A 56,926-nucleotide genomic window follows, 5' to 3' on the forward strand; every position below is an offset into this window, starting at 1 on the left:
GTTCATCACGTAAGGTACAATTGCTGGATCAAGATCACCACTGCGAGTACCCATCATCAAACCTTCCAGAGGAGTCATACCCATGGAAGTATCCACAGACACTCCATCTTGAACTGCAGTTACACTACCTCCGTTACCGATATGACAAGTAATGATCTTCAGATCTTCCAACGGACGCTCCAAGTACTCCGCAGCAGCTTTGCTTACGAAGTCGTGTGATGTACCGTGTGCGCCATAACGACGAACTTTATATTTATTGTACAGTACTCTAGGAATCGCGTACATATAAGCTTTTTCAGGCATTGTTTGATGGAATGCAGTATCGAATACAACAACCTGCGGTACACCCGGCATATTTACTTCAGAAGCCGTAATCCCCATCATTGCTGCTGGGTTATGCAGGGGTGCAAGGTCAAACAATTGACGAATTTTAGTCTTGGCATCAGCGTCCACAAGTGCGGAAGCTTTGAAGAATTCACCACCATGTACTACACGGTGACCCACAGCATTGATTTCTTTAATGGATTCAATAACGCCATGCTCTTTATCCGTTAGGCAAGCTAGAACTTTACGAATCGCTGTGTTATGCTCCAAAATTTCACTTACTTCTGTTACTTCAGCTTTACCAGTAGGTTTATGGTTCAGAATGGAGGAATCCATCCCGATACGTTCCACCAAACCTTTAGCCAAAACGGATTCATCAGCCATATTGTACAATTGATATTTTAAAGAAGAACTACCGGAGTTAATTACTAGAATATTCATATACGGTCACCATCCTTGTCGTACTGGAAGAAGCCTTCGCCTGATTTCATACCTAATTGTCCTGCACGCACCATCTTCTTAAGGATCGTGGAAGGACGATATTTCAGCTCACCATATTCACGGAACATATTTTCGAGTGCAGCAAGAACCGAATCCAGACCAAATCTGTCAGCCATTTCAAGCGGTCCATATTGGAATTGATAACCAATACGCATAGCATCGTCAATATCCTGTGCGGAGGCAACGCCCTCTTGCAGTACATGCATAGCTTCGTTGATAAACAAGCAAATGAGGCGTGATGTTACAAATCCTGGGGATTCATAAATCATTACACCTTTTTTCTCAACAATTTCATCAACAAAGGATTTTGTATCTTCAAAAGTAGCATCTGAAGTTTTCAGACCGCGTACAATTTCAACAAGATCCACTTTAGCTACAGGGTATATGAAATGCATTCCGATCACGCGTTCCGGATACATTGTAGAACTTGCAAGTTCAGTCAAGCTAAGTGTTGACGTATTGCTGGCAAGAATAATGTGGTTTGGACATACTTGATCCAGTTGATTCAATATTTTTTTCTTTTCTTCTAAATCCTCAACGATTGTTTCGATAACCATGTCACAAGAGCTCAGCTCTGCGAAATGTGTCACTTTTTGAATGCGGCTAAGAATCAGCTTCTTCTCAGCTTGAGTGATCGCCCATTTCTCCAGTTGCTTATCTAGACTTGTCTCGATCATTTCGTAGGAGTAGTCCAGTTTCTCAGGGGTTTTCTCCACCAGCAATACATCCAGGCCCTTGGCTGCCAGCATTTCGGCAATCCCTTGTCCCATTGTGCCACCGCCGATGACACCAATTTTCTTGAAATTCATAAAAAAGTCTCCATCCTTTCAGGTATCTATACTTTTGTATTGTACCTTGTCTGTCGCAAAAATTTATAAAGCCCGACATATAATGATATCTTAGCATGCCTGAAAAGTAAAAAAAAATAACCAGCATAAATATTTATGCTGGTAAACGCACGCTGTCACGAAATTGACATCGAAATTGCTCTCCAGAGAGCACTTCTTCCTTCATTAAAATGTCAAGGGAGTAATCAAATACATTTCGTTGCTTTTCAAGGTGGTCGTGAGTACGTACCATCAATTCATCCAATATTTTACTGTTTTCCTTCATAAGCTCTTCAGTGGTAACCATTTCCAGCTTGGCGATACCCAACGAAGTCAATCCGGATTTCATCATGGTTTCGACAATATTCAGGGCCTGATCAAAATCGCCACGCGAACCTGTGCTTCGTCCGCCATAATACATTTCTTCTGCAGCCGCTCCACCAAGTGCGATCATAATCTGATCTTCTAGATAATCTTTGGTGTACAGATACTGCTCTTGTTGAGGATTGTGACGTACATAACCAAGGGCTTGCCCCCGCGGAGTCAGCGTAACCTGACTGACACTTCCCGGACGGAGCAGCTCAGCCATAATGGCATGTCCCAATTCATGGATTGCCACCCGCTTTTTCTCTTCGTGGTTTGTTTCTCTGTCCGTTTTTTCCCCCATCATAACCTTGTCAATCGCCATCGACAGATGCCGCTGCTCAACCTCTGTCAATTCCTCACGCATCATATAAATTGCTGCCTCATTCATAACACTTTCGAGCTGAGCACCGGAGAAACCATAGGCTTCTTCGGAAATTTTATCGAGGTTCACATTGGCATGAAGCGGCTTATTTTTGGCATGTAATTCGAGAATCGATCTGCGGCCTTTTTTATCAGGCATGTCCACTTGAATATGACGGTCAAACCGGCCAGGACGCAGCAATGCTGAATCAAGCATTTCTTTACGGTTAGTGGCTGCTACCAGTAGAATGCGTGGTGTTTCGTTGTTATAGATCCCGTCCATCTCAGTCAACAGCTGATTCAAGGTCTGATCATATTCTCGCTGCTGTCCGCCTTCACGCTTTCCGCCAATTACGTCAATTTCATCTATGAAAATAATAGCGCTTTGCTTGTTTTCCTTAAGGGCGCGGGTACGGGCATCCTTAAACAAATCGCGGATACGGCCGGCACCGACACCTACGTACATTTCTACAAACTCACTGCCTGATGCTGCCACAAATACAGAGTTCGTATAATGTGCTGCTGCTCTAGCCATAAGGGTCTTACCTGTTCCTGGAGGGCCTGTAAGCAGAATCCCTTTCAAAGGCCGAATCCCGAATTTGCTGATTTCCTCATGCCGGATCAAAAAATCCAACGCTTCACGAAGCTCCTGTTTTGCATTGTCTTGCCCGCCAATTTCTTCAAAAGTAAGCTTTGAAGGTCCATCCTTCTTGCGTTTCTTCCCGGCACCTGCATTTACCGCAAGTCCGCCTCTTAAATGAGCAATGATAAGTAAAGCCGTGAGCATCCCAGCAGCAATTACAATCGGGAATATATTAATGCCTAGAAAAGCCATAAAAATAAACAAGACAGGAACAAATCCGATTAGAATTTCTTTAAGGTATTTAGGCATTATTCCATACCCCCAATGTCGCAGGTTTACGCGGCAAAATAATAAATTTGCTTTCTTTTCCATTACTCAAGCTTACATAGACATTATTGTCATCAATTTCTGTTGAGGCTATCACATTTTTATATTGTGGATATTGCGCTTTGAGTCCATCAAGTTCTGTGGGTATAAGTGTATATTTACGGCTCTCCATAGCTTCGGCTACAGAGAACATCGCTTTATCCCAGTATTCATCCAGCAGTTCACTGGAGTTCTGTTCTACATCAAGTTTTAGTGTACGTCCATCAATCATCGATTTTCCTTCTTGGGAGACGTACTGAACCAGTTCACGTAATTTCGTGCCTGGCTGGAGATCAAGTTTCAAAGTGACCTCATTGCGGTTAATACTGATATGAGAATTATTGACGCCCTCATATTGAGATACAATCTTCTGAAGTGGTTCCTGCATTGCAAACTGACGATACAAAAAGAAGCCACCAAACAATAGAGTAGCCGACAGTAGAGACGTTATCAGCACAGGTACAAGACGTAATTTCAAGAAACGTCCTCCTCTCAAAGATGACAAAATATAAAGCTCATTATAATAATTTATAGCTACTTGAGAGCTCATCAGAGAGACTGAAGTCTCTTATTGCTGTTCTAATTACAAGTAGTAGTATATCACAGGTGTATATACTAATTTCAAAATAAATGTGAATATATTTAAAATTTAATTTTTTAAATATTTCCATCAATACCAAATAAATTCCTCACTTTCGACAAAACTGGCCTTGATTTTTAATCAATCGGCCTATTTTCGTATGTGAATTTAAGAGAATATTCGGTGATAACTACCCATTCAGTATATCACTTAGTATATCACTTTTGTACATCAAATAAATGTAAACAAGCGAACTTATAATAAGTTCGCTTGTTTACTATGCCACCCTTAATTTCCTTATGTTCAGCTTAACTTTTAGGTAAACTGTAACCTTCGCCCATTCGGGACCCATCCGAAAAGCGATAAAATTGATAATAATACCGACCGCTCTGATTATAAAAAAGCTGCCAAGCATACTCTCCGTTATATACTCCCGGCAGCAAGCGTTCAATCGTTATGTCCGGAAGATCAGCTTTGATAATGCCGCGTATTTGGGCTTCCGAGGTTCCTTTACTTAGTTCCTCAGCAAACACTGCGTCGTCGCCTTCAGCAAATTTTCCATCTACCGTAAAGCGGACCCAGACCATAAGAGCAGTCCCGGCTTCATTTTTCCCAGTTAATACCCAGTACACTGCATTTTCATCCCAAACCGATTTTTGTGCTTTGGTTACCTCTGTTAGACCCGCTCTGGTTTTGGCAACATCCTTAGCGATATCACGCTCGTTCCATTGATCTTTCATAATATAGGCATAGAACTGGATAAGTCCAAACCCCAGGAGCAGAATCAGAACTGACCCCAGGAGGATCCATTTTTTCCTTTTCTTCAAGGTACAGCTCCCTTTCTAGTAATATATCTTTTTTGATTATATAACACACCCGCGTGTTTATCCAAAATTTCATAATTTTCTAGCTTTCCCAGTCTTAAAAATGCACAAAAGGCCGCAACTTTTGCTAAAAGCAAAAAGTCGCAGCCTATTAATTATTCGTTATTCTCCAGACTTAACGCTTCAATAAACCTTCGAAGGCTTCTTGCGCTTTACGCCGGATAGCTTCCTCATCCAGGGTTAAGCATTGTCCATGCTTGATGACCTGTTTACCATTCACCCACACATGCTCAACATCCTTAGCGCTAGCAGAGTAAACTGCATGAGACAACAGATCTGTGTGTGGCAGCAAATGCGGCTGATCGATATCAATAGCAATGAAATCTGCTTTCATCCCTACAGCAAGTCTGCCTACATTATTTAAAAAGATGGACTGCGCGCCATATTCTGTAGCCATACGCAGAGCCTCTGGAGCTGGAACAGCCGTTGGATCACCGCTGACACCCTTATGAATGAGAGCTGCAAGCCGCATCTCTTCAAACATATCCAAGTTATTGTTGCTTGCCGCGCCATCCGTGCCAAGAGACACCTTCACACCAGCTTTTAGAAGATCAGTAACCCGAGCCACTCCGCTAGCCAGCTTCAAATTACTGCCCGGATTATGAGATACACCCACATTATGGCGAGCCAAGATCTCAATCTCTTCATCATTTAAATGAACACCATGTGCAACTATCGAGGGACGTGTGAACATTCCAAGCTTCTCTAAGTGAGCTACAGGACGCAACCCGTAATCCGCCACATTTTGTTCCACTTCACGTTTCGTTTCGGACATATGCGTATGCATCGGTAAATCCAGATCATGCGCTGCCTGCACGAACTTAACCAGGAAGTCAGGAGGGCAAGTATAAGGGGCGTGTGGCGAGATCATAGTAGTAATTCTACCGTCAGCCTTTCCATGCCAGTTACGGGCAAAAGAAATCGCTTCCGCAAGCTTGTGATTCTGTATATCCTCTGGACATAACCCGATCACACCACGCATCAATACGGAACGGATACCTGATAACTCAGCTACCTCGGCTACTCGGTCCATATGATCATACATATCGAGGAAGGTCGTAGTTCCACCCTTCAGCATTTCCAATACAGATAAGGAGGTTCCCCAGTATACATCATCACCGGTGAACTTTTCCTCCATTGGCCACATCTTCTCCTGAAGCCACACTTGTAGCGCTAAATCATCTCCATATCCACGCAGCAAAGACATCGCCGCATGACCATGTGTGTTTACAAGTCCAGGCATGAACAGCAGACGGCTGCCATCAACCACTTGCACTCCAGCTTCCATCTGAGGCTCTTCTTTTCCTATGTAAGTGATTAAATCATCTTCAATAGTCATATATCCACTCAGAACCGGCTCATCCGTTCCCGGAGTCAGAAAATACCCGCCCTTAATTATCGTTTTATTGTTGTTCATGTTCACTTTCTTCCTTTCCATCCCGCAAGTAATAAGCAAGACTTTGCAGATCAGTTGTAAAATCAGCTGCATGCACCCGGATATTCGGTGGTGTCTTCAGAATCACAGGGGCAAAGTTCAAAATCGCTTCAATCCCAGAAGAAATGAGGATATCTGCTACATTTTGAGCTTCTGAATCAGGTACGGTAATAATGGCAATGCGAATACCTTGCTCACGAATTGTGCTGCCTAGTTCATCCATCGGTTGCACAGTAAGGGAGTTGATCTTACGTCCAACCTTAGGAGCGTACGAATCAAATATAGCCGTGATTTTCATAGTATCTTTGAGATATGCATTGTAATTAGACAAGGCATGTCCGAGATTACCTGCTCCAACTAAAGCTACATTAAGCTGTTGATCCAGCTTCAGGATATGACGGATTTTCTCAATAAGATACGTTACATCATAGCCGATACCTTTTCTGCCGAAGTCACCAAAATATGCTAAATCCTTACGAATCTGTGCGGGATTAAGATCAAGCTTTTGCCCAAGTTCCTGAGAGGAAACTGTTAATATTTCGCGATTCTGGAGATCATTCAAAAAACGCAAGTACACAGGTAGTCTGCGAACAACGGCTTCTGATATTTTATCCGATTTCATATTTTTCCTCCTAAAAATAGTAATGTTCTTGTGAAAATCCATATTCAAACGTCTACCTCTCCTTATTAAGGACGGTACTGTAACACACCGCCCTTAAGGATAAGGAGGAGCTAAACTGAAGACGAGCGTTTTAAGAAGCGCCGCCATCCTCTAGCCATTCCGCTATGCGAGGGACCATTTGATCAGTAAGCATATGCTCCATTTTGGGACCAGGCAATGAATAAAGGAAATACTTCCCGTAATGAGATTCAATAACCCTTGTATCATAAACAATAACTATTCCACGATCCTGCGCCGTGCGAACCAATCTTCCGAATCCCTGCTTAAAACGAATAACCGCTTGAGGAACAGATAATTTCATGAACGGATTCTTCTTCTGGGCCTGCAATAACTCCGACTTCGCTTCCGCCAACGGGTGATTCGGTGGTTGAAACGGAAGTCTCACGATGGCCAGGCAAGTCAGTGCTTCACCTGGAATATCTACACCTTCCCAGAAGCTGCTCGTCCCCAGCAATACGGATGCTGCACTGTCCTGAAAGCGGCGGATCAACTTGCTCCGGCTGCCACCTTCCACGCCTTGACCAAGCACCGTAATCTCTTGTGAGGCCAAAGCCTCTTTAAGCGGATCATATACCTGACGCAGCATTTTATAAGAAGTAAACAGAACCAGCATCCGCCCACGTGTTGTTTTAGCAGCTTCCGATAATGACTGTACGAGTGTATCGACAAATCGAGCATCGCCCACACTCCCCTTCACACTAGGAAAATCACGCGGTATAACTAGCAGTGCCTGCTCGCGATATTTAAAGGGAGATGGAAGGAGTGAGGTCATTAGACGTCCCTCTTCTGCAGCTTCGTTAAGTCCGAGATTATCAATCATAAATTGAAAAGATTTATCTACAGATAGCGTCGCCGAGGTAAGCACGATGCTTTTTTTCTTATCGAAGAACAACTCTTTAAGCTGGCTGCTAACATCCACAGGGACGGCATACAGCTGTAGGGATTTGCTACGGTAATTTCCATTTGCCTCCAGCCAATATACTACATTATCGTCATTCAGCCCCATAAAGAATCTTACTTGCTCACGTATGGAAGCCAAATCTTTAAATAAACCGCTAATATCAGTAACAAGGCTGTCTGCTGAGGATTGGCTTTCCTGGTCACGCATCTCGTTAAGCATTTTATCACCCTTACGGATGATGTCGCTTAACGTCAGATTCATAGTGTTCTCTAGCGCAACCAATTCATCCCAATCCTTCGGCTTACGGGCGGGAAGCAACCGCATAACCAGTTGTCCCGCTTCTCCTGCCCCTGCATCACTGCGTTCCGGCAATAGGCTGAACAGCTTGTCGCTGAGTGCATCCCAGGTTTCTTTGACAGTAAGCAGATCCGGGTAGATCCGATCGATGACTCCGCTCCATTCTGAAGCCTCTTCACTGCCTGACGACTGTAATATTTGACGCAGAGCAGGGAGCTGTCCGTTTCGGCTATCTTTATACAGTCGCGATAACGTGTGTGCCACCGTGAAATGCTTCATATGCATGCCAAGATGTTTACCAGCCACATCTTCTAAATGATGTGCTTCATCAATGACAAGATGCTCGTAAGCCGGAAGCAGCTGGTGCCCAGCCTTAACATCTGCGAATAGCTTGGAGTGGTTCGTAATAACCACATCAGCAATCCCAGCTTCATGCTTGGCCCTATGATAATAACATTTGCGGAACCAAGGACAAGAACGGCCCAGACAGGAATCGGTATCGCTTGCCACCGTCTCCCAGAAATCACCGCCCCGGCCGCTTAAATTCAGCTCTTCATCATCCCCTGATTCACTTTGAGTGAGCCATACAATCATCTGAGCGGCAGTAAGCGCATCTTCCCTTGGGCTTATAAAGTCCTTTTTATTAATTTTATGCTCAAACTTACGCAGACACAAATAATGCCCTCTTCCCTTAAAAATAGCAGCTTTAAACGGAAAAGGAACTACCTGCGTTAACAAAGGGATATCCCGCTCGCGCAATTGGTCCTGCAGATTAATGGTATGAGTGCTGACCATGACTTTTTCATTGGTGCGAACGCTTTGATAAATGGCAGGCAACAAATAACCGAGCGATTTACCGGTTCCTGTGCCCGCTTCGATCAGTAGGTGTTTGTCTTCGGCAAGTGCCGTCATCACCTCATTGATCATAATATCCTGAGCTTCCCGGCTTTCATACTGCGGTAATGTGTCTTTAAGTCGTTTGGTTACTTCGTCCATATAATCAGTAAAAGATAAATTCGCTAGCGGATTCTCAGCATGCTCATCTCTAGGTGGCGCTAACTCCGTCCAATCTCCTACTGCAAGCGCTAATTGACGATAGAAAGTCAGATCACCTTCGGGCTGTAGCGTCTCCGCTTCCCGCTCTCGCAGCAGACCATCAAAGTACCAGCCCAGATCACTATCCTCTTCGGTAAACAGCTCACAGAGTCTCTGGATCGTAAGCAGCGGCAGCTCGTAGAGCTCCTCCAGACATTTCAACAGCACTAAAGCAGTCGCAAGTGCATCACTATCTGCCTGATGCGGACGATCATGTGTCACTCCAAAATGAGCACTGACAGAGCCTAGCTGATAAGATGTGAGCGAAGGAAAGCAAATTTTCAGAAAATCAATCGTATCCAAAATCCGCCCTTGAAATGGCAAATAACCACAACGATCTAAAGCATTTTGTAAAAAATGGAAGTCAAAAGCGACATTATGCCCTACGAGCACAACATCATCCAAGAGCGGAACAAGCTCCATCATCATCTCATCCAGCTCAGGCGCATCCTTCACATCATCATCGGTAATCCCCGTCAGACCTGTTATAAAAGGAGGAATCGGCGTTCCGGGCTTGACATAGGAACCATATACCCGGGAGATGGACCGGTCTTCTTCTATAATTGCAAGGCCAACCTGGATAATTTCACCCACGGATTGGGTTCCTGTTGTTTCAAAATCAAGCACGGCAAATTTCATTATAATTCTATTCCCTTTCAATTGAGACTCTTAATCAGCATAACAGAAGTTGCGAAAAAAGGCGATGCACACCACTGGTTCAGGGGATGCATCGCTTGAATGGAAATTTCCAAAACCGTTATTCTTTTACAAAAGGGAAACCAGCTGATTTCCAAAATGCAGCTTCCCTCCACGACGGCGGCATACCTCTAAGTTAACGTTTGGTTCCGGAAGCGCAGGGTCATGCTGCAAAGCAAGATCAAACAATTCCTGCGCTTCATTGAAACGTTCCTGTGAGGCTCGTATGCACCCTAAAGCATTATAAACCATGGCTTTCAGCTTGGTTTCCCGTATCAAGCCCAGCATATGGTTCAGATGACTCCAAGCGGCCTCACCGTCACCTTCCTGCAGATAAGAGATGGCTAAATATAATCGAGCAGCCAAGCTATCCGGGTATTGCGCAATAACTTCTTTAAACTGATCAATACACTTTCCATACATCAGCAGCTTATAATACCCCTGACCTCTTACAAAGCAATCCATACACAGCTCTGGTGCTTCCTGTTCCGGCACTTCCTCTTCGACCTCTGCTGTAAAATCAGCACTTTCGCGAAAGGAACTAAGCTTCTCAGCAAAAGCGAGCCATTCATCCATCACTTTATCGCTCAGTCTATGCAGCATATTATAATTGCATAAAAGCTCGTTCCGGCGGGCACCCTCCGCTGTAGGGTAATCTGTTACGATCTCCTGAAGCACCTTGTTCATTTCAGCAAACAAATGTTGAAACATGGGCGATCCCCCCTTACTGAAGATGAAATCAGTTCAGCTTGCCTGACTTCATTTTCTGCGAGATCGGGGTCTTTCATCCCTGCCATTCATTACATGGCGTAAGTCCATACATTAAGCGATTGTAGCATGCAATTCATGATCAGCCAGCTTCACTGGTTTGTTATTCTCATCCACGAATACCACCGTTGGCTTATGTGACTCCAGTTCTTCCGAGGACAACATCGCATAGGAAATGATAATTACTGTATCGCCCGGCTGAACAAGACGAGCTGCGGCACCATTAAGACAGATCACTCCGCTTCCACGCGGTCCAGGGATTACATAGGTTTCCAGTCGCGAACCATTATTGTTATCCACAATTTGAACTTTTTCATTCTCAAGAATGTCTGCGGCTTCCATCAAGCTCTCATCAATGGTAATACTGCCCACATAGTTTAAATTCGCTTCCGTTACTGTTGCGCGGTGAATTTTGGATTTCATCATATGTCTAAACAAGTGCAGCAACCTCCTTTGGAATAAATACATTATTATCAATTAAGCGTGTTCTGCCAAACTTCACGGCGAGCGCTATTATAATTTCCCCATCCACTTCTGATAAAAGAGCTTCATCCTCTAATCCTTCAAGATCAGGGAATGTTAGGATCTCCGCATAATCAATCACCGCTAGAGGAGAGCTGGAAATAACCGATGTCAACAATTCCCGCACTTCAGCAACGGTTGTTACTTTTCCTTCTTCAATGGACTGACGTGCTTCACGTAAGGAACGAGATAACACCAATGCCTGACTACGCTCCTCTGGAGACAAGAATACGTTACGTGAGCTGAGTGCAAGTCCATCCCCTTCACGAACGATCGGACAAGGAATAATTTCGACATTCATATTAAGATCGGACAGCATTCGGCGAAGCACAGCAACTTGTTGAGCATCCTTCAGCCCAAAGAAAGCATAATCCGGCTGTACGATATTGAAGAATTTATTAACCACTGTGGTTACACCATCAAAATGCCCAGGGCGGGAAGCCCCACAAAGACGGGTAGTAAGCTCCGATACCGAGACCGTAGTCCGAGTAGGCTGCGGATACATTTCTTCCACACTGGGGATAAATACAATATCTACTCCCTCACGTTCAGCGAGTTCCAAATCACGACGCTCGTCACGCGGATAGGAATCATAATCCTCGTTTGGCCCGAATTGCAAAGGATTCACAAAAATGCTCATTACCACTGTGTTGCTCATTTCTCCAGCCCGGCGAAGCAGACTGGCATGTCCGTCATGCAAGTATCCCATCGTAGGAACGAACCCAATCGGGGCGTGCCCGCCTTGTCTCATATACTCCAAAGCTTCGCGCAGCTGCTCAATGCTTCTGACGACTCTCATTTATTTCCCTTCCTTTCTTGCAGCGCCATATAAAGATTCCAAAACCGTTTCATCTGCATTAAAAACGTGACTTTCATCTGGGAAGGAACGTTCCTTCACTTCCTTCACATATTGGCTGATGCCCTCACGGATTACATTACCCACATCCGCATAGGTTTTGACAAAACGTTTCTCACGGTAAGGTGAGGCATACCGCAGCAAATCATGGAAAACCAATACCTGTCCATCACAGTAACGGCCTGCACCGATCCCAATGGTTGGGATGCTAAGCGCTTCAGAGATCGCTTGGGCTACTTCTTCCGTTACCAGCTCCAGAACGATTGCAAAAGCACCTGCGGCCTCAAGCGCCTTAGCTTCATCCATCAGGCGTTGCGCATCTTTGGCATCTTTGCCTTGAATCCGGTAGCCACCAATCATATTCACGGATTGCGGAGTAAGCCCGATATGTCCCAGTACAGGGACTCCCGCAGCTACCACCGTAGCTACAGTCTCACAAATCTCGAGTCCACCTTCCATTTTGACGGCATGAGCCCGCCCTTCCTGCATTAATCTGCGCACTCCCCGCAGAGTTTCATCTACACTTCCGTGATAAGTCATAAATGGCATATCCGCCACGATAAAGGTGCTTTGTGCTCCTCGAGTTACCGAGCGGGTATGGTACACCATATCTTCAATCGTTACCGGTAAAGTTGTATCGTATCCAAGGACTACATTCCCAAGAGAGTCACCAACCAAAATAAGGTCGATACCTGCTTCTTCTGCAAGAACTGCAGACGGATAATCATAAGCGGTCAGCATGCTCAGTGGCACACCTTCTGCTTTCATTTTTTTCATTTTTACAATATTTAGCGCTTGTTTGTTTGCCATTTCTCTTTTCGTCCTCCTTTTTTAAGTAACCTGCCCGTAAAAATCGCAACAAAAAAACCTTTTAGCAATCATTTGCTAAAAAGGTCCGAAGGGCAAAAAAGAGTCACTTGCGATCGTCCCTTCTGTCTCGGTCCTTACGGCTCAGAGCAGAATCCAACGTAACCGTCAAACGCAGTTATGAAGGTATTTCCAATAATAAAAATATAAAAAAGTTCTTCAGTTCAAGAGTACAGTTCGTTAAACGATACCGCCTCCGACCCATAGTATAACAAAAAAAGCTCGGAATTACACGAAAAAAATATGACAAGGGATGATACCCTTGTCATATAAAAAATATTATAAAAGTTCAATTTCACCTGAGCATACGTTAGAGATCTCTCCTAAGCTGTTTTTAAGCAGCAGACCACCTATTTCATCCAAACCTACTACCACACCTTCGGAACGCCCCTGAGGGCTATTCAGTGCGATCTGGCGGCCCAAAGTCACTGACATGGACTCCCATAGTTCTTTGATGGGTTTAAAACCTTGCTTCATGTACAAATTGTAATGCATCTCCAGCTCGTCCAAAACTGCTTTTACCAGCTCAGAACGGTCAACTGGAGCACCCCCCCGCTCAATCCGAAGTGAAGTCGCGACCTCCTGCAGATGATCAGGATAATCTTCCTCTGTCATGTTCGCGGAAATGCCAATTCCAGCAATGCAATAATGAAGCTCCCCTTCTCTTAGAGAAGATTCCAGTAAAATCCCACAAATCTTACGACCGCCTGCGAGCAGATCATTCGGCCATTTGATGCCGGCATCTACACCTGTTACCCGTCGAATTGCCTTACAGACGGCAACCCCAGCCAGCAATGTCAGCTGCGGAGTCTCCGACAAGGGTAATTGGGGCCGTAACACAATACTCATCCAAATGCCCTTGCCACGGGGAGAAAACCACTTTCTTCCCATTCGGCCTCGGGCGCCGGTCTGTTCTTCCGCGATGACAGTTGTCCCTTCCGGCGCGCCGTTCTCCGCTAAAAACTTAGCTTCTTCTTGAGTGGACACCACAGATTCCAGCAACTGAATGACGCCTACCCAATTCGAAGCGGAGGTCTCTCGCTTCAGCTCAGTTAGCGACAGCGCTTTATCATCGCTCATGTCTATCCATCCTTTTTGCTTCAAGCAGTAATAATTGTTTATCGTTAGGTAAATCACCTGAAGCGACCGCTTGCAGGAGTCCATTTAACATTTTGCCTAGCCATGGTCCCGGACGTTTGTCCAAAGCCCCCACCAGCTCATTGCCTGTAATCTCAAGCTCTGAAAGGCTGGTTAGCGGCATTTGAGCGATCCATTCTCTTGCCGCTTGTACATTTACAGCGGCAGGTGTTGTTGAGGCCTCTGTCGATTCCACGACGGAAAAGGCAGAAGAGGCCGCCGGTGAAACCACAGCGGGAAGCGAAGGTGCGGCGGCTGGCAGGATCGCCAGCAGCGAGAGCCACCCTTCGGCGGCTTCCACGCCGAAGGCCAGCACGGCGGCGATCCATTGCCGCCGCAGACCTTCCATGCCGCCCTTACCCGGCGGCATGGCCTCTATCGCAGCGGTCCAAGCTTCGCGGACCCGCAGCACCTGGACGACGCCGCTCCGCGTCGTCCCCGAGAACGTCCATGCCCGCAGCAGCACATCGGCCTCTTGGGCCGATTGCTTCAGGGCATGGAGGAGAAGCGCCCACCGCAGGCGGGCGCTCTCCAGTTCCCCGATCCCGGCCGTTAAGGCGGCAGCAGCCGCCATATCGGTTCCGGTCCAGGGGAACGGGGCTTTGCCGCGCGCCAGCAGCTCGCAGCGCGCTAGCATGCCGAGGCCGCGCAGAGGATGCGGCCCCTCGACGATGCGGTCCAGCTCCGCGCGGACACGCTCCACAGCAATATGCGCCAGCTTATCCCGCTGGCGCATCAGGCCCCTCCACGTGTTCTTCGCGATGGAGAAATCCAGCACCGATGCAAAACGAATGCAGCGAAGCATACGAAGTGCATCTTCGTCAAACCGCTCCTCCGCATCGCCTACACAGCGAATCACCTGCAGCTGTAGATCCTTCTCACCCTCAAAAGGATCAATAAGTTCCCCATTTAATCCACAGCAAATCGCGTTGATCGTGAAATCACGACGACGAAGATCCTCCTTCACATCGTTGACGAAAAAAACATGCTCAGGACGACGGTGGTCTACATAACCACTCTCTGTCCGGTATGTCGTCACTTCAAACCCACAACCATCCTGTATCACGGTGACCGTACCATGAGCTAATCCTGTTGGCACACTGCGCGCAAAGATAGCTATCACTTCCTCTGGCAGTGCTGAGGTTGTAATATCCATATCATGCACTGGCCTACCCAATAGCTCATCGCGAATACATCCTCCAACCCAATAAGCCTCGTGACCATTTTGGGTTAACTCGGAAATTACAATCTCCGCTGCAATTGCCATCGCAGAAGGTGCCATTGTCCATTCCATATATGACTCCTTACCCCCGAACCGGGTCCAGTCCAAGTACCTTGCGCCCCAGCACCCGGTAATAAATATCTTCATATTGTTTCGTTATCGAATCCTTACAGAAATCTTTGCAGGCTGTTTGTAAACAAGCTTCTCTGAACTGTTGCACCATACGTTCATCCGACAGGAGCTTAACTGCATATTTAGCCATAGCCGTTGTATCGCCAATCGGTGCAAGGAATCCAGTCTTTCCATGCTCTATAAGCTCAGGGATGCCTCCGGTTTGCGAGCCAATCGTCGGTACGCCGCAAGCCATTGCTTCCAGAGCAACCAGACCAAAGCTTTCCTTCTCGGAAGGTAGCAGAAGCAGATCAGCTAAAGAGATCACCTGAGCGATTTCATCCTGCCTTCCCAGAAAACGAACTTTATCTTCCAGACCCATTTCGCTAATTTTGGCTTGAATTTTGGGAAGATCCGGACCTTCACCTACAAGCAGCAGGCGTGAAGGCAGTTCACGATTCACTTTTGCAAAAACGTCAACAACATCGCTGACTCTTTTTACAGGACGGAAATTACTGATATGCATCAAAATCTTCTCATCAGGCGCTGCGAAATCTCCCCGCAGATCCGTTACATCACGCGGATAATAGACCCGATGATCCACGAAGTTATAAGTGAGATCAATGTCGCGGGTAATATCGAGTACGTCCCTTGTTTCTCTAATAAGATCCTGAGAGACCGCCGTAACGGCATCACTTTCATTAATCCCCAGACGAATCAAATCTTTAAGCGATTCATCCTGACCAAGCACCGTTATATCCGTACCATGCAAAGTCGTTACAACCTTCATATCGTTCCCAAGCATTTGCTTTGCAAGGAAAGCACACACTGCGTGTGGCACTGCATAGTGAACATGGAGAAGATCCAGATTTTGCATTTTGGCAACCTGAGCCATCTTCGTAGCAAGCGCTAGATCGTACGGAGGATAGCGGAATACATAATAATCGTTTACTTCTACCTCATGGTAAAAAATATTTTTCTGAAACGTTCCCAATCGGAACGGGATACTATGTGTAATAAAATGAACTTCATGACCCTTCTCGGCCAAGAGTTTACCTAATTCAGTCGCAACTACGCCTGAACCGCCAAGAGACGGATAACAGGTAATTCCTATTTTTAGCATACGTTCCATCTTCCTGTCTCCTTCTTCTCCAGTATTGATTCGTGTAATGAATCATCTATTGTTTGTCGGCCGCTTTCAAAAAAGCGAAGCGAACACCGTTTCTTTCAAAATCACACAGGACTTCATTTCTCTAAGCTGTTCAAAAAAAGCTCTCAGGAGCGCAATGGGGTATTCATTCCAAGCGCTCCTGGATCAATCATAATCAGCTTATTATATTATCATACAAACTTCGTTATATCCGTTTCTTAAGTAAACAATTCCACCGTATGAGGTACCTTGGTTGCAAACCCTTCTGCATAAGGAATCAGTCTGCGCTGGCCAAGCAGCATATCTCTCGAACGGACTCGTTCAATGTAGCCTTCCGTTAACGGTGTGGATACAGTATCCGCACCCGGAGGTTTGGTGAACTGGGAGCGATAGCAGGACAATGCCTGCTCCTTCAAGCCATATTGTTCAGTAACATCAACAATAAGATCGGTACGTCCTAAATCATTGATAAAATAGAAGTACAGCTGTGGAGCAGGAATTGCCGGCTTGTCCGGCATATATTTACGTAGCTTGGCATTAAAAACAGCCTCTTCCACCAGCTTGCTACAGGCGATATGATCGGGATGACGATCCTCCCAATAAGGAGCAAAAACTATCGTAGGAGAAAAGCGGCGAATTTCAGCAGTCACAGCCGCCACATGCTCTGCTGTAATAAAAAGCCCTCTATCTGGCAGACCCAGGTTTGTCCGCACGGATGCTCCGAGAAGGTCTGCAGCTTGCTGCGCTTCTTGCTTGCGAAGTTCTACTGTACCGTTCGATGACATTTCCGCGGCTGTTAAATCGCAAAGTCCCACCTTAAGTCCCGCAGCGGTATGTTTTGCAATTGTTCCTGCCATACCAATCTCCGCATCATCTGCATGCGCACCAAATACAAGAATGTCCAGCTTCATTCATCAACACCCGGTTTGTATTTGTGAACCAGTGCACGCCAAGCAAAATCACCACGATCAATCGCCTTCACAAGAACCTCCGCTGTGGCAATATTCGTAGCTACCGGTATCCCGTATACGTCACACAGACGAAGCAGAGCTGAAATATCAGGTTCATGTGGCTGCGCCATTAATGGATCCCGCATGAAAATAATAAGATCCAGTTCATCCTGTGCTACCATGGCACCGATTTGCTGATCTCCACCTAATGGACCAGACATGTAACGATGAATTTTTAAGTTAGTTACATCCATAATCCGTTGGCCAGTAGTCCCTGTAGAAAATAGTTCATGACCTTCAAATACATGTTCATAAGCTAATACAAAATTTACGATTTCATCTTTTTTACGATCGTGGGCAATAAATGCGATCTTTAACATGGTGTTCTCTCCTGTCTATTCTATAAAGTGCTCGAATCCATAGATCAAGCCTGTATATCCCATTACCTTTTCAATACCCATCTTAACGCCTGGCATATATCCTGCACGCTCATAAGAATCATGGCGAATCTTCAAAGATTGTCCGAATCCACCAAAAATCACTTCTTCTTGAGCAAACACACCAGGAAGACGGACACTATGTATCCGGAATCCGTTATAGTAACCACCACGGGCACCTTCAATGGTTTCTTCCTCTTTAGGATTACCTTGACGAAGTTCCTCACGAACTTCCGAAATCATCTCTGCGGTTTTGACCGCAGTTCCAGATGGAGCATCCAGTTTCTGGTCACCATGATACTCTATAATTTCCAGATGCGGGAAGTACTTTGAAGCTTGTGCCGCAAATTTCATCAATAGAATAGCTCCAATGGAGAAATTCGGAGCAATAAGTCCGCCAATCCCCTGTTCTTGACACTGCTTGTCCAGTTCCACCATCTGCTCCGGTGTGAATCCGGTTGTACCGATAACCGGACGCACTCCGTACTTAATAGCTAGCGCTGTATTCGTATACGCTGACTGCGGTGTAGTGAAATCGACAAGGACATCTCCGTTGCTTCCCGCGAGGGCGGCCTCAAGATCAGAAGTTACAATAACGCCTGAGTCTTCCAGACCTACCAGACGCCCTGCATCAATATCGCCCGAAGAACGATCTACTGCTGCTGCTAACTCCAGCTCTTCGTCCTGCAATACAAGTTTAACAACCTCTTTACCCATTCTTCCGCCTGCGCCGGATACAACGACCCTGATTTTGTTATTCATATTTTTTCCATCCTCGCTCTCACTAGTTATATAGTTATTGCATATACGATTGTATGGATTTCTGAAGGTCTCTCATCAATTCCCGCAAGCCAGAATCATCCGGATGTAACGAAATCACTTCTTTTAAGGCAGTCATAGCTTGTAAATGTTCATTCACTCGGCTATGCGCGATAGCAAGCCATACATAAGCATCCCCATATAATGGATCAAGGGTAATAGCCTCTTTGAGCAGTGTAATCGGATGATAAGGGTTGCGAGTTTTGTTATCTTCATCTTCTATCAACCGTTTGGCTTCTTGTACATGCATCATAGCCTGCAAATGCTGCAGATGCAGACTATACTCAGGTTTGCTGGTGTCCAGCTTTACAGCAGCCTGAGCATGAACTAAAGCTTTATCTAGCATACCACTGCGGGCATACGTTATGGAACAACGATATCTAACCTCGGCATCAGCAGGGCTTGCTGCAATTGCAGACTCGAAGCAAACAATAGCTTCGGCAAAGTCACTGCGCAATATCGAGCGGTAGGCCTCTCTTACATAATCCTTATGATCCATATACACACCATCCTCACGGCTAAATCCCGTTCGTTTGGTACAGCATATGTTATAGAGGCCTAATCGGTGTCTTTCGGCGTCCAACGTCCCGCATCACGGGTATTAAATTTATGCATTACCTTATTATGCGCTTCCGTCAGGTCTATCCCGAGAGAATTTGCAAAACAAACGGTAATAAAGAGAATATCTCCCAGTTCAAGTTCAATGGAATTCTCAGCTTCATCAGACTTCTTAGGCTTCTCGCCGAACTCATGATTGACCTCTCTAGCCAGTTCTCCGACTTCCTCGGACATGCGGGCCAGCATAGAGAGTGGACTGAAGTACCCTTCCTTAAACTGCGATATATAAGCGTCTACTTCACGCTGTATGTCACCAAGACTTTTGTCCATAAAATGTAACTTCTCCCCCTCTGTATATCTTGCCTTCTGTTTGCCCCTATGTTATCGTAAAGACGTTTTGAAGACAATCTTTTTTGAATATTTTAACACACGCAAGAAAAGGTATACTTATTATAGGAAAAGAAAAACTGCCTACAAAAGGCCTAACGAGGGATTTCATGAATTCAAAAAAGGTAATTACAATCAGCAAGACAGTCGCTCCCATCTTGCTCGGAGCCGCAGTATATGCCTTCGGGCTACTGTATTTCATCATTCCTAATCAGTTGATGGAAGGCGGCGTAACCGGGATCACACTTCTCCTTAATTATGCCTTTAGTATTCCCATCTTTTTATCCACACTGCTGATCAATCTTCCTTTGTTTCTGCTAGGCTGGAAAGTTCTAGGCGGGCGGCAAATTGTGTATACAGGTGTAGGGATTGGGGCATTGACCTTTTTCCTGTGGGTTTTCGAACGAATGATTACTGCGGGATGGATTATCCCCTTCAGTACCGAACACGACTTTATTCTTGCGGCACTGTATGCAGGAGTAACGCTTGGAACGGGGCTTGGGCTTGTATTCCGTTTTGGGGGTACAACAGGTGGTGTAGATATTGTCGCAAGAATTCTGGGACGGAATTTTGGTTGGAGCATGGGGCAGATTATTTTGGCCATCGACATTATTATTATTGGCTCTTCCATCCTCTACATTCCTAAAGAAAAAATACTTTACACACTCGTCGCAGTTTTTATCTCATCACGAGTTATAGATTTTATCCAAGAAGGCGCCTATGCTGCCAAGGCATTTACAATTATCAGTGATGAAGCACCACAAATTGCCGATCTGATTACAGCCGAAATGGACCGTGGTGTAACCCTCATCCCTGCCATTGGTGCTTATTCCAAGCAAGCCAAATATATGGTGTACTGTGTAGTCTCAAGGCAAGAAATCCGCCGGCTAAGTCTGCTGGTCAAATCCGTTGATCCACGCGCCTTCGTAATTATTAGTGATGTACACGACGTACATGGAGAAGGCTTTCGAGAAACCTAAATAAAAAGGAGTGTAGGCCATTTCAAGCCCACACTCCTTTTTGCTGTTTATAATTTCATCCTACGGAATCGGCTTCCAATTCTGATTCTGACCACGATACTTGCGATAGGCTACATAGGCTAACGCAGCTATAATGAAGCTTGCGGCTAACCCTCCCCAAATCCCAAATTCTTGCGATGCCAGCGGCAAGGACAAAGCAGGTTCATCCTTCTCTTTTCCGAACATTACTCTTACCGCATCCTGACCATAAGATACAATTTCAAGCAGGCGGGCACGTTGAACCTTTTGTGAGGACGAAGGAATGCCGGCCGCATATGAGAGCCAGGAATCAAAAGCATTCACAACTTCAGGCTGGCGGGAGACAATCACTGCCGGCCGGATGTTATCATACCTGCCCTGCAGTCTTTCCAGAGCTGTTTTCCAGCCCGCCAAATCATTCGCAACCGCACTTTGCTCCATCGCATTTAGATCCTCACGAATCAGCTTGTAGTACTGAAGCCAAATAGGCTGGCGCGGATGATTAAGACTGTTGGCAGCTAGACGTAGCTTGGCGGCTGCCGCTTCCCATTGCTGTGGATTTATTTTCGCTCCTGCCACGGTAGCCTTCAGGTCCATAATGACCCCTGACAATGCATTAATACCCTCCACAGAGGTCATTCCTTCAAAGGATGAGGACACAAAGATCTTGGAGATCGCTTCGGTCTCCTGTCGGACCTTCATTACATCTCCTTCCAAAACATACCCATACAATGCCTCAGCAGCTTGTTCCAGCTGCTGCGCTCCAGTCTTTCCGCTCATTACTGCCAAACCGTTGCCCGAACTAATGTCGGCGCTTTGCTTCGAAGCTTTGCCAGACCCTTCACCAGCATCCCCTAGCGCTGCTGAAGCCTTTACAACATCCATACTGGACAGCAGCCAGCAGAATACTAGAACAACCACTACATAATATCTCCCGCGGAGCATGAGACATCCCCCTCCTACTTAAGAAGAAACGACGTTGTCGTCTTTTAAAGACGATATTCGTTTCTCGTAAAATTATAAGGATAAAGCATAGTATAAAACTTATACTTCTTATAATTCTAAATGTATGGCAGGGGGACAAGGGATAGAACTGCTTACTAACGTCTATTCTTGAACTGATAGATTGACTCTACCGGTCTTTGTCTTCTACTAAACAACCAAGCAGCTGCAACACTAAGCAGCGTAAGCGCCATTGTAAAGTACTGTACCTGTATAACATAATCGTTCAAAACAGAAGGTAACCACGGATAGATTCCGTAAGAATAATCCAGCATATCGTTGGCGAGTGTCCAAAGCAGGGCTAATGGAATCATTTTGCGGAAAGAAAAAAACCTTGCATAAATCAATGCTTCAACTGCCATCCCCGTATGGGAGATTACCAGCATCCAATCTTTCCAAACCAAAACATCACCGTGATAACCCCCGGCAAAAATAATACTCACTGCCCATATCCCGTACTTCACTGACGTAACGACCGCCAAAGCCTCAATAAGTTCCCTTACATTGTTTCCTGTGTAGCTTTTTGGAGGGAAGAGCATCAGCAACAGAGCCAAGGTAAAAAACAAACTTGCGGTTGGACTATCCGGAACAAATGGAAGCAGCCAGTGTGGATAATTAGCCGCAGTGAACTCCAGTTGATTGCCATACCATATGTAACCATAAATTGTACCCAGGAAATTTACGATAAATAACAACCAAATAATTCCCCGGTTCTTAAACAGTTTGTTAAACCAATGAACTGGCATACAGATTATTAACCTCCCCAAGTAATGGCACTTTGCATTTAGACATACAAAAACCTGACCGCATGCACGATCAGGTTGCGTTATCATTATTTTACTGTTCGCTTTTTTGTTTGGCAAGCCAGCCGGCCAAGGTATCAATATCCGCTTCTGATAGACCTGCTCCCAAGGCGGTATCGTACATTTTCGGCATCTGCCCTTGACCCTCTTTTATAATAGTAAGGATTGCTTCTTTGTCATGAGTGTCTCCAACTCCACGAAGTGAAGGTCCGCCCGCCCCTTTCAAATCCGCTGCGTGACAGGAGATACAAGTGGCTTGCTTGAAGAGCCCCATAGCAGGATCATCCTTGTCCACAATCGCTACTTCTTTTGGCTTAACGGCACTGGAGGTCGGAAGACCCTTTGCCCTGTTCTCCGCCGCCTTTTCTTCCCTTTGAACATCTTCAGGAATCTGATCCGTTTCAGCCATTTCATGTTTGTATTCAGTCCAGGCTGTATTGGTCAAATAAACAATTGCTGCAAGTGACAAGAACATTAAAGATGAAGCAATCGGCCTACGGTAAAAGCGACGCTCTCTACCCGTATCCAGAAAAGGAGCCAACAGAAGTGAACCAAAAGCTACACCAGTAACTCCTAGTGTACCCAGAACGATATAATCGCCCGAAGCATATGGGAGCTTCAAATACTGATAGAGGAACAAGAAATACCAGTCAGGAATCGGGATAACCGTAGCACTAGCATTTGCTGGAAACCCTAGCGGAGCTGGCTCTGAAATAGTAAGGACTAATATTCCTACAAGTACAACGACTCCGACCATCCATTCCTTCAGTAGAAAGTTAGGGATAAAGGCTTCCGATTTGCCGGGGTAAGCCGTGTAGTCCGGAGGTGTGATAAATCCGTTCCCTCTGCGAACTCTGGAATCACCGACATATACAACCTTTTCCTTAGAATTGTTTCCATGCGCCATCCGTATTCCTCCTCTCTCAGATTAACTTACAACGGTCCGGAAATCCCTTGTCTGCGGATCATAATAAAGTGTCCTACGAGCAGACTAAGAAGCACCGCTGGGAGGAAGAATACATGTAATGCGAAAAAACGAGTTAAGGTTTCGGCACCAACAATCGTTCCACCTTGCATCAGTTCCTTCAGCACCGGCCCCATCACTGGAACAGAATTGGCTATTTCAAGAGTTACCTTTGTTGCGAAATAAGCTTTATTATCCCAAGGCAACAAGTAACCTGTTAAACCAAGTCCCAACATTACGAAGAAAATCAGCATTCCAACTACCCAGTTCATCTCGCGCGGCGCTTTGTAAGAGCCTGTAAAGAAGACGCGCATTGTATGAAGGAACATCATAACAATTACTAGACTTGCGCCCCAGTGATGCATCCCGCGGACAATCTGTCCAAATGCAACACTTGTCTGCAAATACTCAACACTAGCATAAGCATTAATAATGTCCGGAACATAATACATCGTTAAGAACATACCTGATAAAATCTGTATGACTGTAATAAAAAAGGTCAGTCCGCCAAAGCAATACACGAACGCAGAGAAATGATGGGCCGGATTAACATGCTCAGGAACCTCGTGATCGGCCACGTCTCTCCAAATCGGCGTAACATCCAGACGTTCGTCAATCCAGTTATAGACATTTTTAAACATCAGAACTACGCCTCCTCACGAGCTACTGTATTTGGCACAATGTCTCCCAAAAGCACCCACCCGTTATCGAATTTCGTTTTATACTGGTCAAGCGGCTTAGGAGCAACTTCGAGATTTTTGCCAAGCTTTGTATAACGTGCACCATGGCAAGGGCAGTGATATTCGTCCGGATGAGCTTTATCGTTGTTCCACCCGACCGTACATCCCAAATGTTTACAAATCGGTGAAAGCGCATAAATATCACCCTTCGCGTCTTTCCGGATCCACGCAGTGAGTGTCGCTGTACTGTCGTACCATCCGTCCTTCTGTTTCAATTCAAAAGTAAATTCCTGGGGCTCTTCGGTGATTTTGCTTATCTCAGCAACCTTGATAAAATCTCCAGCACCCTTCTTATGTAATATCGGATCCACGACAAAACGGACCATGGGGAGAATTGTACCCGCCCCCATAAAAGCAGTGGCGCCACCAAGCGTGTAGGTCAAAAATTGCCTGCGCGACATCTCTTTACGGCTGGGTGGTTGTTCAGGCCATGTCTCCTGTTGTTCATTATGGCTGCTCATACTGTTATATAACCCCCTTCTCAAGATATAAGAAAGTATCTGTGGTGTCCGATCAGAGATGTCTCAATATAAATAATCCGTTTTCAAATCTTTTCAATGAAATACATCACATACCATTTGGATTCAACCTAATAATAGCTTAGGCTCCAAAACCCGTCAAGAATATTGTCTAATTTGTGACAGGCTAAAAAGCGGTTTCAACCTATAATTGTTGATTTTCTGTCACATTTATAAGGAGTTCATCCCCGCCACATGTCTTGAATTTTCATACTAATTTCACTGTTATTCCTCCCTTCTTGAGAAGCCTCAATGATAGGCAGAGAGAGAACTAAATCGCTTTCATAGATTTGGCTTTCTTGGAGAGGTACATCCGCTGTCAACACCACTACATGCTGGAAACCACTGGATTTGACTTTTTGGCAAATCTCATTAATTAAATTCACATAGCCCTCTCCAGCGTACTGAATGGCTGGGTAAGTCACGATCCGCCCTTTGAACGGTATTTCCACCATATCCATGAAATTACGTAATCTTTCGAGTGCCTGAACGGTCTCAGGAGGACTCTCAAGTCCACTTAATCCTGTAAAAGGTATGAGACATGTATCATAGAATTTTTGATTTTCTTCCCAAGTGTCCACTTCAAAATCGCTGAATTTCATTCCCATTCATCTCCCTATGTATAATTGTTAATTTTTCCGTTCTTTCGCAAAGCTTCCTGAAGTTATAGAACCCATTATATTGAAGGAGGAGGAGGAACGTCCAGATTTAGATTTTATATTTTCGTTCGATTAAGCAAATTGAGTAGATTATAAGCAAAAAAAGAAATGCGCTAAGCGCATTTCTTTATGCCAAACTTTTAAGTTCCTCAGTAAGATTTCGGAAAGCCATCTCATCTCCGGTAGCCAGCGCCGTGTCAATCTCACGGTGCAAGATGTCGGAGCGACGCTTTCGCAGCGCTTCATCCCACACCATTTCTGCCGCAAGTCCTAGCATCACTTCATACGTAGCCTTCATTTTGTCCATTCGATACACCTCCGCTGTTTAAGAGATCCTTTTTTCTTGTTATTTGATATTTTGATATCCATCAAGATGATTATGTTTTCGGTTTCAAGAGAATCGGCACCTACTAAAGCATATTCATCAATCCTGTCTTCGTTCTACATATTTGCCCATTCCGCTCAATACTTCCTCTATTGTACCCATCAGCAACAATAACGGATTCCTACATCTGCGTATGTAATCCCCATAAGCATTTCGCACACGCACCTCTACCGAAGATACTTAGGCACGGCTGTCTCTATCCCCCATGGCGTCATCATCACAGCGAGTCCACCAGAAGTCTCGCCCAATTTAAGCATCCCTAGGTGCACCATCATCCGTATTATACGTTGCTCTAGAATAGAAGCAGCACTGTCATAATAAAACGGTTTAATTAGCCACCCCACACCATCCACTAAAGAAGGTACTGTCACCCAATTACCGGCGCTGATGCTTATCCAATACACAAGTGAAGGTAGATTTGGCACAGCCCCTTTATATAGTCTTAACCAAAAAGAGAATATCTGCATCAACGAATCACATTTTCCATCGTTTAACACAGCCTCACCGGTCGCAGTAAGCCTTAGCCGGAAGCCTTCCTCAGAGATCCAGCGGCGGTGACGAATATAGTCATACAAAAGCGCAAATCTTGGAGGATAATGCTCACAAGCTCTCCCATAACCAAACCTCCAACCGCCTTTGCTAAGAAGCTCCTCCGGAATATGAAGCGCGTTCATCACACCTTGCTGATAACGCCTATACATTGCCCCTTCCTGATTCAGTTCTGGCTCATTGTCCTTAATATATCTCAGCAGCATTACCAGATCACTGATCATTAATTCTCCTTCACTGCGATACATCACAGGTTCAGGGCTAGTTGCGATGCTCTCTTTGATATGCGCACTCATCGTCTCCCGAAAACGCTCTTTTAAATCTTTGGGTACCTGGTACAAATATCTGGTCTGCTGTGAGGAACCACTAAAGAGCCAGCCTCCACTCTTGAAGCGAGAGACCATCTCCCGGAAACCTCCAGTTTTTCCTTCAGGTGCATCAAAAGACGCTTGCCTTGCCACAGCCAACAAATCCTCAAGACTAAAGTAGGTGCGTTCATCAAAAAGCAATGTATTCAAAAACCTTAAATCCTCCGGAGTGCATTCCCGGATATGAGACTCCATAAAACTTCTGCTTCCAAGCATAATCAAAATACTTTGGATCAAGTCGTGTTTGGAATTCTGTTTGCATTCACACCGGTAGCGGCCCGCTATGGCGGTCAGCTGTCCAATATCTGCATAAGTAAGCATATCCGCCAGATTCATGTTTTATCGCCTCACCGTTTTACTACCATTATGGGGAATACTGCCTATTTTATTCCCTTTATTGCAAAAAAAATAACCCGAAGCCCGGGTTAATGCTGATTTTGCAGGATATGGCGAGTACAATTATATAAAATAGGGTTCCATTCCCGCTCTTTCTTCTCCAGAATCGTCAAGGATAGATTGCCAATTCGTTCAGAATACTTATCCTTGTAAAGAGCAGTATACAGCTGAGCAAGAAATCCTCCATGGGATATGACGAGTATATTCCGATTGGGATGCAATGCAGAAATATCTTCCATAAAAGCAAGAGCCCGAGCCTGAAGCTGTTCGTCGGTTTCTTGACCGAGGGAGAGCTGGCTCCATTCCTTCCCCCACTTCTCTTCACGTTCTGCGGCAGTAAGCCCTTCTACCTGCCCATAAGCACGTTCCCGGATACGCTGATCAGGTTCTAATAGCGGAATCCCTAACTTGTCAGCAATAATCTTACCGGTCTCAGCAGCGCGGGAAAGATTACTAGTAACGCAGCAGTCCCAGCTGTACGGTTCCTGTAATAAGCGGTCAGCAAGCATTGCAGCTTGCATCCGTCCTTCATCATTAAGTGGAATATCACTTTGTCCCTGTATTTTCCCTATCGCGTTCCAGTCCGTCAATCCATGGCGTATCAAGCCGATTAGCATGTTGCCTCCCCCTTTTCAGCAAAGTATTTGTCTCTTAATGTAACATGGATGAAATAAAAAGTCTTCTTTTTATGAGTTTTACAATGCAAAAAGCCCCTCATTACATTAAGTAAAGGGACTCATTCAATGTTCTGAATATTATAAACAACGGAAGCAAAGACATACGTCTAATAACCCTCTATGATCGGCGATAACGATTCAGCCTAGTTAATGAAAATACTGCAAAGCCTACACCTAACATTGATAACATCATCCAGTATTGAGGATGAGTGGGTCCCATACTTACTACAAGGGGTTCAATGATCCCACCTTCAGAGCCCAAAATTGGATACGTTGATTGCCATTCCATCGAGGATCCAGCGACACCTGTCTCCACAATTCCACTCTGAGCAACAACTGCATCACCTGGAGTTCTGAACATCGTAAAATAAAGAACGCTGGACAGAAATATTGCCAGAAAGCATGCGATCCATAAGCTAAGCCGATGACGAACAATAGCAGAGGTCCCAGCAGATTTCCCGTCACCGGGCATCAACCATGGACTCTCTAAATAAATCCGCTCCATGACCTTAACATTTATGGCTTCAGCACGCTCTTCACTGATCTCTTCCCTCAAATCTTGCATAAGCAGGCTGCTCTCTTGCCATAGAGCCCATTCTGCAGCGCAGTAAGGACAAGTTTCAATATGTCTTTCAAGTAAAATCCGCCTAGGATGTGTGGGGGGAGCGTCCCACAAGAGCGGAATACATTCTTGCGCTTCCCTGCAATTCATTCGCCTTACACCCTCTCAACCTGCTCTTCAACTTCAGGCTCATTGAAATAGGATTCGAGTTGAAGCTTCACACTACTCCTGGCACGAAACAATAATGATTTCACTGAGCTTACACTCTGATCTAAAATTTCTGCGATTTCTTGATAGTCCATTTGATCATATTCACGTAGGATAAGTGCAGAGCGTTGTTTTTCGGGAAGATTATTTATCGCCTCACGGACCAAATTCATCCGTTCATTGCGCAATGCAGCCTGCTCGGGTGCAACTTCAAACGGTGCTACTGGTGTATATCCACTCTCTTCCAGAGATACATTACCGGCACGGTTCTTGCGAAGCTCACTTAGAACAGTGTTGCGGGCGATAGTGTACAGCCATGTTGAGAATGAAGCATCTACCTCTCGAAAGGAATGCAAGCTACGAAATGCCTTGTAGAAGGTCTCCGAACAAAGGTCCTCTGCGATAAGCTCCATATGTGAATTTCTAAGCATATGATATACAAATGCTAGTATTTTACGTTGATAACGACGCATTAATTCTGAATATAATTCCGTGTTTCCTTGTTTGATTTGCTGGATCAACTGGGAATCCGTCATGGTGAGATTGGCCCTCCTCGCCCTTGCACGTCTTTTCCCATCCGGTCCGTACTTATTATACCGGTTTGGGCTTTAAAAGTTGCGGTGTTACTGCAAATTTTTAGTTTTTTTATGAAATACACCTATGTATATTCAACTACCCGATAATTAAGGCATGATGTATATGAAGAAGACAAAAAGAAATAAGGCATACTTCTAATTTTACATAAATATAGAAACGAATCTAGAAACATACCTGCTCTATTGTACCACATATTCTCATAGGATGACATTAATAGACTTTAGATAGGTCGACTCGCCAGCAAGACCCGACATTGGATTTCTGACTTAGAATCCGGCTTTAAAAATAACACATTTATCAATTTTTAAAAACTGTTGACAAAATGTAAACGTATACATATAATAAAAGTACAGTATGGTTTCTCTCCACTCCTATCCAATACTTAACGGTTCCAATTTATTGTGAACTGTAGCCGCTTACTTTGTAAGCGGTCTTTTTTTGTCCTGAAAGCGCTCTACCTTTTTTTAGATGATCTATATTAGATTATTTTTACTATAGCGAGCGAATTAGCTTCCACAAATCCCCACAATCATCTATTACCCCGTCTACGTCCACTTGAAGAGATATCTGCTCATTACGTTTCCCAATGGCTTGCAGCCCTGCGTTACGGCTCGCTTGTACGTCATTCATTGGATGATCACCTACAAATATAGACTCCTCTGCGCTCACCCCATTGGTATCCCTCCTTTTGCAAAAATAAAGGATTAAACCGGGGACGGTGATAAACCTACGGGTCGTTACATAGACGTCAGATTTTGTTTAGCTGCGTGTGTAATCCACCCTCTAATCCTAATCGTATGGAAAAGAGTCAGGATAAACAATATACTAGCTATAAAGTTATTTGTTGAGGTGAATTTGAAATGGATGAAATCGATGAATCAAAACAACTGGTACTACAAATCGGCGGTGCCTTGAAAAAGTACAGAAAAGAAAAAAACATGAGCTTAGACGACTTAGCGGAATTAACGGGCGTAAGTAAACTTACTCTGGGGAATATCGAACGTGGCGAGACAAACCCAACTTTGGCGATAATATGGAAAATTTCAAAAGGCATATCTTTGCCCCTATTAGCTTTGTTCAAATCTGAAGACCCTGTTAGTTTGTATCGAGCAGGCGAAGGTCTCCGGTTTTCTAATGATCAAAAGAATTGGATCATAGAACCCGTCTTTAAAAATGTAAGCAACGATATTGAAATGTGTCGGGCTTACTTACAGCCAAATAGTTCGTATCACCCTGAAGGTCATCATGTGAATACAACTGAAATTGCGACAGTAATGACTGGTTCCATTGAAATACGAGTCGATGGAGAAATGTACACATTAAATCAATATGATACGATCAGTTTTCGTGCAGATCGCCCTCACTCTTATACCAATCATACGAATAGCGAAACAGTGCTCCATATCTCCTTAAAATATGGTTTCTAAAAGTCGAAAATTTCACCTATTACATGCAACTCAGTATTCCATTCTAAATGGAAACTCTGAGTTGTATTTTTTTATCTATTATAAGCATTTCAAGTTATAGAACCATCTCAATAAAGTAAACTTTAAAATACTTATTGTTAAATTTAATATACTATACTATACTTTCATTGTCCGCGCGGATATTAGTACGCATTAATTCTGGGAGGGAAAATGAAGAATGCCGAATAAAAAATTCGTACCATCATCTTTAGGGCTGCTACTACTCGGCATTATTATTATTGCCGCAAATTTACGTGCTCCCTTAACCTCGGTCGGTCCTTTAGTGGGTCTCATAAGGGATGACGTTCATATTTCCAATACTTTAGCAGGCTTGATCACAACGGTACCTTTACTTACCTTTGCTTTATTATCGCCTCTAGTACCAAAACTAGGACGTAGGTATGGAGTTGAACTTTTAATTTTGTTTGCCCTGATCTTTTTGACTGTTGGAATTGTAATACGTTCTTTATCTGGGGCTGCAAATCTGTATATTGGAACTGCAATTCTTGGATTTGCAATTGCCGTTTGTAATGTATTAATGCCAAGTTTAATCAAACGTGATTTCCCTAATAAAATCGGTGCCATGACTGGTGTATTTGCAATTTCAATGAGTTTATCTGGAGCGATCGCCTCGGGAATCAGTGTACCGCTAGCTGCAAACGCAGGTTTAAAATGGCAGGGTGCATTGGGAATTTGGGGGATCCTAAGCTTTGTATCGATCCTCTGCTGGTTGCCTCAATTAAGGAAGCGTACGAAGCAAACAGCCTCGACGAGTCAACAGATGACCGGCAATGATGTGAATGTTTGGCGTTCCCCTCTTGCCTGGCAAGTAACCTTGTTTATGGGGATGCAGTCTATGATTTTCTATGTGCTGATCGCATGGTTGCCTGAAATTTTAAAACAGCAAGGCATTGACTCAAGCCAATCAGGATGGTACCTCTCAATAATGCAGTTAGCACTGCTTCCATTTACCTTTATTGTCCCCGTTATTGCAGGGCGAATGTCAAATCAACGTTCGTTAGTGTTCATTACAACCATTTTGCTTTTGACGGGAACGCTCGGACTGCTTTACGGAAGCTCCAACATCATTCTGTTGTGGATCATCATACTCGGAATTGGTGGAGGCTGTGCCTTTAGCTTGTCCATGATGTTTTTCGGTTTACGTACTAAAAATGCGCATCAAGCAGCGGAACTGTCTGGTATGGCGCAATCGATCGGATATCTGCTTGCCGCAATTGGTCCTGCCCTTATAGGATATTTGCATGACACGACAAATAGTTGGAACGTGCCACTTTTCATACTGCTTGGAGCTTCGGTCTTACTCTTTATTGTCGGTCTAGGAGCAGCAAGAAATCGTTTTGTAGGTAGCCAAGCTAGTTACGAAGAAACAAACTCAAGTACCAGAGAATTTCTTGGAAGAAATACTGATCGAAATGAAGAAAGCGAGTTGGGGAACAGTTGCAACAAACCAAACCTAAATTAGAGTCTTCGGGTATTAATCCGGAAGCATTTTGCGGCACTCCTTTCTTTGCTTCGTTGATCAAAAAACATTTAGCTTGTACGAAGACGCTATCGGACACAGTTGACCTTAAACGCAGCATTAATCCACATTTGGGATGCTAACGGACCGCATAGTAGCTATTGGCACGAAAAACACCCAATATAAGCCTCTTTATGTGAAATAGCGTCTGTGGAGTCCGAAAGACTGCTTCAAAGGCAAAAAACGAGCAAATAACGTCATTAGGGTCCGTAAGTACTAGGTGGTACTTATACTGGTACTTATACTGGTACTTATACTGGTACTTATGGTGGTACCGATGCCGATGACGATACTGACGGCATGTTGAAATAAGCAACCAATAACCCAAAAAACAAAAAAATAGCGATTCTCTATTCACATGAGAATCGCTATTTTACTGTTTTTTATGATTTAAAAATGAACCCGAACTAACCTTAATACTACACGTATACCGTATAATCATGATGCTGCAACAGGATCTTCGCCCGCTCCATATCGTTCTCCTGACGGAAAGAGAGACGCATAATCCCCGGAACATCTTCACGGCTTTCGATAATTTGTACGTTGCTAAGGTTAATTCCTTGATCCCCCAGCTCTGTAGCAATACGACCGATAATCCCCGGATGATCCGGTACATCAATATGTAGGTCAAATAAAGGTGCTATCATACCTTTACGCCGTTCAGGCAATTGACTACGGAAGCCATTGGCTTCATGAAATGCCTCTTCAATCCCTACACCATCTTCACTTTCCAGCAAACGAACAAAAGAAGAAACTTCCTCGTTCCAATCCTTCAATAAACGAAGCATCACTGAACGATTGTTTAACAAGATATCACGCCAAATAATTGGATCACTGGACGCAATCCGTGTAATATCCCGAAAGCCCCCTGCAGCTAACGTACTATACAAGGAGTCAGTATCATCATAAGCTTTAATCTGATTTACCAGCGCAACGGCAATAATATGTGGCAAATGACTAATGGCGCCTACAATCTCATCATGACGTTCTGGATTAAGGCGTACAATCTGCGCTCTAGTAAGGTGGAGTAAGGACTCCAACGCATGATAAGCCTCGTCTGGCACTCCCGGTGGAGGCGTTAATACGTAATAGGCATTCTCAAACAACAGCGATGAAGCTGCCTCAACACCTGAACGCTCTGATCCTGCCATAGGGTGACCGCCGATAAAATGTACTCCAGGAATATCCAAAGAGACCGCGCATGCGGCAATACTAGCTTTCGTACTTCCAACATCTGTAATGATGCAGCCGGGCTTGAGCGGCAATTTGCTTAACTGCTGCAAATAATCCTCTAGCATACCCACCGGCACACATAAAAAAATGAAATCGGCATCGATTGCCGCTTCCTCCACAGACAATGTGGCACTATCGACCACACCTCTGCTAATATACTTACTCGCGGATTCAGGACGGTGGGCATGGCCAACGACGGTCAGGCCCTCCTTGCCTTTAAAGCAAAGGGCCAGTGAGCCTCCGATCAGACCGACACCGAATATTGCTATTTTTGTCGTCATGTTCTTTGAACTACCTGCCTTCTTTAGTCTTGACTTGCTGTTATTACTAAGCGCGTACTCCACTCTCTATAAGAGTTTGTTCCAGCGCGGTGATAAAAGCTGTATTCTGCTCAGCCGAGCCTACAGTAACCCGAATATAAGTCGGATAAACCTGATGACCCGCTCTTACGATGATTCCTTTACGCATCAAAGCATCAAAGACCTCTGTAGCAGGCTTACGAACATCTACCATGATGAAGTTCCCGTGTGCCGGGAAGGATTCTAGACCCAGACGTTTGAATTCACCTTGCAATTGGACAATACCCGCGCTATTAAGACGACGGCATTCCTGTACGTAATCTTGATCATTCAAAGCAGCAAGAGCTGCAGCTTGAGCAAGTCGTGAGGTATTAAAAGGCTCACGTACCTTGTTGATCAACGAAATGATCTCAGGACTCGCAACACCGTATCCAATACGCAATGCAGCTAAGCCATAAATTTTGGAGAATGTGCGAAGCACAACCAGATTCTTGTAACGAGTCAGTAACTGGATACCATTGGAGTATGAAAGATCTGTTACATACTCACAGTATGCCTCATCAAGGACAACCATTACATTGGAAGGCACAGCATCCAGGAAAGAAACCAAAGCTTCCTCTGGAACAATCGTACCTGTTGGGTTATTCGGATTACAGATCCAGATAACCTTAGTGCGGTCCGTTATACGGGCCAGCATCCCATCCAGATCATGTGTACCTTTTACAAGTGGCACCTCAATAGATACCGCACTTTCGATGTCTGCGTTACTCTTATACACGGAGAAGGTTTGGTCCGCCATGATTGTCTCATCACCCGGTAAGAAAAAGGCACGAGCAATAAGTGCAATAATCTCATCTGAGCCACAGCCAAAAATAATATTGTCGTTATTCACGCCAAGACGGCTGGAAAGTGCTGAAGTCAATTCAACGGCTGAGCCGTCCGGATAAAGATAAAGATTCTCAAGTTCTGCTAGAATTGCTTCTTTTGCACTCGGTGAAGCTCCATACGGGTTCTCATTGGATGCAAGCTTAATAACCTCACTTAAGCCAAGCTCCTTCTTGACTTCGTCTATAGGTTTCCCTGGTTTGTAGACAGGGAGATTAACTATATTCGGTTTTGGATTCATACAATAGTCCTCGCTCTCCATAGTTGATTACTCCACTATACACAGGTCAGAATGACACTGTTATGGTCTTTTTAATTGTGCCACAAATTCTCGAATTTGCAACAGTCCCTCATTCCGCGTAGCAGGATGATCGAGCAACGGAATTACCTCTTCTATTTTGCGGACAATGGCACTCCCTACTACAACACCATCGCAAATCTGAGCAAAACGGGCAACCTGTTCGCCAGTAGAGATCCCAAATCCTACAGCCACTGGCAGATCCGTAGCTTGACGAACGGAATCAATAAAGGCTTCTACATCCGCATGGAAAGAGGATCTTTCTCCAGTCACCCCTAATGAAGAGACACAATAGATAAACCCGCTCGCACCGGATACAATCTTTGCAATACGTTCGCTTGAGGTGGGTGCAACTAAAGGAATGAGGTTGACTCCAACTTCATCACTACGGCGCCGCATCTCCGCTGATTCCTCAACGGGAAGATCCGGGATAATAAGTCCGCTAATTTCATGCTTGTTCAGATCAGCAAAAAACGTATCTAGACCCATTTGCAGGATAGGATTGTAATAAGAAAACAAGATAAATGGCAAACTGCTGCCGGCTTCACGAGCCTTTAACGCGGTCTCCATGCAAGTGCGCAGGTGAACTTCACCCCGCAGTGCCCGGGCAGATGCTCGCTGAATTACAGGGCCGTCTGCAAGCGGATCAGAGTATGGTACTCCTAGCTCCAGAATATCTGCCCCTGCTGTCTCCAGTTCAGTGATGATGGCAAGAGTAGTCTCCAAATCTGGATCTCCAACAGTCAGAAAAGGAATCAATGCGGTCCGGTTCTCAGCTTTAAGCTTCCGGAATACCAAATCCATCCGGTTTGTAGTTTGGGTTGTCATTCAGTTCCCTTCCCTTCTGTATACGCCATAATGGATTCTACGTCTTTGTCTCCCCGGCCTGACAGGCAGATGACAACAATATCATCCTTAGTAAGGGTTGGACCCATTTTTACAACATGTGCTATCGCATGCGCCGATTCTAACGCTGGAATAATGCCTTCCGTTACGCATAGCAGCTTCAGTGCATCTAGCGCCTCTGCATCTGTAATCGGGACATATTTTGCGCGTTCGATATCTTTTAGATAGGAGTGTTCAGGACCCACACCAGGATAATCCAGGCCTGCGGAGATGGAATGTGCTTCTGTTACTTGTCCATGCTCATCCTGCAGGAGATAACTCATCGATCCCTGGAATACGCCATGAGTTCCTTTACTCATTGTTGCCGCATGAAAAGGGGTATCAATGCCTTTACCAGCCGCCTCTACACCAATCATACCGACATTTTCATCCTCAACAAATGGATAGAACATACCGATGGCATTACTGCCACCGCCTACAGCAGCTACGAGCACATCCGGCAGCCTTCCTTCAGCCTCCAGAATCTGGCGCCGTGTTTCATCCCCAATAACCCGCTGAAAGTTACGAACCATCATCGGATAAGGATGTGGTCCTACAGCTGAACCCAATATATAGAAGGTATCATCTACATTGCTAACCCAGTAGCGAAGCGCTTCGTTGCCGGCATCTTTTAAAGTACGCGATCCGGAAGTAACGGGAATCACTTCTGCACCAAGCAGCTTCATCCGGAATACGTTAAGGGCCTGGCGACGTGTATCCTCTTCCCCCATAAACACCTTACATTCCATTCCTAGCAAAGCTGCAACTGTAGCTGTGGCTACACCATGTTGACCCGCACCCGTCTCAGCGATTACTTTCGTTTTTCCCATCATTTTGGCCAGAATCCCTTGACCAATCGCATTGTTAATCTTATGGGCACCTGTATGATTCAAATCTTCACGCTTCAGATATATTTTAGCTTCTCCCAGATGTTTGCTCAGACGCTCCGCATAATACAGCGGGGTCTCCCGTCCGGAATACTGCTTTAATAGATAATCTATTTCTTCCTGAAAAGCTGGATCTGCCGAAAACTTACGGTAAGCCTCCTCCAACTCAATCAATGCATTCATCAAAGTCTCGGGCACGAAGCGGCCTCCGAATGAACCGAAACGTCCATGCTGGTCCGGTACTTGTATCATGATTGCTTCACCCTTTCCACAAAAGCTGTCATTTTTTGAATATCCTTAATGCCGTCAGTCTCTACTCCACTCGACACGTCTACCCCATAAGGGGCATAGGTATCAAGCAATTCACCAACATTATCTGTATGAAGCCCTCCAGCCACAAACAAGGGCAAGTCATGTTGTACTGCAATTTCTTGGTAAGCAGGTAATTTATTCCAAGCGAACGTTCGGCCGGAGCCGCCACTCTGCAATGGATCATAAGTATCTAATAAAACCGCATCTACTGCAGCTGCGTAATCTTCCAAGCTATATTCATTTTCAGCTTTATCCCGCTCTTGATCCGCAACGGATAGTGCCTTCCATACCTGAACCTGTGGATAAGCTCGGCGAACCTGCTGGCAAAAAGCTGGACTCTCCTGTCCATGAAGCTGAATTACATCTAAATGCACCACAGACAGCAATTCGTTCAACTCATCCAGCTCCGGATTAACAAAAACCCCGGCAGCCTTAGGAATTTCACCAGTCTTCCAATTTGGAAGCTCTGCAATCAGTTCGGCAGCACGCTCTATGGATACCTTCCGGCGGCTAGGTGCAAAAACAAATCCGATATAATCTAGTGGTAAGTGTAACATAGATTTTAGCACTTCAACGTCCTGAAGTCCACAGATTTTTACTAATGTCTCAGCCATGCCGGACACGGTCCTTTCCATTAGGAAGCTCACCGAGCAGACCGTTAACCGCATCCTCTACGTTAGCTTGACGCATTAGATACTCCCCAACGAGCACTCCGTGAGCACCAGTAGTTCTTAGGTAGCCGATGTCTGTTGACCCGGAAATTCCACTTTCGCTGATCACTGGAACACCTTGCGGCACAAGAGCTGCCAGCTCGGCTGTTGTCTCCAAAGAGGTCTCAAAGGTACGTAGATTACGGTTATTAATTCCTAGCAGGACGTTAGGTTGGGTTATCTTTTCTGTGCTCAGTACAACCGCCAGTTCATTCCGGTCATGCACCTCAATCAAGATATCCAATCCAAGCCCTGAAGCTATATCTATAAAATGAGACAGTTGTGCCGGTGTCAAAATAGCGACGATTAACAACACGGCATCCGCTCCGAGAAGACGTGCTTCGTAGATCTGCTTCTCATCGATAATAAAATCTTTGCGAAGCAGCGGCAGATTTACAGCTTCTTTCACTTGCTGCAGATAAGCTGCGCTGCCCTGGAAATATTCTGTGTCCGTCAGAACAGATAAGCAATCTGCACCTCCAGCTTCATACCCTTTTGCAATGGAAACAGGATCAAAATCCTCACGGATCAACCCTTTGGAAGGAGAAGCCTTCTTCACCTCAGCGATCAAGCCCATATCTCTGTTCTTCCCTTGGGTCAGAGCCTTACGAAAGCCTCTTGTTGCCGGAAGAAGCGCAATATCACGCTCTGCTTGTGCCAGCGAAAAGTTTTTACTGAGCAGTTCAACCTCTTTAATCTTAGTCGCGACAATTTTATCAAGATACATAATTAAGTTCCTCCGTCATAGCTACAAGCTGATTAAGCTTGGATAGTGCCTTGCCTGAATCCACTACATCTTTTGCTCTCTCTACGCCTCCGGCCATGGTATCTGCCAGACCAGCAACATATATACAGGCTCCGGCGTTAGCAAGAACGATATCGCGATAAGGATTCATCTGCCCTTGAAGGACCGAGGTAATAATCGCCGCATTTTCAGCTGCATCTCCACCCAGCACAGCTTCCAGTGGATGTCTGTTAAGACCTAATGCCTCTGGCGTTACCTCATACGTGGTTACGATGCCCTCTTTTAGCTCAGACACTAATGTAGGGGCCGAGATGCTGATTTCATCCAGACCATCCAAGCTGCTAACAACCATCGCACGCTTGGACCCCAGCTCCTTCAGTACATTAGCCACCGTCTCTGTCTTATTCCGATCATAAATCCCCAGCAGCTGACGGTCAGCACCAGCGGGATTCGTAAGCGGACCAAGCATATTAAAAATCGTCCGCACTCCAAGCTCTTTACGCGGTGCCGCCGCATGCCGCATCGAAGGATGATAGATTTGCGCGAATAAAAAACAAATGCCGATTCGATCCAAGCATTCCCGGGCCTGATCCGCATTCAGATGAATGTTGACGCCCAAAGCTTCAAGTACATCTGCACTTCCTGCTCTACCGGAAGCTGAGCGGTTGCCATGTTTGGCAACTCGTACCGAAGCCGCTGATGAAATAATCGCTGAGGCGGTAGAAATATTAAACTTATGGATGCCGGAACCGCCCGTACCACATGTATCTAGCAGACGCGCTTTTTCAGTAAGGACAGGTGTGCCGAAACCTCTCATGGCTTCCGCAAACCCCGTAATCTCCTCCACGGTCTCTCCCTTAATCCGTAAAGCGGTCAGCAGTGATCCGATTTGCGCCTGTGAAGCCTCTCCCAGCATGATTGCACCCATTATATCCCGTGCTTCTACACGTGTCAGACTTTTGCCTTCGATTAGTCCAGCGATTCCTGATTGTATCAATTTTGTTGCATCCATAATGTTCATCCTCCAGCCTTAATGTAATCTTTTTTATTAATCAAACCACCTGTTCAGGGGTATATGCGTACATGTAATCTTGATTGATGACTTGTTTCTCTTTTATCTCGGGTGGGAACATAGCCTCTGCCATACGAATAGCTTTTAGCATGCCCTTCGCTTTATTCACCGTCTCTTCATACTCTTTCTCCGGAACCGAGTCCCAAACGATACCCGCCCCAGCCTGCACATATGCTCTGCCCTTACGGAAGATGATTGTACGGATGGTGATACATGAATCCATATTTCCCGAGAATCCCAAATATCCAATCGCCCCCGCATAAGCACCACGGGCTTCTCGCTCCAATTCAGCAATAATCTCCATTGCCCGTAGCTTAGGTGCTCCTGAGACAGTACCAGCTGGCAGACAGGAGAGAAAGGCATCAAAGAAATCTTTATCCTCGCTAAGCGTGCCTGACACATTCGATACCATATGCATGACATGAGAGTATCTTTCAATTTCCATAAAGGAATCACATTTTACAGAACCGAATTTGGACACTCTTCCTAAATCATTACGACCTAGATCAACTAGCATCAAATGCTCTGCACGTTCTTTTTCATCCTCCAGCAGCTCCGCGGCGTAAGCACGATCCGAAGCTTCACTTTCACCTCTTGGTCTTGTTCCGGCAATCGGCCGTGTCTCCACACGATTTCCATCTACCTTTACGAGCGCTTCCGGTGAGGTTCCAACAATAATCTCTTCATCCATTTTCAAATAATACATATATGGAGATGGGTTAAGCGTCCTGAGCATCCGGTATACATGCAGTGGAGAAACTTCCGTTTCAATATGCAGGCGCTGCGACAACACCACTTGAAAAATATCGCCAGCCCGAATGTATTCCTTCGCTTGTTCTACGTTGTTGATATATTGTTCTTTAGTAAGGTTGGAATGAATCTCACCCAGCTCAATATCCTGCGGAATACTGCGGCGGTTCACATTTTCCTTAGGCCCTTCCTTCTGCAGCTCTTCGGCCATATCCTCAAGCTTACGACTTAAGCTTTCGTAATTGGATTTGATATCTGAGTCCGTATCACCGTCTTTAACATGCAGGTTGCCAACTAGGAGAATTTGTTGTTTCACATGATCAAAAACAATGATGCGATCACAGAACATAAACCGGATATCATCCATTTGGAGATCATCTACTGGATGCTCAGGCAGCTTCTCATAATATTGCAGCAGATCATATCCAAAAAATCCGATAGCTCCTCCAGTAAAAGGCGGCATCTCATCCAGCTTAGGGCTACGGTATGAACGAAGCAGCGCCTTAAGCTCCTCAATCGGCTTTCCATGCAGCTGTTTTTTCTTACCGTCGATCTCTACGTTAATCGCACCCTTTTTTCCCGATATCATTAAAAAGGGATCGCTGCCGATGAACGAATACCGGGCCCATTGTTTGCCACCCTCTACACTTTCTAGTAAGAACGCGCGGTCACGTTCAGCAAAACGTTGGAATAACCGGATAGGTGTTTCCATATCAGCCAGCAGCCGCTTCACAACAGGAATCAGATTATAATCCTGCGACAGCTTTACCACCTCTTGAACACTCGGATTCGTCATTTTTAGATGCCCCCTTAGTTATATAAATCTTTCCGAAACACAGAAAAACCCTCTACCAAAGTAGAGGGTTTGTGTAAGTAAGTATATGTTTTTGAGCAATGATCAGCATCGTTATATTGTGCCTACAGACTTATCTCTAAATAAGATACATCAGAGATGTGAAATATCACTCCCGTACATATCAAAATAAAGACTCTGCGTACACAAAAACTGCTAATCAGGCATAAACGTCTTCAGCGTCCTTATAAGGACGGTAAGCGTATATGCGTGAAATATAAGAATGTATAGAACAAAGCTTATACTTTCTTATATTCGCAAAAATTTCTTGCACTCTGCTCAACTATACTCATCTCAACTCAACTAAACTCTTCTATACTCGGCTAATTACACTATACATGATGACAAGGGTCATTGACAACCCACAACTCAAATTTAAGACTTACTCTGCGACAAATCCGGACGAAGCTTCTGAGCTTCATTCAGATACACATGGCGGATCTCACGCTGTGATTTATCCGTATTAAACTGCACCATTAACCGGATACACATCGGCAGGCTGCCTTTGACCGGGATCTCCGTAGAACACATAAGCGGCACCATTTCCCAGCCCTCAATCTCACGTATGGCTCTTGCCGGAAAAGTAGCATCCAGATCATTGGTCATCGTAATCCATACATTGCTAATATCCTCAGCTATAACATTATTGCGTTCAACGATCTCCCGCAGCAGCACAACGGTTTCACGCAAAATCTCTGTTTCTTCGTTATTAATCACGGTAGTTGCTCCGCGAATCCCTCGATTTACCACGGTTTTCCCTCCTTTTTAAGCTCTGCGAGAACCTCTCGCACAAGCGATTCCTGTACATCGTTTACAATACTAACGGCTCCTATGGCATCAGGCACAATAAAAGTCATTCTGCCTTCTTTGAATTTCTTATCATGCATCATCGCTTCCATTAGCTCCTCTTCATCATATTCAGAAGGAAGCTGTATAGGCAGTGAAAGGGCAGATAACATAGATACTGTATCCTCATAAATGGATCGGTCACGTCCAAGCTTTACAGCCAGCAGCGCCGAACCCGCCATACCAATCGCAATCGCTTCACCATGCAAAAACACACCATATCCGCCAACCGCTTCAATAGCATGGCCGATCGTATGGCCTAAATTCAGGATCGCCCGAAGTCCATGCTCACGTTCATCGTTCGCCACGACATGAGCTTTGATCGCACAACCGCGCTCAAGGGCATAACCCAGGGCTTCAGCATTCAGAGCAAGCAGCTCATCAGCATGTTCACGGCACCAATATGCGAATTCTTTGTCCATAATCAGACCATGCTTCACTACTTCAGCTAAGCCAGAAGAGACTTGGCGCGGCGGAAGCGTGCGAAGGGTATCCAAATCGTAAAGCACCAGCGAAGGTTGATAGAACGCACCAACCATATTTTTGGCTAGTGGATGATTGACAGCCACTTTGCCGCCTACGCTGCTGTCATGGGCTAGAATCGTCGTTGGAATTTGTAGAAATCCTATTCCTCGCATGTAGGTAGCTGCTACAAAACCAGCTAAATCACCAACAACCCCGCCACCTAAAGCCAACACCGCTGAGTTGCGATCCAGTCCCGCTTGAATCGCGGTCGTCATAACCTCTTCATACACGGTTAATGATTTGGATGCTTCCCCTGCCGGCATAATATGGCTTACTACGGTATAACCTTGCTGACGTAGAGCTTCTTCAAGCGCCGGTAAATACCGTGGAGCTACTTCACTATCACTCACAACCAGTAGCGGGCTACGAGTGGACAGTCCAGCCTCAGCACAGTACTGGGCAATGTTCTGCAGCAGACCACTACCGATGTGGATTGGATAAGAACGATCTCCCAAATCTACATTGATTGTACGCATGATTAATAACTCTCCAATTGTGCAAGATAGTTTTCATAATTCGCTTTAATTTCTTCGAGAGAATCCCCGCCGAATTTATCAAGAAATGCTTTAGCAACTTCCCATGCCACTACGCTTTCCAGAACCACACATGCCGCTGGAACTGCACATGCATCCGAACGTTCTACTTGAGCAGTAAAAGGTTCTTTCGTATCGATATCTACACTTTGAAGTGGCTTATACAAGGTAGGAATAGGCTTCATAACACCACGAACCACTACCGGCATGCCATTCGTCATCCCGCCTTCAAAACCGCCTAAACGATTGCTTGCGCGATAGTATCCTTTAGAAGCTTCATACATAATTTCATCATGGACTTGCGATCCACGCAATTTACCTGCTTCAAACCCAATGCCGATTTCAACGCCTTTGAAGGCATTAATCGACATTACTGCCCCAGCAATTGCCCCGTCTAACTTCCGATCTGACTGTACATAGCTGCCAAGTCCAATGGGCAGTCCTTCGACGATACATTCAACGATTCCACCGATGGAGTCGCCCTCTTCCTTGATCTGATCTATGTAAGCCTCCATTTTCTGTTCTGTTTCTTTGTCGACAACTCTGACAGAAGACTGTTCTGTCCGTTCAATCAGCTCATCGATAGGCAGATCATTTGCAGGAGCCTCAATTTCACCAATGCGAATGACTTGACCTGCTACTTTCACACCAAAAGCTGCCAGCAGCTGTCTGGCTACAGCGCCACATGCGACTCTGGCTGCGGTTTCGCGGGCACTGGAGCGCTCCAGAACGTTGCGAAGATCCGTATGATTGTACTTCAATCCACCATTCAAATCTGCATGTCCAGGACGCGGCCGATTTACCCGGCGTTTTTCTTCATCACTGCCTGGAATAGGTTCAATATTCATAATGTTCTTCCAGTGAGTCCAATCCTTGTTCTCTACTACCAAGGCTACCGGAGCACCCGTAGTATAGCCGTGACGTACTCCACCTACAATCTGTGCCGTATCTTTCTCAATCTGCATGCGGCGTCCACGTCCGTATCCCTTTTGTCGACGATGCAATTGAAAGTTAAGCTCTTCAAAATCCAAAGTTAAATTACTTGGCAATCCCTCAATAATAGCCGTTAGCTGGGGGCCGTGCGTTTCCCCCGCTGTTAAATAGCGTAAACTCATGATGTCTTCCCCCTTTTATACTTTTAAACTGTAAACCGCTAAAATCCTATGATCTTTGCTCATTATAGTATAGGGAATCCGCTTTGACAAGAAAGGGATCTCCCTAGAAACACTGTATGTATACCGAAATAAAAAGCGCCATCCATACCCTTAAGAGTATGAATGGCGCTCCTCGGCTGGGTCCTCAGCTTGTTAGCTGCCGAGCCGCTGGCTTGGTGGAGGGAATGTAGACTTACGCTCTTCCAGCTGCAGAAGGCGCTCCAATTGCATTTCCTCCACACCGAGAATTTGCCCGCACTCACGAACGGTGATAAAGCCTCGTTTGTACGCGGCAATGACCTTGCTTTTGTCCATCGGTTTAACTTTCCTTTCACTTAGCGTACAGATTCTACTATCCAGTATCACTGAACTTTTGCGAAAGTATACCTTTGAAGTTAATGGCGAAGGAGCAAAAAGTATTTATTTTTTACGATAGAAAAAAGTTTCCGTCGATTCAAAGCCATATTGAGCCGGTGTAAAGATTTGCTCTGTGCTGCCCACAAACAAATAACCACCCGGACGTAAGCTAGCCGAAAACTTATGATAGAGCTTGTTCTTCGCTTCTTCAGTAAAATAGATCATTACATTGCGACAAATAATAAGATCGAAACCTTCGTCGAACTTGTCCAAGAGCAAATTTTGTTTGCGGAAATCTATATTTTTCTTAAGTGAATCGCTGACCTTGAAGACAGGGCCTTCCGGCGTAAAATAACGTGCTGCCACGTCTTTCGGCACATCCTTTAAAGAACGTTCCAAATAAAGACCCTGCTTTGCTTTGGATAAAGCGCCATCATCAATGTCAGTGGCAAGAATACCTGTCTGCGCCAATATATTCTTGTCCGACAAAATCATAGCCAGCGTGTAAGGCTCTTCGCCTGTGGAACATGCCGCGCTCCACAGCTTTAATTTGCGGCCCGACTGCTGGAGGTCAGGGAGGATAATATCCCGCAAAACTTCCCAGCGATTCGGATTCCGCCAGAACTCAGAGACATTGATCGTCATTCGATCTAAAAATTCATAAAATAAGTCCTTATTTTTCATCATCGCTGCAAAAAAATCACTGAAGGTATGATAACCATTCTTCATCCGAAGAGTCGTCAAACGCCGCTTCATCTGTGCTTCTTTATATTGAGCCAGATCAATTCCGGTGCTTTGTTTAACGTTGTGAATAAATCCGCTATAATCTGGATCTGTTGTTAATGCTGCAACATTACGATCAGACATGTTAATCCCCTGCCTCCCACCTGGACCTTACATCCAGACTGCGATGTCTTTGTTATACTGATTCAGTTCATCTGGAGCAAAGAAATTAGCAATTTCCCGTTCTGCACTTTCAGGCGAGTCTGATCCATGAATTAAATTAAGTGGTGTATGGCTGGCAAAGTCGCCACGAATCGTGCCTGGCAGAGCTTCTCCAACTTTTGTTTTGCCTATGAGTGTCCGGGATAAAGTTACGACATCATCGCCTTCCCATACCATTGCAAACACTGGACCTGAAGTGATGAAAGAGACCAGCTCTGAAAAAAAGTCTTTGCCTGCATGCTCAGCATAATGTCTTTTCGCTTGATCCTCACTCACTGTAATCAGTTTAGCAGCGACCAATTTAAACCCCTTATCCTCAAAGCGGGCAACAATACGCCCTATTAATCCACGTTGAACTCCATCAGGCTTGACCATCAGATACGTCTTTTCCATAGAAGCACTCTCCATTTTCCCATTTGAAGGGTTGTTTTGACGCTATCTTAACAGAAACATTGCTTTCTGGAAACGTTTAATTTCAATCTCACCAGAAGATCAATAACTTCTACCTGTTATAAAATACGCAATATCGCGCAGATTGCGCTTAGTCTTATTGTTAGGCAATTGTTCCAGCGCCGCCAGCGCCTTGTCGATATAACGTGAAGCGAGCTCCTCAGAACGGGCGATTCCGTCTCCGGAAAGAATGAGATCAATCGCATGTCCTACCGTGCTATGTCCCTCACGTATAGACTTCAGTTCCTCAAGCAATGACTCGCGCAGTCGCTCATCCTCAAGACTATAAATCACTGGAAGTGTAATGTTTCCTTGCCGCATATCACTGCCCGGAGGTTTACCGATCTGTTTCTCTGTGCCTGAGAGATCCAGTAAATCATCACGAATCTGGAACGCCATACCCACGTTATATCCATAATTATAAAGCAGACGAGCTACTTCTGGATCTGCCTCAGCAGCAAGAGCGCCGAGTTGGCAGCTAACTGCAATCAGCAGGGCTGTTTTGCGGCGGATACGCCGTAGATAATGACGTACACTTTGCTCACTGTTGAAAAAGTCACGAATCTGCTCCATCTCTCCGATCGACATTTCGATCATCGCCTTAGACAGAATTTGATGAATTCGTGGATTCTTCAGCTCCGTAGTCATAACCAGCGCTTTTGCATATATGTAGTCACCAGTGTACATGGCAATTTTATCGCCCCATTTTGCTTTCACGGTGAGTTCACCACGGCGCAATTCTGCATCGTCGATCACATCATCATGGACCAGTGAAGCGCTATGGATCAACTCTAACGGTATCGCCACCCGTTTCAGTTTTTCCAGATCATACTTACCGAATTTCCCGCCCATTAGGACAAATACGGGACGTAATCTTTTGCCGCCTGCCTTTAATAAATGCAGGGAGGTTTCTGTAAGCAGATCGTCATCCCCCTGTACACTGCGGTACAGCTCTTTTTCAATCTGATCCATATCTCTGTTCAGTAATCCGAATATTTGCAGTCGTTTCATTCTTTCACCCGTGTCAACAGTTTATGGCTCCAAATCTCCATCTTCACTTCCTGCGGCAGCAGGCCCATCTCATAGGCATAGCGGAAATAGAGGTTCAAACCTTGCTGCTGCCTTTCTCCAAAATCATAACATAAATTGCGGAAGTACCCTTCCCAATAAGACTTTGTTCCTCCAATGTTAGAACAAGCTGCTTGTACAATAGGATCTAAATCTCTCAATCCCCGCATTTTACTCTCGGCAAAAGCCTCTGCAATCTCAGAAATAGCTTCCGGTTTGTCCTCCGCAGCCTTTCGATTCACTGCCCAGACCGCAAAGGTCATCCCTAAGCCCGTCCATTCCTTCCAAACCTCAGCTAGATCAGTAACGATATAACCTTGATCCTGCCATGAGGCCTTAATAGCATTATCACCAATTAATAAACAGGCATCCGCTTCATGCATCATGTCATCCAAATCAGGATTAGCGCTAATATACTCCGGTTTATTGCCAAAAGCTTTTTCCATTAAAATTTTCAGCAAATTTACTGAGGTTGCAGAAGTATTCGTAACAGCGATCTTACCGCTGCCAATCTGAGCAAATGGCACCCTGGAAAAAAGGAATATTGATCTCACAGGACCGTCCGCGCTAACCGATAAATCAGGTAGAAGTAATAATTTGTCACTGGCCTCAGCATAAGCAAAAGAGGATAAAGCACCTACATGAATAGTTCCACGGCTCATCCCCTGATTAAGAATGGCAGGTACCTCACTCACCATCTCTGCAGGATATTTCAGTGCAGAGGGATGAAAATTGTGAAATACCGGCCATGAGTTGGTATAGCTGATTTTGCCAATGATGGTGTGGCTGTTATTGTCCATCCTTTCAATCCCCCCATCTTCGAAATAAATTGTGTTCAATATTAAAGCTGTCAAGCACTTTGCCCACCATGAAATTAATCAGATCATCCATACTTTGCGGCCCAAAATAAAAAGCCGGCATTGCGGGAATCATCCGAACTCCCAGACGGGACAGCTTCAACATATTCTCTAGATGAATAGCATGCAGTGGAGTCTCACGAGGTACAAGCACCAGTGGGCGGCCTTCCTTGAGCATAACGTCAGCAGCACGTGTCATCAGATTATCAGAGGTCCCATTCGCTACCGCGGATAATGTTCCCATAGAGCAAGGCATAATAATCATCCCTTCCACACGAAACGAACCACTTGCAATGGATGCGCCGATATCCGCAACAGGATGATAAAGCAGAGAACCGGGATAGCCTTTGAACCTTTCGTTCAAAAAGCCCTCCCGGTCTGATGCGATATAGCCAAGTTCTTCTTTAAATACGCGCCAGCCCGCATTGCTAACTACCAAATGCACGGAGTAGCCTAGTGACAGCAAGGTTTCAGTTAGACGAACACCATATATCGCACCGCTTGCTCCTGTAATTCCAACCACGATGTTTTTCGGTTTAGTAAGCGTCATTAGTAGAACTGCACCACCAAGTCAATCAAAGTGAAAGAGAACACCACGATGCTCAATACGCCGTTCATAGTGAAAAAAGCAGTCTGCAGACGGCTCAGGTCACTCGGAGATACAATGTAGTGCTCATAAAAGAGAATGATATATGCGATGATCATGCCTGCTACATACCACCAGCTTAAATCCGTCATAAACAGCAACGATACGAATCCAATCGCCGTGAGAATGTGAAATACGCGGGCAATAAAGAGTGCACCTTGAACCCCGAACCGAACCGGAATGGACTTCAAGCCCTCTTTTAGATCAAACTCAACATCCTGACAAGAATAAATTACATCAAAACCTGCAGTCCAAAACACAATAGTGAAATAAAATACCATTGAAGTCCAATTCACACTACCAGTTACAGCTACCCAACCGCCTAAAGGTGCAAGCGCAATGGTCAGACCGAGGATAAGATGGCAGGCCCATGTAAAGCGCTTAGTAAATGAATAAATGACAAGAAGGAAAACTGCGATCGGCAAGAGCTTGGCCGACAAAGGATTCAGCTTAAAGGCTGCCCAAAAGAGTAAGAAAAACGAAATGCCGATAAAAATGACGACTTCACCGATCTTCAATAATCCTGCAGGAATAGCTCTTCCCGCTGTGCGTGGATTCTTAGCATCACTTATCCGGTCAATCAGTCGATTCAGCCCCATAGCAGCGCTCCGTGCCCCAAACATAGCCACTACGATCCAACCAATCTGGCTCCAGGTAGGTAGCGTGCCAGACATGACAACGGAACCAAGTAAAGCGCCCATAAAAGCAAAAGGTAAAGCAAATACCGTATGTTCAAACTTGATCATTTGTAAAAAGATACCGATTTTCTTAAACATTCCCGTTCTCCTTGAGCCCAATATGTAATGCCGCGATGCCTCCGGTCAAGGGGAAGGATTCCACTTTTTGCAGTCCGGTTTCACGGAAAATAGCAGCTAATTGCTCCCGGTCAGGGAACAGCGCCAGCGATTCTGGCAACCATTTGTATTGCTCATACCTTTTAGCGAATAACTTGCCCAGCAATGGGAGTACACGCTGAAAATAAAAGAAATAGATACCTTTAAACGGTTGTTTCATCGGCTTGGAAAGCTCCAGGCAGACCACCATTCCTCCGGGCTTCACCACTCGTTTCATCTCGTTCAGCACTTGAACAAGATCCGGTACGTTGCGGAGTCCAAAACCAATCGTTGCATAATCAAATGCGTTGTCTTCAAAAGGCAACTCCATAGCGTTGCCCTGTACGAGAGAGATCCGGTCCTGAAGCTTGCGCTCCTCCACCTTACGGCGCCCCACTTCAAGCATGCCTGCACTGAAGTCGAGCCCTATCACATTCCCTGTCTGTGAGGCTTCGGCCAAGGCAATGCTCCAATCGCAAGTGCCGCAGCATAAGTCTACAGCTGAATCCCCGCGCTTCATACCCATCTTCTTCATCGTGAACTTACGCCAAGCCTTATGGCGGCGAAAGCTTAAGATGTCATTCATCAAATCATATTTACCTGCAATACTCTCAAACACCGAGTGCACAAACTGTTCCTTCGGCTTGCTGTTATCACCCACAGCAGTTGTAGTTTTGTCCATAGTCATCCACTAACCCTCCACGGCTGCTTGTCCTGAGACTTTCATCTGCAGGAGAATACGATCCAGCGCTATCTCAAGCTCTCTAAGCAGGCTTTCGTCTTTAACGCTTTGTAATAGTCCCTGAATCGACTGAATCGACTGATGGAGCATGTCCGTCAGCAGAGAATCACATTTATATTTCATCTTCAGCATCTTCCAGTCCTTCTGATCAAGGTTCTGGTCTTGAAGCTGTTTGCGTTCTTCCTCTGTCGCTGACTCCAGCATCTTCCAGTAACAATAACCATTGCTAGCATTCTCAAGGTTATCACAACGCTGAAGCTCTATGGCAACAGTTTCGCATTGACTGAACTCTGTCAATAACTTCTCCCACAATTCCACTAAGGAATTCTCGATCATGGGCGTAAAAGAAAGGAACAGCCGCATATTGAGCTGTACCATGTGCCGCAAGTATTGTTCAGCCGAAAGACGGATTCCTCTCATCTTCACATAGAGGTTCGCTTTCAAGACATTGAAATCAGCAATCGCCTTACTCAAGATTCCAACCATCTCAATCTGATCACTCTTTGCAAGCAGATGGTAAAACCAGCTACTAAAATAATCGCCAGCCAATACCTTTAATTGACGGGAACGCATAGGATCTCCACCGCGTCTATCATTCGAGCGGTCAATTACCTCATGTGTATCTAGTCCAAGTTGAATAAGTGCGGTTACGAGCGTATACAACTCACCAGTACTTCCTTTTACAGAAGATCCATGGTTTAGAAAAATATATAACAAATGACCCCGGCCATCAGAAAACGGCGGCAAATCCGTATGCTTCTGAATCATGTCGTAGTCGGTGTAGGGTTTTGCCAGTTGCGGTATGCAGTACGGTTTCATTTCAGCCTCCGAAGCCATTGACATTTATATTAATTCCTTTGTTCACAATCTTGTCTATTATATCACATGTTTTTTTGTCACGCACTGTGATACAACTGAGTTTCTTTTATTCTTCTCAAGGATAAATGAACTGCTTCTTCCAGAGCTCAGTCTCACTAATACGGAAGCCCGTCTTGAGACGCTCGGAAATGGGGAAATTACCCGCAGACTGAAGTTCATTCTGGAGTTCAACGGACCACTCCGCGCGTCTGATATCCCCTGCTAGCAGCAGCCGGCGGCTATCCAGCCATTTATCCATGACCACGATGCGCAGCAGAAGCTGATCCACATTCGAGGTTTCTTGAAAAGCAAAAGAAATAGTCTGTGCCATATTTCGATAAAGCTCCTGGGGTTCATGATCATTTCCGCTCACTTTTAAATCCAGAGACAGAACGTGATCCTCCCAGTCTACGCTATCAATGGATAAGGTCAATGGAAGTGCGCCAAGAACATCAACAAGATTATCGTTGTCTAGCACCGTGTTATGGCCGCCAGTAAAAGTCTCCACTGCACCATTTCGCTGCTGTAAGGTTGAATCCATATCTGCCACTTTGGGCAATATTACAGCAGAGGTTGCAGTCAAGAGTAATACGGCTCCAACCCACCAGGCCTTGTTCATGAACACGCCCCCCTTATCCATAATTCCCACTCTTAGCGGAATACGATCATTTATCTTTACTATATTTTGAAAAAAAGCAGGCTATGCCTGCTTTTCAGCTTTCACTTTCCAATTGTCCGTGCTTTGTCCATATTTCAGCCTTACCGCGGATCTTCATCGCTGAGGTATGATCAGTAAACTGGGCAATCAATACCTCGCCCTTATCCAGCTTCTCTGTATGATGAAAACGTGTATCTGTACCTCTGGTTAACCCAATGACCTGAACGCCATTATCTTTAGCCTTAACCACAATATAGTCGCTGCCCGTTGGAAGCGGAGTAGTACCCGTATTTTTATCCATCATCACTCATCCTCCTCTAAACCTATTATACAGTTCATAGTATTTCAAAAAACAAATGCCGCCTTGGAGGGCGGCATAGTTGTTCTTAAAAAGACTATGGGATAGGTATGTAGAAATCTTTATTTGATTCCGTCTTTCAGCGCCTTACCGGGTTTGAATGCCGGTACCTTGCTTGCAGGAATTTCGATTTCTTCACCAGTTTGCGGGTTACGGCCTTTACGTGCAGAACGCTCACGCACTTCAAAGTTTCCGAATCCAACCAGTTGTACTTTATCACCGCTTTGCAGTGCTTCTGTAATTGCTTCGAAAACCGCATCTACAGCTTTAGTAGCATCCTTCTTGGGAAGTTCAGTTGCTTCTGTAACTACATTGATCAAATCTGATTTATTCATGTTTTCTCACCTCCCTGAGTAAATTCTCCGGTATCATACACTGTTTCCGTTTCAACGTAAAATATACGTGATAATCCCGTTTAAAACTTAACTTTGGCGCCCTTAGACCTTGAAGCGCAACAAACTTATAGTAATACAGCCCATCCATAAATTCAAGCTGTTACTCAAAAAAGGAGCAGAAATTATCATCTATCCTTGCATATTTATCTAAATTCAATCTAATTTGTTAGACCTATAGGAGCATTTAAGGTCTTTATTTCATCAGAATAATTGAGTCAGATTCACCGTTATTATAGGAACTAGGAATCAAGTTTTAGGATAGATACAAATAAAAAGAGCAGGATTTCTCCCACTCTTTGAATTTATTTATATTCAGCTTAGAGAATAATTGCAATAAGTCCGCCGGAACCCTCATTTATAATGCGGCCAAGCGTTTCTTGCAGTTTGTAGCGCGCATTATCCGGCATCATAGCTATCTTGCCTTGAATTCCTTCTCTTACAATGGAGTGCAGGGAGCGGCCAAAAATATCGGATTCCCAAATCTTAATAGGATCATTCTCAAAGTCCTGCATCAGATAACGAACCAGCTCTTCGCTTTGCTTTTCCGTTCCGATGATTGGCGAGAATTCAGACTCCACATCCACCCGAATCATATGAATGGATGGTGCCGTAGCCTTTAAGCGAACCCCGAAGCGAGAGCCCTGACGAATCAGTTCTGGCTCGTCGAGTGCCATTTCAGCTAAGGATGGAGCCGCGATACCATAGCCAGTAGTCTTGACCATTTCCAAAGCTTCTGAGAATCGGTCGTATTCTCGTTTCGCATGTGAGAACTCCTGCATAAGCTGGAGCAAATGATCCTTACCGCGGATCTCAACCCCAACCACTTCCATCAGAACTTGATCGTACAGCTCTTCTGGAGCATACAGGTCGATCTCTGCTACACCCTGACCCATGTTCATACCACTTAGGCCAGCTTTATCAATAAAGTCATATTCGGTGAACTGAGATACGAGGCGGTCAACATCCCTCAGGCGGCGAATGTCTTTTACCGTATCGCGAACGGAGTTCTCATAACTACTACGTAGCCAGTGGTTTTCTCCAAGCACCATAACCCAGCTTGGCAGATTTACATTTACTTCATGCACTGGGAATTCATAAAGCACTTCCCGCAGCACACCAGTTACGTCATCTTCGCTCATGTTTGCGGCGCTTAGCGTCATAACTGGGATATCGTATTTGATGGCTAGCTCGTTACGGAGCTGCTGCGCTTCCTCACTGCGTGGCCGGGTGGAGTTAATGACAAGCACAAACGGCTTACCCACTTCCTTCAGCTCTGCAATGACGCGCTCTTCAGAGTCCACGTACGAGTTCCGCGGAATTTCTGCAATCGTACCATCTGTTGTTACCACTACACCTAGCGTTGAATGCTCCTGAATAACCTTACGTGTCCCGATTTCTGCCGCTTCCTGAAAAGGAATAGGCTCTTCAAACCAAGGTGTAGAGATCATACGTGGTCCATTTTCATCCTCGTAACCTTTTGCACCCTCTACAGCGTAACCCACACAGTCTACCAGACGAACATTAACCTCAAGCCCTTCCGCAACCTTGATTTGGACTGCGTTGTTTGGCACAAACTTCGGTTCTGTCGTCATAATCGTTTTGCCTGCTGCGCTTTGCGGAAGCTCATCCACAGCTCTTACTCGATCAGCCTCATTCGTGATGTTTGGCAGGACAATGGTTTCCATGAAGCGCTTGATAAATGTCGATTTCCCCGTGCGAACCGCGCCGACGACGCCAAGATAAATGTCTCCGCCGGTACGCTCGGCAATGTCCTTGAAAATATCCACTTTTTCCAAAAGAGATCCCCTCCTCATATTACTCCGAAGAAAAAATGCCTGAAGAGCATCGACTTCGCGTTCCGCCGGTAATCTGACCCTTGCAGGACATCAACCGGACTTATCGTATGCCCGCCCGAAGCCTAGCTGCTTTCGACCGGGACGTACTTGCCCCGCGCTAAACTCCGAATGCTCGGACATGCATTTGGACTAGTATCATCATATGTATCCGGAACGAATTTATGACCCATATTCGCGCATTTCACAATGTAATTTCAAAAAAAGTTAAGTCTGCGCGCCGCAAGGCGTCTGACGCCCGGAAGCTTACTCATCCATCTTATGAGGTAGGATTCGTTGATAGAACTATTTTTAGTGGATGCTGAGATTAAAAGGTTATAAACAAAAAACGCCTAATGCCCCGGATAAAACCGAAGCTTAGACGCTTTTAAACTATAACTCTAACTTGGAGGCTGTGGGATCGGCTGATTATTAATCCATAGATACGGCAAAGACTTTACGGGAACGTAATATGAAGCTTCCTCCAGATCCAGTCGCAAGTCCTGATTCTTGTCGTGCTCTCCACCCTTCTTATCGACGGCAGCCATGATATCAAAAACATAATCTACGTAGACAGTTCCATCCTTATCCATGATAAAGTCAAGAACTTGACCGGAATAGACGCTAGTTAAGGTTATAGAGCTTGTACCCGCCTGCTTATGATCAATGGTATACAATCCGGGGTATAGCTCATCAAGCACAGGCAGGTTGCCGCCATGAGCTGATTTATAACGGTTAACCTGTCGTTGCACGTCATTCACCTTTTGAACCGTAACAAGGTCCATCACCTTCACCACAGGATCAATTTCCTCATTCAAAATAAGAAAATAAGCACTTCCACCCTGCTCAAAAGCGGTAGCCGGTATATCATCCAAATATCCCTTATTATTCAACTTCCCCAGGTCAATACGAAACTTCTCATACCTTGGAGTAGTTTCATCCGCATTAAGAATGGGCAATACCCCTTCCTCCTGTTGATAATCATCAACGGCTGCTTGTATCCGTTTAACACTTTCCCGATAATTAACACTAGCCCGCTTCTCTTCACCTGGGTATAGACAGCCCGAAAGCGTAAGCGCGAGCGATACCATCCCTAGCAAAAGCTTGGCCCCTGCCTTCAGTTTCATTTTATATCCTATAAACTCCAACCGAGTCCCTCCCACGGTGACATTCTTACGCTACCACAGTTCATCTTCTTCCCTACGCCGCGCTGCTTCAAGCTTACGGCGCACCGCAGCCTTCAGTGGATCTTCCGGCACCTGAACGGTTACGTCGCTCCATACGGCAGCCTGACAGGCCAGACGCGTTCCATCTTCTAAGGCCGATCCAAGCTTACGCCGCTCAATATCTCCGGGAGGCCTTACTGCAGCAGCCTCTTCCTTCGCGACTGTAACCTTGCACATCAGACAGCCTGCTTTGCCTCCGCATCTAGTTGTAATTGGCACTCCTGCTTTACGAGCGGCCTCTAATAACGAAATGCCACGGTTCACAACAGCTTTACGACCTTCTGGTTGAAATACAACGGTAACTCCTTTTTGTGATTTCATGATGTTACTTCCTTCCTCAACACTATGTAACTGCTTACATAATTGAAACAACTCCGCCCAATAGGCCCACTAACATGATGACAAAAGCAAGTATAGACAGTACAGCCTTAAGCAATCCCTTGGTTTTGCTCCGAGCAAAAGTTATAAGAAATACTGATAATCCCATAATCAGCATCGCAATCAGGGATAACCACATTTTCGTCATCGGATCCATGGTCAAAGCCCCCATTCGCCTGTAATTTATTAGGGACTATTATATCATGACCTTATCCTTTTCTGTAAAAAAACATCATTTTTTATGTATTATTTTAAATAAATTACGCTTCGTGAAAATTATCAGGAATATAAAAAAAAGCAAAAGACGACGGAATCGTTCATTGATCCGTTTTCTTTTGCTCACCCAACTTAAAGCTATTTTTTAAGCATCATTTTCATTAAAGACTCCATTGTGCTGGAACCTGCGCCGCCTTTTTTAACGGCATTGATAATCTCCTGCACAGTAGCTTCACTGACCGGCACTTTCGCCATTGATGACACCTGCTTAATTAACTGGCGGAGCTGGGCTTCATTCTGCGTAGTTCCTGGCTTTACCGTACTGGCTAGCTTTTTGACGGCACTTTCCGTAATGTTCTTGCCCGCCTTTTTGTTAATGGCGTTCAATGCATCCTTGGAAAAATCTCTGCTCACTTTTCATCCCTCCTCCGTCAATCCCCATTACAACATATGAGAATTTGCGGAAAAAGGTGAACAGGATCAGGAATGCCACTGCTCCCAAGTTTCCTGGGAGATCGACTCAAGCTCAGGCTTACGATCACGACCCATCAAGGCTTCAACCGCACTGCGTGGGCTTCTTCCTTGAAAGAGCACATGATAAATCTGATCCGTAATCGGCATCTGCACACCCAGCTTGAGCGAAATTGCATAAGCTGCTTCGGTAGTACGAATACCTTCGACTACCATCCCCATGGATTCCAGCACCTCGGCCAGCGGCTTGCCTTGACCAAGCATGGACCCAGCGCGCCAGTTACGGCTGTGCTGACTAGTAGCCGTCACAACAAGGTCGCCAATTCCGGCAAGGCCGGCAAAGGTCAAAGGATTGGCTCCAAGCTCAACTCCCACCCGAGATATCTCGGCGAGTCCACGGGTCAAAAGCGCTGCTTTAGCATTGTCCCCATATCCAAGGCCATCGGATAGACCTGCACCAAGGGCAATAATATTCTTAAGAGCTCCGGCAAGCTCTACCCCTACCTGATCACGATTCGTATATACACGGAAATCGTT

General features: G+C 45.2%; 64 protein-coding genes (2 of these 64 running past the window's edge). 3 read left to right on the forward strand and 61 right to left on the reverse strand.

Annotated features, from left to right (window positions below; genetic code table 11):
• The 20 genes from MKY54_RS20960 to MKY54_RS21055 form a co-directional block, all read right to left on the reverse strand.
• A protein-coding gene (locus tag MKY54_RS20960; protein WP_036676305.1) for an acetate kinase crosses the window boundary here: on the reverse strand, window positions 1-765 show its 5' portion. The gene continues 444 nt to the left of window position 1, outside the view; only the first 765 of its 1,209 coding nucleotides appear in the window; the start codon lies at window positions 763-765; its stop codon lies beyond the left edge, outside the window.
• On the reverse strand, window positions 762-1,634 hold the full coding sequence (locus MKY54_RS20965; RefSeq protein ID WP_036676304.1) for a 3-hydroxyacyl-CoA dehydrogenase NAD-binding domain-containing protein: 873 nt from the start codon (window positions 1,632-1,634) through the stop codon (window positions 762-764). Before MKY54_RS20965 ends, MKY54_RS20960 begins: the two co-directional genes overlap by 4 nt.
• A gap of 133 nt (window positions 1,635-1,767) precedes the next feature.
• Entirely contained in the window at window positions 1,768-3,270 is a 1,503-nt protein-coding gene (locus MKY54_RS20970; protein ID WP_076276715.1) for an AAA family ATPase, read from the reverse strand.
• Window positions 3,263-3,805: a hypothetical protein gene (locus tag MKY54_RS20975; protein ID WP_076127549.1), complete on the reverse strand. Its 543-nt coding sequence runs from the start codon at window positions 3,803-3,805 to the stop codon at window positions 3,263-3,265. Before MKY54_RS20975 ends, MKY54_RS20970 begins: the two co-directional genes overlap by 8 nt.
• Window positions 3,806-4,215: 410 nt before the next feature.
• The gene (locus tag MKY54_RS20980; protein WP_076278333.1) at window positions 4,216-4,734 is read right to left on the reverse strand and encodes a DUF5590 domain-containing protein; all 519 of its coding nucleotides are present in this window, start codon (window positions 4,732-4,734) and stop codon (window positions 4,216-4,218) included.
• A 172-nt stretch (window positions 4,735-4,906) separates the two neighbouring features.
• Complete coding sequence (locus MKY54_RS20985; protein ID WP_339187820.1) at window positions 4,907-6,208, reverse strand: amidohydrolase; 1,302 nt, start codon at window positions 6,206-6,208, stop codon at window positions 4,907-4,909.
• Window positions 6,195-6,848 (reverse strand): redox-sensing transcriptional repressor Rex, encoded by a 654-nt coding sequence (locus MKY54_RS20990; protein ID WP_036676294.1) that lies wholly within the window; start codon window positions 6,846-6,848, stop codon window positions 6,195-6,197. The genes MKY54_RS20985 and MKY54_RS20990 overlap by 14 nt, the downstream gene beginning before the upstream one ends.
• A gap of 130 nt (window positions 6,849-6,978) precedes the next feature.
• Window positions 6,979-9,840: an ATP-dependent DNA helicase DinG gene (gene dinG, locus MKY54_RS20995; protein ID WP_076134667.1), complete on the reverse strand. Its 2,862-nt coding sequence runs from the start codon at window positions 9,838-9,840 to the stop codon at window positions 6,979-6,981.
• 126 nt (window positions 9,841-9,966) lie between these two features.
• Window positions 9,967-10,608, reverse strand: a complete 642-nt coding sequence (locus MKY54_RS21000) for a hypothetical protein (RefSeq protein ID WP_076183993.1) — start codon at window positions 10,606-10,608, stop codon at window positions 9,967-9,969.
• Between the two features lie 111 nt (window positions 10,609-10,719).
• Window positions 10,720-11,103: an aspartate 1-decarboxylase gene (panD, locus tag MKY54_RS21005; RefSeq protein ID WP_036676288.1), complete on the reverse strand. Its 384-nt coding sequence runs from the start codon at window positions 11,101-11,103 to the stop codon at window positions 10,720-10,722.
• Entirely contained in the window at window positions 11,096-11,986 is an 891-nt protein-coding gene (gene panC, locus MKY54_RS21010) for a pantoate--beta-alanine ligase (RefSeq protein ID WP_339187821.1), read from the reverse strand. The genes panD and panC overlap by 8 nt, the downstream gene beginning before the upstream one ends.
• The gene (panB, locus tag MKY54_RS21015; protein ID WP_076127540.1) at window positions 11,987-12,853 is read right to left on the reverse strand and encodes a 3-methyl-2-oxobutanoate hydroxymethyltransferase; all 867 of its coding nucleotides are present in this window, start codon (window positions 12,851-12,853) and stop codon (window positions 11,987-11,989) included.
• Window positions 12,854-13,189: 336 nt separating this feature from the next.
• Window positions 13,190-13,990 (reverse strand): biotin--[acetyl-CoA-carboxylase] ligase, encoded by an 801-nt coding sequence (locus tag MKY54_RS21020; RefSeq protein ID WP_076127538.1) that lies wholly within the window; start codon window positions 13,988-13,990, stop codon window positions 13,190-13,192.
• A complete protein-coding gene (locus tag MKY54_RS21025; RefSeq protein WP_339187824.1) occupies window positions 13,980-15,341 on the reverse strand; it encodes a CCA tRNA nucleotidyltransferase in 1,362 nt (453 codons plus the stop codon). Before MKY54_RS21025 ends, MKY54_RS21020 begins: the two co-directional genes overlap by 11 nt.
• A gap of 10 nt (window positions 15,342-15,351) precedes the next feature.
• Window positions 15,352-16,512: an N-acetyl-alpha-D-glucosaminyl L-malate synthase BshA gene (bshA, locus tag MKY54_RS21030; protein ID WP_076127535.1), complete on the reverse strand. Its 1,161-nt coding sequence runs from the start codon at window positions 16,510-16,512 to the stop codon at window positions 15,352-15,354.
• Window positions 16,513-16,748: 236 nt separating this feature from the next.
• Window positions 16,749-17,441: a bacillithiol biosynthesis deacetylase BshB1 gene (gene bshB1 / locus MKY54_RS21035; protein ID WP_076127533.1), complete on the reverse strand. Its 693-nt coding sequence runs from the start codon at window positions 17,439-17,441 to the stop codon at window positions 16,749-16,751.
• Complete coding sequence (gene mgsA / locus MKY54_RS21040) at window positions 17,438-17,860, reverse strand: methylglyoxal synthase (protein WP_036676275.1); 423 nt, start codon at window positions 17,858-17,860, stop codon at window positions 17,438-17,440. The genes bshB1 and mgsA overlap by 4 nt, the downstream gene beginning before the upstream one ends.
• Before the next feature lie 15 nt (window positions 17,861-17,875).
• Window positions 17,876-18,679: a 4-hydroxy-tetrahydrodipicolinate reductase gene (gene dapB / locus MKY54_RS21045; protein WP_036676273.1), complete on the reverse strand. Its 804-nt coding sequence runs from the start codon at window positions 18,677-18,679 to the stop codon at window positions 17,876-17,878.
• A 34-nt stretch (window positions 18,680-18,713) separates the two neighbouring features.
• Window positions 18,714-19,235, reverse strand: a complete 522-nt coding sequence (locus MKY54_RS21050) for a tetratricopeptide repeat protein (RefSeq protein WP_036676272.1) — start codon at window positions 19,233-19,235, stop codon at window positions 18,714-18,716.
• Window positions 19,236-19,294: 59 nt separating this feature from the next.
• Window positions 19,295-19,624 carry a nucleotide pyrophosphohydrolase gene (locus MKY54_RS21055; RefSeq protein ID WP_036676271.1) on the reverse strand — a complete coding sequence of 110 codons (330 nt, stop codon included), beginning with the start codon at window positions 19,622-19,624 and terminating at the stop codon, window positions 19,295-19,297.
• Between the two features lie 167 nt (window positions 19,625-19,791).
• Here MKY54_RS21055 and MKY54_RS21060 point away from each other — a divergent pair, with 167 nt between their 5' ends.
• Window positions 19,792-20,661: a YitT family protein gene (locus tag MKY54_RS21060; protein WP_076127532.1), complete on the forward strand. Its 870-nt coding sequence runs from the start codon at window positions 19,792-19,794 to the stop codon at window positions 20,659-20,661.
• Window positions 20,662-20,721: 60 nt separating this feature from the next.
• On the opposite strand, the gene MKY54_RS21065 is transcribed toward MKY54_RS21060, so the two are convergent.
• From MKY54_RS21065 to MKY54_RS21120, 12 genes are all read right to left on the reverse strand, one after another.
• Window positions 20,722-21,624 (reverse strand): sporulation protein YpjB, encoded by a 903-nt coding sequence (locus MKY54_RS21065; RefSeq protein ID WP_339187826.1) that lies wholly within the window; start codon window positions 21,622-21,624, stop codon window positions 20,722-20,724.
• Window positions 21,625-21,779: 155 nt separating this feature from the next.
• Window positions 21,780-22,427 (reverse strand): DUF1405 domain-containing protein, encoded by a 648-nt coding sequence (locus tag MKY54_RS21070; RefSeq protein ID WP_051490910.1) that lies wholly within the window; start codon window positions 22,425-22,427, stop codon window positions 21,780-21,782.
• A 91-nt stretch (window positions 22,428-22,518) separates the two neighbouring features.
• Window positions 22,519-23,391 (reverse strand): menaquinol-cytochrome c reductase cytochrome b/c subunit, encoded by an 873-nt coding sequence (locus tag MKY54_RS21075; RefSeq protein ID WP_076127526.1) that lies wholly within the window; start codon window positions 23,389-23,391, stop codon window positions 22,519-22,521.
• 26 nt (window positions 23,392-23,417) lie between these two features.
• The gene (locus MKY54_RS21080) at window positions 23,418-24,089 is read right to left on the reverse strand and encodes a cytochrome b6 (RefSeq protein WP_036676266.1); all 672 of its coding nucleotides are present in this window, start codon (window positions 24,087-24,089) and stop codon (window positions 23,418-23,420) included.
• A 5-nt stretch (window positions 24,090-24,094) separates the two neighbouring features.
• A complete protein-coding gene (locus MKY54_RS21085) occupies window positions 24,095-24,649 on the reverse strand; it encodes a ubiquinol-cytochrome c reductase iron-sulfur subunit (protein ID WP_076127525.1) in 555 nt (184 codons plus the stop codon).
• A gap of 239 nt (window positions 24,650-24,888) precedes the next feature.
• Window positions 24,889-25,308: a DUF2487 family protein gene (locus tag MKY54_RS21090; RefSeq protein WP_076127523.1), complete on the reverse strand. Its 420-nt coding sequence runs from the start codon at window positions 25,306-25,308 to the stop codon at window positions 24,889-24,891.
• A gap of 184 nt (window positions 25,309-25,492) precedes the next feature.
• Window positions 25,493-25,672, reverse strand: coding sequence for an IDEAL domain-containing protein (locus MKY54_RS21095; protein ID WP_036676261.1), 180 nt, complete (start codon window positions 25,670-25,672; stop codon window positions 25,493-25,495).
• Window positions 25,673-25,917: 245 nt separating this feature from the next.
• Entirely contained in the window at window positions 25,918-27,003 is a 1,086-nt protein-coding gene (locus tag MKY54_RS21100; RefSeq protein ID WP_076127522.1) for a hypothetical protein, read from the reverse strand.
• Between the two features lie 89 nt (window positions 27,004-27,092).
• On the reverse strand, window positions 27,093-27,680 hold the full coding sequence (locus tag MKY54_RS21105) for a histidine phosphatase family protein (protein WP_076127520.1): 588 nt from the start codon (window positions 27,678-27,680) through the stop codon (window positions 27,093-27,095).
• Between the two features lie 178 nt (window positions 27,681-27,858).
• Window positions 27,859-28,305 carry a hypothetical protein gene (locus MKY54_RS21110; protein ID WP_051490909.1) on the reverse strand — a complete coding sequence of 149 codons (447 nt, stop codon included), beginning with the start codon at window positions 28,303-28,305 and terminating at the stop codon, window positions 27,859-27,861.
• A 152-nt stretch (window positions 28,306-28,457) separates the two neighbouring features.
• Window positions 28,458-29,045, reverse strand: coding sequence for a sigma-70 family RNA polymerase sigma factor (locus MKY54_RS21115; protein WP_036676255.1), 588 nt, complete (start codon window positions 29,043-29,045; stop codon window positions 28,458-28,460).
• Between the two features lie 553 nt (window positions 29,046-29,598).
• Window positions 29,599-29,775, reverse strand: a complete 177-nt coding sequence (locus tag MKY54_RS21120; RefSeq protein WP_339187829.1) for a hypothetical protein — start codon at window positions 29,773-29,775, stop codon at window positions 29,599-29,601.
• A gap of 191 nt (window positions 29,776-29,966) precedes the next feature.
• Between MKY54_RS21120 and MKY54_RS21125 the strand changes: the two genes are divergently transcribed.
• Window positions 29,967-30,533, forward strand: a complete 567-nt coding sequence (locus MKY54_RS21125) for an XRE family transcriptional regulator (RefSeq protein WP_038572428.1) — start codon at window positions 29,967-29,969, stop codon at window positions 30,531-30,533.
• Between the two features lie 217 nt (window positions 30,534-30,750).
• A complete protein-coding gene (locus MKY54_RS21130) occupies window positions 30,751-32,055 on the forward strand; it encodes an MFS transporter (RefSeq protein WP_081383403.1) in 1,305 nt (434 codons plus the stop codon).
• Between the two features lie 476 nt (window positions 32,056-32,531).
• On the opposite strand, the gene MKY54_RS21135 is transcribed toward MKY54_RS21130, so the two are convergent.
• From MKY54_RS21135 to MKY54_RS21275, 29 genes are all read right to left on the reverse strand, one after another.
• Window positions 32,532-33,626, reverse strand: coding sequence for a prephenate dehydrogenase (locus tag MKY54_RS21135; protein ID WP_036676253.1), 1,095 nt, complete (start codon window positions 33,624-33,626; stop codon window positions 32,532-32,534).
• A 46-nt stretch (window positions 33,627-33,672) separates the two neighbouring features.
• Window positions 33,673-34,770, reverse strand: a complete 1,098-nt coding sequence (gene hisC / locus MKY54_RS21140; protein WP_076127634.1) for a histidinol-phosphate transaminase — start codon at window positions 34,768-34,770, stop codon at window positions 33,673-33,675.
• A 60-nt stretch (window positions 34,771-34,830) separates the two neighbouring features.
• A complete protein-coding gene (gene trpA / locus MKY54_RS21145; protein ID WP_076127517.1) occupies window positions 34,831-35,655 on the reverse strand; it encodes a tryptophan synthase subunit alpha in 825 nt (274 codons plus the stop codon).
• Window positions 35,652-36,851 carry a tryptophan synthase subunit beta gene (trpB, locus tag MKY54_RS21150; RefSeq protein WP_076127515.1) on the reverse strand — a complete coding sequence of 400 codons (1,200 nt, stop codon included), beginning with the start codon at window positions 36,849-36,851 and terminating at the stop codon, window positions 35,652-35,654. The genes trpA and trpB overlap by 4 nt, the downstream gene beginning before the upstream one ends.
• The gene (locus MKY54_RS21155; RefSeq protein WP_076304034.1) at window positions 36,848-37,525 is read right to left on the reverse strand and encodes a phosphoribosylanthranilate isomerase; all 678 of its coding nucleotides are present in this window, start codon (window positions 37,523-37,525) and stop codon (window positions 36,848-36,850) included. Before MKY54_RS21155 ends, trpB begins: the two co-directional genes overlap by 4 nt.
• The gene (trpC, locus tag MKY54_RS21160; RefSeq protein ID WP_339187832.1) at window positions 37,518-38,348 is read right to left on the reverse strand and encodes an indole-3-glycerol phosphate synthase TrpC; all 831 of its coding nucleotides are present in this window, start codon (window positions 38,346-38,348) and stop codon (window positions 37,518-37,520) included. Before trpC ends, MKY54_RS21155 begins: the two co-directional genes overlap by 8 nt.
• Window positions 38,338-39,378, reverse strand: coding sequence for an anthranilate phosphoribosyltransferase (trpD, locus tag MKY54_RS21165; RefSeq protein WP_175617300.1), 1,041 nt, complete (start codon window positions 39,376-39,378; stop codon window positions 38,338-38,340). The genes trpC and trpD overlap by 11 nt, the downstream gene beginning before the upstream one ends.
• A 40-nt stretch (window positions 39,379-39,418) precedes the next feature.
• Entirely contained in the window at window positions 39,419-40,984 is a 1,566-nt protein-coding gene (trpE, locus tag MKY54_RS21170) for an anthranilate synthase component I (protein WP_076127509.1), read from the reverse strand.
• A 432-nt stretch (window positions 40,985-41,416) separates the two neighbouring features.
• Window positions 41,417-41,791 (reverse strand): chorismate mutase, encoded by a 375-nt coding sequence (aroH, locus tag MKY54_RS21175; RefSeq protein WP_076127508.1) that lies wholly within the window; start codon window positions 41,789-41,791, stop codon window positions 41,417-41,419.
• Window positions 41,785-42,888, reverse strand: coding sequence for a 3-dehydroquinate synthase (gene aroB, locus MKY54_RS21180; RefSeq protein ID WP_076184012.1), 1,104 nt, complete (start codon window positions 42,886-42,888; stop codon window positions 41,785-41,787). Before aroB ends, aroH begins: the two co-directional genes overlap by 7 nt.
• Before the next feature lie 2 nt (window positions 42,889-42,890).
• The gene (gene aroC / locus MKY54_RS21185; protein WP_076134686.1) at window positions 42,891-44,060 is read right to left on the reverse strand and encodes a chorismate synthase; all 1,170 of its coding nucleotides are present in this window, start codon (window positions 44,058-44,060) and stop codon (window positions 42,891-42,893) included.
• A gap of 192 nt (window positions 44,061-44,252) precedes the next feature.
• Window positions 44,253-44,414: a hypothetical protein gene (locus MKY54_RS21190; RefSeq protein WP_169744788.1), complete on the reverse strand. Its 162-nt coding sequence runs from the start codon at window positions 44,412-44,414 to the stop codon at window positions 44,253-44,255.
• A 105-nt stretch (window positions 44,415-44,519) separates the two neighbouring features.
• A complete protein-coding gene (locus MKY54_RS21195; protein ID WP_036676236.1) occupies window positions 44,520-45,323 on the reverse strand; it encodes a protein-glutamate O-methyltransferase CheR in 804 nt (267 codons plus the stop codon).
• A 27-nt stretch (window positions 45,324-45,350) separates the two neighbouring features.
• Window positions 45,351-45,794 (reverse strand): nucleoside-diphosphate kinase, encoded by a 444-nt coding sequence (gene ndk / locus MKY54_RS21200; protein WP_076127503.1) that lies wholly within the window; start codon window positions 45,792-45,794, stop codon window positions 45,351-45,353.
• A gap of 99 nt (window positions 45,795-45,893) precedes the next feature.
• Window positions 45,894-46,862, reverse strand: coding sequence for a polyprenyl synthetase family protein (locus tag MKY54_RS21205; protein WP_076127501.1), 969 nt, complete (start codon window positions 46,860-46,862; stop codon window positions 45,894-45,896).
• Window positions 46,859-47,719, reverse strand: coding sequence for a menaquinone biosynthesis protein (locus MKY54_RS21210; protein ID WP_076127500.1), 861 nt, complete (start codon window positions 47,717-47,719; stop codon window positions 46,859-46,861). The genes MKY54_RS21205 and MKY54_RS21210 overlap by 4 nt, the downstream gene beginning before the upstream one ends.
• Window positions 47,720-47,723: 4 nt before the next feature.
• Window positions 47,724-48,326 (reverse strand): flavin prenyltransferase UbiX, encoded by a 603-nt coding sequence (locus tag MKY54_RS21215; protein WP_036676229.1) that lies wholly within the window; start codon window positions 48,324-48,326, stop codon window positions 47,724-47,726.
• Window positions 48,326-49,198, reverse strand: a complete 873-nt coding sequence (locus tag MKY54_RS21220; RefSeq protein ID WP_076184015.1) for a UbiA-like polyprenyltransferase — start codon at window positions 49,196-49,198, stop codon at window positions 48,326-48,328. The genes MKY54_RS21215 and MKY54_RS21220 overlap by 1 nt, the downstream gene beginning before the upstream one ends.
• Window positions 49,191-49,943, reverse strand: coding sequence for a demethylmenaquinone methyltransferase (locus MKY54_RS21225; RefSeq protein WP_139329851.1), 753 nt, complete (start codon window positions 49,941-49,943; stop codon window positions 49,191-49,193). The genes MKY54_RS21220 and MKY54_RS21225 overlap by 8 nt, the downstream gene beginning before the upstream one ends.
• 3 nt (window positions 49,944-49,946) lie before the next feature.
• On the reverse strand, window positions 49,947-50,840 hold the full coding sequence (locus MKY54_RS21230; RefSeq protein WP_254857027.1) for a heptaprenyl diphosphate synthase component 1: 894 nt from the start codon (window positions 50,838-50,840) through the stop codon (window positions 49,947-49,949).
• Between the two features lie 91 nt (window positions 50,841-50,931).
• Window positions 50,932-51,474, reverse strand: a complete 543-nt coding sequence (locus MKY54_RS21235; protein ID WP_076184017.1) for a hypothetical protein — start codon at window positions 51,472-51,474, stop codon at window positions 50,932-50,934.
• A 94-nt stretch (window positions 51,475-51,568) separates the two neighbouring features.
• Window positions 51,569-51,817, reverse strand: a complete 249-nt coding sequence (gene mtrB / locus MKY54_RS21240; protein ID WP_051490908.1) for a trp RNA-binding attenuation protein MtrB — start codon at window positions 51,815-51,817, stop codon at window positions 51,569-51,571.
• A 116-nt stretch (window positions 51,818-51,933) separates the two neighbouring features.
• Window positions 51,934-52,206, reverse strand: coding sequence for an HU family DNA-binding protein (locus MKY54_RS21245; protein ID WP_036676223.1), 273 nt, complete (start codon window positions 52,204-52,206; stop codon window positions 51,934-51,936).
• 377 nt (window positions 52,207-52,583) lie between these two features.
• Complete coding sequence (spoIVA, locus tag MKY54_RS21250; protein WP_036676222.1) at window positions 52,584-54,062, reverse strand: stage IV sporulation protein A; 1,479 nt, start codon at window positions 54,060-54,062, stop codon at window positions 52,584-52,586.
• A 437-nt stretch (window positions 54,063-54,499) separates the two neighbouring features.
• A complete protein-coding gene (locus tag MKY54_RS21255; RefSeq protein ID WP_254847661.1) occupies window positions 54,500-55,246 on the reverse strand; it encodes a DUF3939 domain-containing protein in 747 nt (248 codons plus the stop codon).
• A 30-nt stretch (window positions 55,247-55,276) separates the two neighbouring features.
• Complete coding sequence (locus tag MKY54_RS21260; RefSeq protein ID WP_339187837.1) at window positions 55,277-55,645, reverse strand: 2Fe-2S iron-sulfur cluster-binding protein; 369 nt, start codon at window positions 55,643-55,645, stop codon at window positions 55,277-55,279.
• Window positions 55,646-55,679: 34 nt separating this feature from the next.
• Complete coding sequence (locus MKY54_RS21265; protein ID WP_036676218.1) at window positions 55,680-55,859, reverse strand: DUF2768 family protein; 180 nt, start codon at window positions 55,857-55,859, stop codon at window positions 55,680-55,682.
• A 197-nt stretch (window positions 55,860-56,056) separates the two neighbouring features.
• A complete protein-coding gene (locus tag MKY54_RS21270) occupies window positions 56,057-56,332 on the reverse strand; it encodes a stage VI sporulation protein F (protein ID WP_038572437.1) in 276 nt (91 codons plus the stop codon).
• 66 nt (window positions 56,333-56,398) lie between these two features.
• On the reverse strand, window positions 56,399-56,926 hold the 3' portion of the coding sequence (locus MKY54_RS21275; protein ID WP_076127494.1) for an NAD(P)H-dependent glycerol-3-phosphate dehydrogenase. Its footprint extends 513 nt past the window's final position; the window shows 528 of its 1,041 coding nt (coding positions 514-1,041); its start codon lies off the right edge, out of view; its stop codon occupies window positions 56,399-56,401.

It is taken from the genome of Paenibacillus sp. FSL P2-0121, from assembly GCF_037975345.1.
Taxonomy (GTDB): Bacteria; Bacillota; Bacilli; order Paenibacillales; family Paenibacillaceae; genus Paenibacillus_AQ; species Paenibacillus_AQ odorifer.

What these genes read in the sequence shown, in the direction of transcription:
- MKY54_RS20965 (WP_036676304.1), bottom strand. Translation starts at nt 1,634, where the DNA reads ATGAATTTCAAGAAAATTGGTGTCATCGGCGGTGGCACAATGGGACAA.
- MKY54_RS20970 (WP_076276715.1), bottom strand. Translation starts at nt 3,270, where the DNA reads ATGCCTAAATACCTTAAAGAAATTCTAATCGGATTTGTTCCTGTCTTG.
- MKY54_RS20985 (WP_339187820.1), bottom strand. Translation starts at nt 6,208, where the DNA reads ATGAACAACAATAAAACGATAATTAAGGGCGGGTATTTTCTGACTCCG.
- MKY54_RS20990 (WP_036676294.1), bottom strand. Translation starts at nt 6,848, where the DNA reads ATGAAATCGGATAAAATATCAGAAGCCGTTGTTCGCAGACTACCTGTG.
- dinG (WP_076134667.1), bottom strand. Translation starts at nt 9,840, where the DNA reads ATGAAATTTGCCGTGCTTGATTTTGAAACAACAGGAACCCAATCCGTG.
- MKY54_RS21000 (WP_076183993.1), bottom strand. Translation starts at nt 10,608, where the DNA reads ATGTTTCAACATTTGTTTGCTGAAATGAACAAGGTGCTTCAGGAGATC.
- panC (WP_339187821.1), bottom strand. Translation starts at nt 11,986, where the DNA reads ATGAGAGTCGTCAGAAGCATTGAGCAGCTGCGCGAAGCTTTGGAGTAT.
- panB (WP_076127540.1), bottom strand. Translation starts at nt 12,853, where the DNA reads ATGGCAAACAAACAAGCGCTAAATATTGTAAAAATGAAAAAAATGAAA.
- MKY54_RS21020 (WP_076127538.1), bottom strand. Translation starts at nt 13,990, where the DNA reads ATGAGCGATGATAAAGCGCTGTCGCTAACTGAGCTGAAGCGAGAGACC.
- MKY54_RS21025 (WP_339187824.1), bottom strand. Translation starts at nt 15,341, where the DNA reads ATGGAATGGACAATGGCACCTTCTGCGATGGCAATTGCAGCGGAGATT.
- bshA (WP_076127535.1), bottom strand. Translation starts at nt 16,512, where the DNA reads ATGGAACGTATGCTAAAAATAGGAATTACCTGTTATCCGTCTCTTGGC.
- bshB1 (WP_076127533.1), bottom strand. Translation starts at nt 17,441, where the DNA reads ATGAAGCTGGACATTCTTGTATTTGGTGCGCATGCAGATGATGCGGAG.
- mgsA (WP_036676275.1), bottom strand. Translation starts at nt 17,860, where the DNA reads ATGTTAAAGATCGCATTTATTGCCCACGATCGTAAAAAAGATGAAATC.
- dapB (WP_036676273.1), bottom strand. Translation starts at nt 18,679, where the DNA reads ATGAATAACAAAATCAGGGTCGTTGTATCCGGCGCAGGCGGAAGAATG.
- MKY54_RS21050 (WP_036676272.1), bottom strand. Translation starts at nt 19,235, where the DNA reads ATGGATCATAAGGATTATGTAAGAGAGGCCTACCGCTCGATATTGCGC.
- MKY54_RS21055 (WP_036676271.1), bottom strand. Translation starts at nt 19,624, where the DNA reads ATGGACAAAAGTCTTGGTGACATACAGCGTGAAGTAGACGCTTATATA.
- MKY54_RS21060 (WP_076127532.1), top strand. Translation starts at nt 19,792, where the DNA reads ATGAATTCAAAAAAGGTAATTACAATCAGCAAGACAGTCGCTCCCATC.
- MKY54_RS21065 (WP_339187826.1), bottom strand. Translation starts at nt 21,624, where the DNA reads ATGCTCCGCGGGAGATATTATGTAGTGGTTGTTCTAGTATTCTGCTGG.
- MKY54_RS21070 (WP_051490910.1), bottom strand. Translation starts at nt 22,427, where the DNA reads ATGCCAGTTCATTGGTTTAACAAACTGTTTAAGAACCGGGGAATTATT.
- MKY54_RS21075 (WP_076127526.1), bottom strand. Translation starts at nt 23,391, where the DNA reads ATGGCGCATGGAAACAATTCTAAGGAAAAGGTTGTATATGTCGGTGAT.
- MKY54_RS21080 (WP_036676266.1), bottom strand. Translation starts at nt 24,089, where the DNA reads ATGTTTAAAAATGTCTATAACTGGATTGACGAACGTCTGGATGTTACG.
- MKY54_RS21085 (WP_076127525.1), bottom strand. Translation starts at nt 24,649, where the DNA reads ATGAGCAGCCATAATGAACAACAGGAGACATGGCCTGAACAACCACCC.
- MKY54_RS21090 (WP_076127523.1), bottom strand. Translation starts at nt 25,308, where the DNA reads ATGAAATTCAGCGATTTTGAAGTGGACACTTGGGAAGAAAATCAAAAA.
- MKY54_RS21095 (WP_036676261.1), bottom strand. Translation starts at nt 25,672, where the DNA reads ATGGACAAAATGAAGGCTACGTATGAAGTGATGCTAGGACTTGCGGCA.
- MKY54_RS21100 (WP_076127522.1), bottom strand. Translation starts at nt 27,003, where the DNA reads ATGAATCTGGCGGATATGCTTACTTATGCAGATATTGGACAGCTGACC.
- MKY54_RS21105 (WP_076127520.1), bottom strand. Translation starts at nt 27,680, where the DNA reads ATGCTAATCGGCTTGATACGCCATGGATTGACGGACTGGAACGCGATA.
- MKY54_RS21110 (WP_051490909.1), bottom strand. Translation starts at nt 28,305, where the DNA reads ATGCAAGATTTGAGGGAAGAGATCAGTGAAGAGCGTGCTGAAGCCATA.
- MKY54_RS21115 (WP_036676255.1), bottom strand. Translation starts at nt 29,045, where the DNA reads ATGACGGATTCCCAGTTGATCCAGCAAATCAAACAAGGAAACACGGAA.
- MKY54_RS21125 (WP_038572428.1), top strand. Translation starts at nt 29,967, where the DNA reads ATGGATGAAATCGATGAATCAAAACAACTGGTACTACAAATCGGCGGT.
- MKY54_RS21130 (WP_081383403.1), top strand. Translation starts at nt 30,751, where the DNA reads ATGCCGAATAAAAAATTCGTACCATCATCTTTAGGGCTGCTACTACTC.
- MKY54_RS21135 (WP_036676253.1), bottom strand. Translation starts at nt 33,626, where the DNA reads ATGACGACAAAAATAGCAATATTCGGTGTCGGTCTGATCGGAGGCTCA.
- hisC (WP_076127634.1), bottom strand. Translation starts at nt 34,770, where the DNA reads ATGAATCCAAAACCGAATATAGTTAATCTCCCTGTCTACAAACCAGGG.
- trpA (WP_076127517.1), bottom strand. Translation starts at nt 35,655, where the DNA reads ATGACAACCCAAACTACAAACCGGATGGATTTGGTATTCCGGAAGCTT.
- trpB (WP_076127515.1), bottom strand. Translation starts at nt 36,851, where the DNA reads ATGATACAAGTACCGGACCAGCATGGACGTTTCGGTTCATTCGGAGGC.
- MKY54_RS21155 (WP_076304034.1), bottom strand. Translation starts at nt 37,525, where the DNA reads ATGGCTGAGACATTAGTAAAAATCTGTGGACTTCAGGACGTTGAAGTG.
- trpC (WP_339187832.1), bottom strand. Translation starts at nt 38,348, where the DNA reads ATGTATCTTGATAAAATTGTCGCGACTAAGATTAAAGAGGTTGAACTG.
- trpD (WP_175617300.1), bottom strand. Translation starts at nt 39,378, where the DNA reads ATGGATGCAACAAAATTGATACAATCAGGAATCGCTGGACTAATCGAA.
- trpE (WP_076127509.1), bottom strand. Translation starts at nt 40,984, where the DNA reads ATGACGAATCCGAGTGTTCAAGAGGTGGTAAAGCTGTCGCAGGATTAT.
- aroB (WP_076184012.1), bottom strand. Translation starts at nt 42,888, where the DNA reads ATGCGTACAATCAATGTAGATTTGGGAGATCGTTCTTATCCAATCCAC.
- aroC (WP_076134686.1), bottom strand. Translation starts at nt 44,060, where the DNA reads ATGAGTTTACGCTATTTAACAGCGGGGGAAACGCACGGCCCCCAGCTA.
- MKY54_RS21190 (WP_169744788.1), bottom strand. Translation starts at nt 44,414, where the DNA reads ATGGACAAAAGCAAGGTCATTGCCGCGTACAAACGAGGCTTTATCACC.
- MKY54_RS21195 (WP_036676236.1), bottom strand. Translation starts at nt 45,323, where the DNA reads ATGTCTGATCGTAATGTTGCAGCATTAACAACAGATCCAGATTATAGC.
- ndk (WP_076127503.1), bottom strand. Translation starts at nt 45,794, where the DNA reads ATGGAAAAGACGTATCTGATGGTCAAGCCTGATGGAGTTCAACGTGGA.
- MKY54_RS21205 (WP_076127501.1), bottom strand. Translation starts at nt 46,862, where the DNA reads ATGAAACGACTGCAAATATTCGGATTACTGAACAGAGATATGGATCAG.
- MKY54_RS21210 (WP_076127500.1), bottom strand. Translation starts at nt 47,719, where the DNA reads ATGGACAATAACAGCCACACCATCATTGGCAAAATCAGCTATACCAAC.
- MKY54_RS21215 (WP_036676229.1), bottom strand. Translation starts at nt 48,326, where the DNA reads ATGACGCTTACTAAACCGAAAAACATCGTGGTTGGAATTACAGGAGCA.
- MKY54_RS21220 (WP_076184015.1), bottom strand. Translation starts at nt 49,198, where the DNA reads ATGTTTAAGAAAATCGGTATCTTTTTACAAATGATCAAGTTTGAACAT.
- MKY54_RS21225 (WP_139329851.1), bottom strand. Translation starts at nt 49,943, where the DNA reads ATGACTATGGACAAAACTACAACTGCTGTGGGTGATAACAGCAAGCCG.
- MKY54_RS21230 (WP_254857027.1), bottom strand. Translation starts at nt 50,840, where the DNA reads ATGTCAATGGCTTCGGAGGCTGAAATGAAACCGTACTGCATACCGCAA.
- MKY54_RS21235 (WP_076184017.1), bottom strand. Translation starts at nt 51,474, where the DNA reads ATGAACAAGGCCTGGTGGGTTGGAGCCGTATTACTCTTGACTGCAACC.
- mtrB (WP_051490908.1), bottom strand. Translation starts at nt 51,817, where the DNA reads ATGATGGATAAAAATACGGGTACTACTCCGCTTCCAACGGGCAGCGAC.
- MKY54_RS21245 (WP_036676223.1), bottom strand. Translation starts at nt 52,206, where the DNA reads ATGAATAAATCAGATTTGATCAATGTAGTTACAGAAGCAACTGAACTT.
- MKY54_RS21260 (WP_339187837.1), bottom strand. Translation starts at nt 55,645, where the DNA reads ATGAAATCACAAAAAGGAGTTACCGTTGTATTTCAACCAGAAGGTCGT.
- MKY54_RS21265 (WP_036676218.1), bottom strand. Translation starts at nt 55,859, where the DNA reads ATGGATCCGATGACGAAAATGTGGTTATCCCTGATTGCGATGCTGATT.